This is a genomic window from Lacinutrix sp. Bg11-31 (genome assembly GCF_002831665.1).
Taxonomy (GTDB): domain Bacteria; phylum Bacteroidota; class Bacteroidia; order Flavobacteriales; family Flavobacteriaceae; genus Lacinutrix.
In genome coordinates this window covers 3,344,944-3,402,614 of record NZ_CP025118.1, presented here as the reverse complement: position 1 = coordinate 3,402,614, position 57,671 = coordinate 3,344,944, and the positions used below count along the sequence as shown (strand labels likewise).

The following is a 57,671-nucleotide window of genomic DNA, read 5'->3' as shown; positions in this document are numbered from 1 at the left end:
AGTGATGGAGCTGGAGCAGTAATTGTAGAAGAAACCAATGAAGAATCTGGAATTATAGCCCACGAATCTGCTACTTTCGCACTAGACGAAGCTCATTTTATTTATTTTGGAGAAACTAATAATCCAGAAAATACAAGCCAACGACGATACATTAAAATGTACGGCAGAAAAATTTATGAATTTGCCTTAACTAATGTACCTCTAGCTTTAAAAGCTTGTTTAGATAAAAGTGGTTATGGAATAAATGATATTAAAAAAATATTAATTCATCAAGCAAATGAAAAAATGGACGAAGCTATTGTAAAACGTTTTTACAAGCTTCACGACATGAAAATGCCTAAAGGTATTATGCCAATGTCTATTACTAAACTTGGTAACTCTAGTGTAGCAACGGTTCCTACATTATATGATATGATTTTAAAAGGCAAACTTGAGAATCAAGAAATTAATAAAGGTGATGTTATTATCTTTGCAAGTGTTGGTGCTGGTATGAATATTAACTGTATTGTTTACAAACATTAAAATAACATTTCTTGTACGAAGGTAAATTTCCACATAAAAGATATAAACTCACATATCAGTTTTTAGAAAAACACATTTCTAAAGAAGAAAATATTCTAGATTTAGGTGTTTCAAATCCTTTTACAGAAGTCATGAAGAGTGGTGGATTTAAGATTAAAAATACTTCTGGAGAAGATATTGATGAAGACACCTCAACTATTGAAAGTTCTAATGCTACTGTTGTAACAGCTTTTGAGATTTTTGAACATTTACTATCACCTTACACCGTTTTAAAAACTATTAAAGCAGATAAATTAGTCGCCAGTATTCCTATGCGTTTATGGTTTTCTTCGGCTTACAGAAGCAAAACAGATAAATGGGATAGACATTACCATGAGTTTGAAGACTGGCAGTTTGATTGGCTTTTAGAAAAAGCAGGTTGGAAAATAATTGATCGTCAACAATGGACTAACCCAACTAAAAAAATTGGTATTCGTCCAATTTTAAGGTGGTTTACTAATCGTTACTATATAGTTTATGCCGAACGCATAAAAAACCCTAATTCATAAATTACAAATCCAAAACTTACTTGAAAGCCTTTGGTATTTGATATTATATTACTGTAATTTGTTTTCATGAACATTTACATTATCATTCCTGCTCATAACGAAGAAGATTGCATTGCATTAATGCTAGAATCTCTAGCTAACCAAACGCTTTTACCAAAGAAAGTAGTGGTTGTAAATGATAATTCCACAGATAATACTCAAATTATAATCGATAAATTTTCAGCAGAAAACAATTGGTTACAAAGTGTTTCAATTAAATCTTCAATAGAACATATTCCTGGAAGTAAAGTAATTAATGCCTTTTACAAAGGTTTTGAAACACTAGATGACAACTATGATATAATCTGCAAATTTGATGCAGATATTATGCTTCCTAAAAATTATTTAGAATCTATTGTTGCCCTTTTTCAATCTAACAAAAAAACTGGTATTGCTGGAGGTTTGGCTTACATAGAAAAAAATGGAGAATGGATTTACGAAACTGTAGCATCTAAAAACCATGTTCGTGGTCCTTTTAAAGCCTATAGAAAGGAATGCTTTCAAGACATTAGTGGCTTAAAGAAAAGTATTGGCTGGGATACTGTCGATATTTTATTAGCACAATATTATGGGTGGACTGTGAAAACAGACCAAGCTTTACAAGTTAAACACTTAAAACCTACAGGAAACTCATACTCAAAAAAGAGTGCTTTGCTTCAAGGCGAAGCTTTTTATAAGATGAGATATGGCGTTTTAATTAGCTTAATTGCTACTTTAAAAAAGAGCATAAACAATCGTGATTTTTCAATATTAGTCAATGATTTAAAAGGCTATTTTAAAGCAAAACGTAATGAAAAAGAATTTATAGTTTCGGAGGCTGAAGGTAAATTCATTAGAAAACTACGTTGGAAAGGTATTAAACAAGCTATTTTTGGTTAAATTCATTTTTTAAATTTATTATTTGAATTTCTATATCGTCATACCAGCTCATAACGAAGCAGATTTTATCGCTAAAACTCTAGAATCACTAGTCTCACAAACTTTACAACCAAAGTCTGTTGTGGTGGTAAATGATAATTCTACTGACGACACTCAAGCTATTGTAACAAAATTTATAAAACAACACCATTATATTTCAATAGTAAATATTGAATCTTCAAATTCACATTTACCTGGATCAAAAATTATTAATGCTTTCTATAAAGGTTTTGACACTTTAGATGATAACTATGATATTGTTTGCAAGTTTGATGCAGATTTAATTTTTCCTGAAAATTATCTCGAAACATTAGTAAAACATTTTCAATCTAATAAAATGATTGGCATGGCTGCTGGTTATTGCTATATAGAGCAAAAAAACATTTGGATTAGAGAAAAAATTACTGGTAAAGACCATATTCGAGGCGCTTTAAAAGCTTATACTAAAAAATGCTTTTTAGATATTGGAATGTTAAAAAAAGACATAGGATGGGATACTATTGATGAAATATTAGCTAAGTTTTACAAATGGGACATTTTACTTGATGATGATTTAAAAGTAAAACACTTAAAACCAACTGGAGCAAATTATACTAAACAAGCTAAACTATTGCAAGGTGAAGCCATGTATAAAATGCGATATGGATTTGTACTCACTTTTATTTTAGGTGTTTACAACGCATTTAAAAGAAGTGATTTTGGCACTTTTAATAGTTTTGTTTCAGGATATTTAAAAGCTAGAAAAAATAACTTTGAGCCTTTTGTTAGCAAAGAGCAAGGTGAGTTTGTTAGACGAGAGCGCTGGAAAGGTTTTAGAAAGAAGTTAGGATTCTAATATTTATTTGATGAGATTCACTTTTTCAAGGAATGAAAGATATTTTATTAATTAAAACTCCAATTCTTATAACTACTAGAAGCCTCTAATCTATTTTCCTTTTGGTCTTCTAATTCTGAAAAGAAATCGATTCCTGTTAGCTCTTCTACTTCATCTACAGATACTACAAATTTATATAAAGGTTCGCTAGACGCTTCGTGATCCATTAAAAAAGCAAGCATTTTGGTGTCTCCAGAATTATTATCGATAATTACTTTATAAAATCGATTTGGGACAGAGACTTTTTCGCCTCCTATGGTTTTCATATCACCTTTTAAAACACCACCAGAAACTACAAAAACACCATCGTATTTACTTGCCCAATAGCGCGTTTTTTGCTCTAAACGATTCCAAACACCTGCATTAAAATCGTGTTTTTGTGGTGAAATATTCGATGTTAAAAACGTTTCGTCGTGTGCTTCTTGGCTATATTTCCTATCTCCTGCTGGACATAAATGTCCACGATCGTAACCAGATTTTTTATAGTTTCGCCAATGTGCAGCTGTTGTTTTTACAGCATTATCAATTTCAAAGTAAGGTCGTTTAAAATTGGTACTACTTAAATGAGACTTTTTAAGTTCGTAAGCAACCCACTCTGCTTGTTCGTGTGGTTCGCTGTAACTTAAACTATAACCATCATGATGCACTATTTGTCCTGTTGTGCTTGTTGGCAAGAAGTATTCGTTGGTGTCTTCTTTTACTATAGTTCCTCCTGCTACAACTTTTTCTTGCTCTTCATTAATTAAATATTCTTTAGCTAATAATGTTGCTATTATTACTATTGCGGTAAGTATTGAGTATTTAGTTTTGTTGTTCAATTTATTTTCTAATTTAATTATTCTTTAAACCCATTAACATCTAAAACTTCAAATTCCTGCTCACCATTTTCGTATATAATATACGCTTTCAATTCTGGATGTTTAACTAAAAAAGTTTTAGCATCTTCAATTCCCATGGCTTGTAAAGCTGTTGCATAGCCATCTGCAAACATACACGTATCTGCAATTACCGAAACGCTCAATATATTTGTTTTACTTGGGTAACCCGTTTTAGTATTGATAATATGAGCATAACGATTACCATTTTCGTCTACTTTAAATTTTCTATACGTTCCTGATGTTGCCATTGCTTTGTCTTTAAGCTCTAAAATGGTATTTGTACTTTGAGTATCATCGAAATTAGGGTTTTCAATACCAACAGTCCAAGGACTTAACTTATCGATGTTTATGCCTTTTGTTCTTAATTCACCACCAATATTAACCATGTAATTTTTGATAGCTTTAGATTCTAAAAATTCTCCAATAACATCTACTGCGTAACCTTTAGCAATAGCATTAAAATCGATAAAAGCACCACTTGTTTTTTTTATGGTACTATCTACTAATCCTACTTTATTAAAACCAACATATTGTTTTAAACTATCAATTTTTAAGCTATCTAGTTTTGCTTTAGGTTTCTCAGATCCAAAATCCCAAGCATTAACAAACTTACCAATGGTAGGGTCGAAAACACCTTCTGTTTCTCTATATAGTTTCTTTGATGCTTTAAATACTTTAATAAAGTGAGCATCGATACCTACAGTTTCATTTCTGTTTAACTTTGAAATATCCGAATTCACCTGATAATTAGACATCGATTTATTGATGATAAAAAAGAGACTATCAAACTGCTTCTGGTGGTTTTCATTGTTTTGTGAAGCAAAAGTAACATCATAAAATGTTCCAAAAACAGGTCCTGAAACTTTAATGTTTTTAAACTCTTGCTTACATGAAACAAGTGAAATGATAAAGAATAGTAGAATTATAGTTTTCTTCATATAAAAAAGAGTACGTCGTTGCGAGAACAAAGGACGTGGCGATCTCATGATTTTTGTGTTATTTAAAAGATTGCTGCGTCGCAAAAAGCGTCTCGCAATGACGATGCAATCTTGATTTTATTCTTAATTAAAATTAGTCTCTAAAACTTGAATGCCATTGTATTCGATTAAATATTCTTCGTCTAAAAAAATTGGCAACGATTCTCCATTTGGGTTACCTAAACCAACTCCTGCGTATAATACTTTAGCATCATGTTCGCGAGCATGTTCTTTAAAAGACTCCATCCAAACCACATCGTAATTATTAGCATTATCTGGTAATAGTACTGCTTTAACAATTACGAAAAAATGTTTTTTATTAGTATCCATACAAACAAATTGAGGGTGCTTTTTAAGTTTACTATTTATTGCAATAAACTCGAAACCTCGTTTTTCGAGGTCTTTACCAACATGGTTCATAGCAAGGTTGTGAAGTTCTTGTGGTGTTAAAGGTTTACTCATGGTACTTTCCGCGAAAGCGGTAAACTTTTTTTATTTCCCACATAAGTGGAATCTAATTAATTAAAGAACAAAAGTACAATAAAGCATTATTAATAGAAAGTGGATTCCGTATCAAGTACGAAATTGAAGAAGTTATTTAAACCTAGCAAATTTAGAATAGTAAAACGTGTAGTTAGATACTGGAATTAAAGCATTCATTTTTAAATTGTACCAAGGTGAAATTTCACTGTCTTCTAAATTTTTTACTAAATGAACACTTTGGGCAGGAGTATTACCTTGAAATAATAGAAATAGCTTTTCTCTTTTTTCGTTTACAACTGCATCTCCAAGCATAACAATATGACCTGGACTTCCGCCTTTTATAAGCATATCTCCAATTTCTAAGTCTTTAACAGAAGTGATTGCTTTTAACTCTTGAGACAAGGATAAAGTACCTGAATACATATAAATAAGGTTAAGGTATTTATAGAAGTTCTCTTTTGAAGCATTCGCTGAAGCTGTTTTGCTAAACGTTACTTTATTGCCTTTAATATTTGGTCTATAACCTTCGGCATATTTCTTCCAAGAACAATAATGTCCTGAGGTGAAATTAAAGCCTATCTCACTCTTTCTATTAGTATCCCAAAGGTATTCGCTTCTTATTCTAATTAAAGCATCAGCACATTGCTGTAATCCGTTTTTAGGTACTAGAATATCTAATATCCCAATATGGCCTTGTTGCCAGTAATACTCGCTATTATCATAATTAATAATCTTATTGCCAAATGGCTTTAAACTATAGTTACGTAAATATTCCTGAAATGACCCTTTTGGATATTTTACACGCTTGTAACCTTTAGGTATTTTAACTCTAGAACTTATAGTTAAACTATCTTTTGAAATTAGACTTGTTTTAGAAACAACAGACTTAGAAACATAATTCACAGTTTCTTTTACGGGTGTAAATTGAAACACTAAAGAAACAACTGCAATTAGTAATATAAGAATAAGTAGTATTTTCTTCATAATATTACCAACGTAAAAACCCAACACTTTCGTATTGGGTTTTTAATTTTATTATAGTTTCTCGGTAATGAGATTTAGATTTTAAAATAAATTTTAACCTCCAAAATCATCAAAACGGATATTTTCATCGTCAAGACCAAAATCCTCACCCATTTTCTGAACCGCTTGATTCATTAATGGTGGTCCACAGAAATATAGTTCTATATCTTCTGGAGTTTCATGCTTAGATAAATATTGATCGATTACTACTTGGTGAATAAACCCAGTAAATCCATCGCCATTAGGATCTTCAACACTCTGTTTAAGTTGCCAGTTATCTGCTTCAGTAGGATCTGATAATGCGATAAAGAATTTAAAATTTTGAAAATCTTTCTCTAATGCTCTAAAGTAATGGATGTAGAATAATTCTGCTTTAGAACGTCCACCATACCAATATGTTACTTTTCTTCCTGTTTTTAATGTTCTAAACAATTCATATAAATGAGAACGCATTGGTGCCATACCTGCTCCACCACCTACATAAAGCATTTCAGCTTCAGACTCATTAATAAAGAATTCACCGTAAGGTCCAGAAATTGTTACTTTATCTCCTACTTTTTGGTTAAAAATATATGAAGAAGCTACACCTGGATTAACGTCCATCCATCCGCCTTTTGCGCGATCGAAAGGAGGTGTTGCTACACGTACATTAAGCATGATTTTTCTACCTTCTGCAGGATAAGAAGCCATAGAATAAGCACGTTCAACCAATTCTTTATTTTTCATAACTAATGGCCTTAAACCAAACTTGTCCCAATCTGCTTCAAATTTATTTGGTTCACCTGGATGATCTTCTGGGTGAGCAGTAACATCCATTTCTGAGTAATTTATTTCACATTCTGGGATTTCAATTTGAATATACCCACCAGCTTTATATCCCATATCTTCAGGGATTTCAACTACAAATTCTTTAATAAAAGTGGCCACATTATAGTTTGAAACTACAGTTGCTTCCCATTTTTTAATTCCGAAAACTTCTTCAGGAATTGTAATTTCCATGTCTTGTTTCACTTTTACCTGACAAGATAAACGTGCGCCATGAGCTAATTCTTTTCTAGAAAAGTGAGGTGTTTCTGTAGGTAATGCTTCGCCACCTCCAGATAGTACGTGACATTCACATTGAATACATGTTCCACCACCACCACAAGCCGATGGTAAGAAAATTTTATTACCACCTAAAGTAGATAATAATGTATCTCCAGATGCTACTTCTATTTCACGTTCACCATTAATTAAGATCTTTACTGGACCTGATGGTGATAGTTTTTGCTTTACAAATAATAATAAACTTATTAGTACTAACGCAATAATTAAAAACGCTACTACTGTTGTTATTACTGTTGCTCCTGTTCCTGCTGCTAAAATCATACTATTCTGCTATTTTAGTGTTTTCGGCTAATACCTTAGCGTCTTCAGTTTGTGTTTTTTCTATTTGTGCTGTTGGCTCTGGAGAAGCTTCTTCTTCGTCTCCACCTGTTAACATACCACCAAAACTTAAAAATCCAATTCCCATTAAACCTGTAATGATAAATGTAATTCCTAATCCTCTTAAAGGTGCAGGCACATTAGAATATCTAATTTTTTCTCGAATAGCTGCAATTGCTAAAATTGCTAAAAACCAACCAATTCCAGAAGACACTCCATAATTTACTGCTAAACCAAACGTTTCAATTTCACGAGACTGCATAAATAATGAACCACCTAAAATGGCACAGTTTACTGCAATTAATGGTAAGAAAATACCAAGTGAATTATATAATGATGGTGAGAATTTCTCTACCACTATCTCTACTAATTGTACCATTGTTGCAATGGTTGCAATAAACATAATGAAAGAAAGGAAACCTAAATCCATACCAGAGAAACCTTCTCCGTTTGAACTCCCATCTAACCAAGCTAATGCTCCTGGTTGTAATAAATATTGATCTAACAACCAGTTTAATGGTACAGTGATCGCTAATACAAATATTACGGCTGCTCCAAGTCCAACTGCTGTTGCAACTTTTTTAGAAACGGCTAAGTATGAACACATACCCAAGAAAACCGCAAACACCATATTGTCAACAAAAATTGACTTGAAAAATAATTCTAAATGTTCTATCATTTTTATATTCTTTTAGTTTCGTCTTGAGTAAGCGACTGCCAACTGATGACTGAAAACTGTTTACTTTATTTCTTAATCCTCGATTAAATCTTTATTTCTACTACGTTGTACCCAGATTATTAATCCTACAATTATTAAAGCCATTGGAGGCATTAACATAAAACCATTGTTTTCGTAACCTAAAGCATAAACTCCAGTCATTTCGATAGGATCTCCTAAAACAGGAATTCCGAAAAGTGTACCAGAACCTAAAAGCTCTCTAAAGAAACCTACAATTACTAAAATAACTGCATATCCTAAAGCATTACCAATACCATCTAAAAACGATTGCCATGGTTTGTTTGCTAAAGCAAAAGCTTCAAAACGTCCCATAATAATACAGTTGGTAATAATTAAGCCAATAAATACCGAAAGTGTTTTACTTAAGTCGTAAGCAAAAGCTTTAAGTACTTGATCTACAATAATTACTAAAGCTGCAACAACAATTAGCTGTACAATAATTCTAATTTTTGAAGGTATTATGTTTCTCATTAAAGAGATTACAACATTACCAACTCCTAATACAAACAATACAGCAATTCCCATTACTAAAGAAGCTTTAAGCTCTGCAGTAATTGCTAAAGCAGAACAAATACCTAATACTTGAATAGTAATTGGGTTATTATCTGCTAATGGATCTGTGATTAACTTTGCGTCTTTTTTTGAAAGTAGTCCCATATTATTTTAAGTTTTTAAAGTAAGGTAAATACAATTTTAAATCTTTCTTTATCATTGCAGATACACCATCTCCTGTAATTGTTGCTCCTGCTAGAGCATCAACTTCGTTATCATCTTTTATCTTGTTAACTGGATCGTTGTTTCCTTTAGCTACTTTGATTCCTTTAAAAACACCAGCATCATTTAATAATTTTTCACCTTGGAAATCATCCATAAAGTAACGTTGCTTAATGTTTGCTCCTAAACCAGGAGTTTCACCAGCATGATCGAAAAACGCGCCTTGAACAACCATGTCTTTATCTAAAGTAACATAGCCCCAAATTGCATCCCAAAGCCCTTTTCCTCTAACAGCAGTAACATAAACTGTTTTACCATCTTGGGTTCCTTTAAATAAAGGCAAAAATCTTGACTCACCGTTTTTCGCTTTAGTTTGTTCCTTTTTAATATCTATTAAATAAGGTTCTTTTCCTGCGCCTTGGTCTTTAGATTTCATGAACTCATCACGAGTCATTTCTTTTAAAACCTTTCCGCCTTTTACTTCTAGAACTATTTGCTCTGAAACATTAGTTTTAAAAGCATCTGCTACTTTAGCTTTCTCTACAAAAGTAATATCTCCAGTACCTTCGTTACCATTAATTCCCATAGCATAGAGAATATTCTGCTGCCTTTCGATTTCTTTGTTTTTCGTAATCGCAGGCTTTAAAGACGATGCTGTAAAGGCTAATACTGATCCAACAACTACTACCATTGCAATAGCAAAGAGTATAGTATATGAGTTTTTATCTGTGTTAACTGCCATAATTATGCTGTTTTAACTTTTAAACGTTTCATTCTACGTTTTACATTTCCTTGTACTACGTAATGATCGATAGTTGGTGCAAAGACATTCATTAATAAAATGGCTAGCATTACACCTTCTGGATAGGCTGGATTGAATACACGAATCATAATTGATAGTATACCTATTAAGAATCCATATATAATTTTTCCTTTGTTTGTTTGTGATGCTGTTACAGGATCTGTTGCCATATATACTGTACCAAAGGCAAAACCTCCAATAAGTAAATGCATCCAAAAATCTGTACTCATTAAGCCGTAAAACTTACTTGATTCTGAAATCCATTCTGCAGAAGCAATACCATTAAATATTAATCCCATAACAATGGCACCTGCAACAGATGATAACATTATTCTCCAGCTTCCTACTTTAGTAAATACTAAAAACAAACCTCCTAATATTATTAATAATGTTGATGTTTCTCCAACTGAACCAGGAATAAAACCGTAAAAGGCATTCCATATATCTCCAGCTGAATCTAACATGCTAGAATTATTTTGTGCTAAACCTCCTAAAATAGTCTCTCCAGACAATGCATCTGGTGTTGCTCCTGCTGCAAGGTCTTGAACTCTAGGGTCTGCTCCATGTACCCAAACTTTATCTCCAGACATCCAAGTTGGATATGCAAAGAATAAAAAGGCACGTATTGTTAATGCTGGATTAAGAATATTCATTCCTGTTCCACCAAACACTTCTTTTCCTATTACTACACCAAAAATAACTGCAACAGATAACATCCATAATGGAATATCGATTGGTACAATTAATGGCACTAACATTCCTGTTACTAAGTAACCTTCTTCTACTTCGTGTCCTTTTATTACTGCGAAAATAAATTCTACTAATAAACCAACACCATAAGAAACAATTACTAGTGGCAATACTTGCCATGCTCCAATAACAAAGTTATCCCAAGTTAGAAAGTTCCCAAATAAAGAAGCTTCTCTTGCAACACCTGCTAATGCATCTATTGCTGAATAGTGCTGATAACCTGCGTTAAACATTCCAAAGATTAAACATGGTACCATTGCCATAATAACAATATTCATGGTACGTTTTAAATCGTCGGCTGCCTTAATGTGAGTTCCGTTATGCGTCGTCTCATTTGGCAAGTATAAAAAAGTATGGATTGCATTAAATGCAGGAGCCATTTTTGTTCCTTTATACTTTTCTTTTAAGTTATGTAAATTGCTTTTTAAACCCATTATCCTATCTCTTTAAGCATTAAATCAAGACCTTTTCTAATAATATCTTGGTGTGGTTGTTTAGATACACAAACAAATTCTGTTAAGGCGAAATCTTCTGGTGCAACTTCGTACATTCCTAAAGCTTCCATTTCATCTAAATCTTGATACATACACGATTTCAAAATCTGCATTGGAAAAATATCTAAAGGAAAAACTGCTTCGTAAGTCCCTGTTGTTACAAAATTCCTATGTTCTCCGTTTGTATTGGTATTTAAAGCAAATTCTTTTTTAGGTGTTAACCAAGAAAAAGTAAGTGCTCTAGACGTTGATACTTTATTAAAGATTGGTTTATTCCATCCAAAAAATTCGTAATCATCACCTTCTGGGATTACAGATACTACATTACTGTAATAATCTAGAGCACCATCTGGTTTTACTTGTTTTCCAGATAAAACGTTTCCAGAAATAATTCTGTCGTTTCCGTCTTTATCTACACCATTATCGTAAACCATAGTTGCGATTTCGCTTCCTATTTTAGTTCTAAAATAACGTGGCTTTTTAACCGATGATCCTGCTAAAGCAACTACACGCTCTGCATTAAACTTACCAGTTAATAATAATTCACCAATAATTACCAAGTCTTGAGCAGCAACAGTCCAAACTGTTTCTCCTTTATTAACTGGGTCTATTTTATTTATAAGTGTTCCAACATTTCCTGATGGATGCGGTCCAGACACATTGTGGATGCTAACATTAGATAATCCTGCCAATGGCGAATTACCGTTTTTACCAACTCCAACATGTACTTTACCTTCTGTTAATTTAGCTAAAGCTGAAACTGCTGCTTGCAACTCTGCCTCTTTACCAGCTAAAGTATAGTCTAAATCTGCCGCTAAAGGCGCGCTAGCATAAGCCGAAACAAAAATTGCTTTTGGAGCAACTTCTGGATTTGCAATAACATCGTAAGGACGTTGCTTTACAAATGCCCAACAACCTGAAGCTAATAATTTCGCTTTTATATCTTCAGTTTTTGCCGAATCTACATTTAAAGCTCCAAAATCTTCGAAAGATTGCTCTTTATCTGCTTGAATTGTTATAGAAAGAATTTTACGTTTTTCACCACGAGCAATTTCAGTAACCTCTCCAGAAACTGGTGAAGCAAATTTTACGTTTTCGTTGGTTTTATTGAAAAACAAAGCTTGTCCAGCCTTTACTTTTTCACCAACTTTAACCGATAATTTTGGAATTACACTGTGAAAGTCTTCTGGTCTAACTGTACAGGTGTTGCTTATTATGGCGTTTTCTGTTGCCTTTTCTGCAGCTCCTTTAAGTTTTATATCTAGACCTTTTTTAATCTTAATGTCGTTTGACATATGTATAAATCTATTTGTTAATAGTTTAGCTAACTGATTTTTGGATGGTCAAAAATCGGTGCAAAAATACGAATTAATAATCAAAGATTTCACAATATTTTATGAGATTTTTGGTTAGATAAGCTAACGCGGAAAAACAGGCATAGATTTTGTTTATCTTTACACTAAGAAAACCCTATTAAATGGCATTTAACGTTAAACAGTTTTTATTATTTTTATTAGTATCTACTTCTGCATTTGGTCAAGTTGAAGAAATAAATCCTACCGAAGAGATAAAAACCATCGCTTTTAGAGGAGACACACCAGAAAGCCAGCTACCTATTTTAAAGTTAGGCGAACAACTAATTTTAGAATTTGATGTTTTAAACGGAAACGAAGACGATTACTACTATGAGATAAAACAATACAATTACGATTGGACACCTTCGGTTTTAGTACAATCTGAATATTTAGACGGTTTCAATGAGCAACGTATTAGAATATGGAACAATTCATTTAACACTTACCAAGTATATTCTCATTTTACACTAACAATCCCTAACGAGCAAACACGTGGCATAACAAAATCTGGAAATTATCTTATTACTATTTATAATGAAGATGACGATATAGAGTTTACTAGAAAGTTTATGGTTTACGAAGATATTGCTTCAGTTGGTGTAGCGATTAAACGTTCTAGAGATGTTAGCGAAATAAAAGACAAACACACTGTTGATATCGCTATTAGTTCTTCATCTATACGATTTAACAATCCATTAGAAACTGTAAAAACAGTAATTATTCAGAATAACAACTTAAGAACTGCTATTAAAAATATTAAACCGCAATACATTTTAGGCAACGAATTGCAATATAGATATGTAAAAGGAACCAGTTTTTATGCAGGGAACGAATACCTTTATTTTGAAAATAAAGATTTGAGAGGTGCAAATACAGGTGTTCAGTTTATAGAGTTAAAAGATCTCTATAACAGTTATTTATACAAAAATGTATTGAGAGCAAACAGAGCCTATACTTACAACCCAGATATTAATGGAAATTTTCTAATTACAGCTTTAGACACAGATGACCCAACTACTGGTGCAGATTATGCTCAGGTTCATTTTACATTAGAGTTAAACAAACTACAAAAGGGACAAACAATACATGTTTACGGCAACTTTAATAACTACGCAGTAGACAAAAGCACCCAACTAACATATTATGAGGAAAATAGCACTTACGAAGGTAAGTTGCTTTTAAAACAAGGTTTTTATAGCTACAAGTATGTTATAAAAAACAAAGACGGGAGCATTGATGAAAACGCTATTAGTGGTAATTTTCACCAAACCGAAAACAGCTATAAAGTATTAGTGTACTATAGAGATCTAGGCGCCAGGTACGATAGAATTATTGGCTTAGGAGAAGGGAATTCTGTAAATATCACAAATTAAAAACGGACTAACAACCATTAAAATTGCAGCTAAAAAACTACTTTAAACTTCAATTAAGAATCCTGAATAGAAGATTAATCGATTTTGGATTACCTCTTTTTATTGCATACCTGCTTTTTCCTGTGTTTTTCGTACTTCTTTCTAATTTTCTTTTCTCTAAAACTGAATTTTCTAAAATTATCTACATATTAATTTCACTAGTTTTTATAGCGAAATTAAGCGAAAAACGAAGAAACGATTTTATTAAATCTATTCTCAATAAGACCAATTATTTAAAGTTAAGAATTATTGAAAATTTAATTTTAGCACTCCCTTTCTTAGCTTACCTAACTTTCAAGCAACTAATATTTCATGCTTTATTGTTAACTGTATTGGCTGCTTTATTAGCATTCGTTAATTTTAATTCAAAACTTAATTTAACGATACCCACTCCATTTAAAAAAAAGCCTTTTGAATTTACTGTAGGTTTTAGAAAAACATTTTACATTTTTCCAATTGCATATTTTTTAACATATAAAGCAATATCTGTTGGCAATTTTAACCTTGGTTTATTCTCTATGCTATTAATTAGCTTTGTTTGTTTAAGTTATTATTCAAAATTAGAGAACGACTATTTTATATGGAACTATAATTTAACGCCTAAAGCCTTTTTATTAGAAAAATTAAAAACTTGTTTTATTTATTTCACCTTTTTAAATGTCCCAATAGTACTAACTCTATGTTTTAGTTTTAACAAAGAAATTGATATTATTATTATTCTATCGCTTCTATGCTACTCTTTTCTTGCAACAATAATTTTTGCAAAATACTCAAATATCCCAAATGAGATTAATTTACCAGAAGGTATTATTATAGCTTTTTGCTTTATATTTCCACCTGCATTGGTTATAACAATACCTTACTTTTACTCAAAGTCTATTAAACGACTAAACCACTTACTAGAATGATAAAAATTAAAGAACTATCTAAATTTTATGGCAAAAAAAAGGTTCTCAATACTATTAATCTAGATTTTGAAAAAGGCAAGGTATACGGAATTGTTGGCGAAAATGGAGCCGGAAAAACAACGCTATTTAGGTGTATTGCTGGTCTAGAAAAATTTGAAGGAAAAATAGCATCAGACTTTAACAAAATAAAAGATTGCTTAGGTCTCTTGCTTACAGAGCCTTTCTTTTTTCCTAAAATTACTGGAAAAGAATACATACAATTACTAGCAAATGCTAGAGGTATAGAATTATTAAATATTGAAAGTAAAAATATTTTCGACCTTCCGTTAAATCAATATGCATCGACATATTCTACAGGAATGAAAAAAAAATTAGCAATCACTGCTATTTTGATTCAAAAAAATGAAATATTTATTTTAGACGAACCTTTTAACGGAGTAGATATCCAAAGTAATTTAATTATAACCGAAATTATAAAAGAGTTAAAACAATTAAATAAAACAATTATTATTTCATCTCATATCTTTTCAACTCTAGCAAATACATGTAATGAGATTTATTTAATGAAAAATGGAGAAATAATTAAAAAGGTAAAACAACAAGATTTTAACAAACTAGAAGCAGAAATGATAAATTTCACCATAGGAAACCGAATTGACAAACTAGAGTTAGAATAACAATTTACTCCCTTACAAAGCAATAATTTAAATTATAACACACTACCAACTTGCATATTAAATTATAAAATTTAGTATTTTAGCAGAAGTATTCAATAAAACTAATGGTTCAACAAGTAACAAAAGGCATAAAAATTTCGGTAGAGACCAATTTTGAAGGCACATTTTATAAGAATTATAAAATACACTACGCTTTTGGATATAAGGTTTCTATAGAAAACCAGAGTAAAGACTCTGTGCAACTCAATGCAAGACATTGGGTAATACTTGATGCGCTAAATAATGCTGAAACTGTTTCTGGAGAAGGTGTTATTGGAAAAAAACCAGTTCTAAAACCTGGAGAATCTCATATCTATTCTTCTGGATGCTTATTAACCTCTCCTTTTGGAGCTATGCATGGTCATTACACAATGGTGAATTTTACTACTACTAAAAAGTTTGATGTCGCTATTCCTACTTTTAAATTGAGCGCTCCTTTTGCTATAAACTAATCTTTTGATTAAAAACGTTCTACTTAGAATAATCATATACCCAATTTGTATTTTAATGATATACTTTGGAGTAGGAATGATTGGTGGATATAAGAATTGGGATAATTCGTTTATTTGTAGCAAACAATTAATTTCTGGTATTGGCTTAATTGTGGTTGCATTAGTTTTTATAGTTTCTAATGTCTTAATCTTGATTAGAAATAACAGAAACTAATTTTCTATCTAGATACTAGAAAAAACACCAGCATTAATAAACTTATTAAAAGCTATTCTCAATACACTTCTCCAAAGTCGAAGCACTCGAATTGACAAGATTTACTATTAAAAATAACTTTAATACTTCCTATTAAACCTAAATACTTTTTTATTCTGTTCTAAATGAAAGAAATGACAGTTTGAATAATGGATAATTTTATATTCATCTTCATAATTAAAACTTGAATCTTCAGCAATATATATAGCATCGCAATCTATATTACCATGAGGAGAAATACGTTTGTAACGATATTCGTTTAGCATTTCCATTTTATAAACTTCATACCAGGCACCAGCTGCAATCCCAGAAAGCCACTGTGCTTTATCATGGAGACCTTCAACTTCTTTAGGAATAAGCGTTCCAACTTTATTAGGTTTGTAATTTTTTAACCTATCTAAAAAACATTTTAGATTTTCACTTTTTTGAGAACCTTTATACTCTACAATCTCACCTTGATCTGAAACTTCAAAAGGATAATCACCACTATTAGCAAGTAAAACATTACCAACTGTACTTGGCGTAAACCATTTCGAGTTCTCTAAAGCTTTTTTAGTTTTTAAATTTGTTAGTGATGCAATTAAACTATCTGTTACAAAACGCGCACAATTACAAGCCTCTTTTTTAAAAGCTGCATAGTAAATAAACTCTTGCTCTTGCATGTTAGTAATATGAGCTCTTGCTTTTTTGTAATTTATAGTATTACAAACTGAAGCCACCAACCTTCCGTCTCCATGTGTTAGTTTAGGGTTTGTAGCAAAGAATTTTAAAATAGCGTCTAGATTTAAAATGTCATCTGCTTTTATCTCAGCTTCAAGCGGAATATGCAATTCGTTATCTGTATGAACTCCACGAACACGTCCATTAGGTTCTGATGTTATATAACGACCAAAATCGTGATATTCTAAAACACCTGTCTCCTTATTTATTAAAACCAATGCAGCATGTCCTGCACGCACACTTGTTTTGCTTCCTACTCCTACAAATCTTAAATAAGGAGAGTACCATTCTTCGGCATGAGAAACAATGGTGTCTGGATAGGCAAGTGTTATTATTATCCCTGTGTTTTCTTCTTGATTATTCATTTACTGTCTCAACAAGATTAAACTTTTTATTCGTTTTTTCTGAAGTATTCAAATTATAAAATTGCATTTCTAAAGCCGTATCTATTTTTTCAATTTGAGTAATACTTGTTGTTTTTACAAAACCACGATCCATAACAACACCAAAGTCTGTATTATCTTTACCTGCCGTTTTATGAAACTCTAAAAGTGAACTTGAAGACAATTCATTTTCAGATTTAAAAGCTTCAAACCAATCCCGTCTTGCTTGTTTTTTATCTTCAGTATATAGAGTAGAAGACGACCATATTTTAGTTTCTAATGGTAACTGTTGAAAATGTTTTTGCTCAGAATCCCAAACCAATTCATAGAATTTTAAATCTGTATTCCAGTCGGCAATTACTATTGTAAATGGCTCTATATCGTTAAAATTATAAGACGCTATAGTTGTATTAATGTTAGTGGCAGTTAACAAATCTGTAACTACAACACCTCTACTTTGTCTGTATTTTGGTTTTCTTTTATGAAGTTTAAAACCACCATTTAACAAACATACTATCCTGTTTTTATTACTTGCTCCAATCCAACTTCCTCCAGATTGCTCATCCTTAGGCATTAATAATTGAGTATTATTAATAGTATAAAATTCTGGAGACTGCGCATTTCTATTTGGTGCTTCGTCTCTATTCGAGGTTAACACAAAATCATTATTTCCTTTGTAAAAAATACTTACTGTACACATAACGTTAATAGTCCAAAAATGGAATGGCAACTTACAAAAAAATAAGATTTCTTTGGCATTTCCTTCAGAAAGAAATACTTAAAAATTTTGTAACTTTGCCCTTTAAATTTGACAACTAAAACTTAATATAAAATGGGAAAAGGATTTTTTAACGTACCAATCGCAGTAAACGAACCTGTAAGAGCTTATGCTCCTGGTTGTGAGTATCGTGAAGCTATTTCTAAAGCTTACAAAGAAATGTACAACAGTACTTTAGATGTGCCAATGTATATTAATGGAAAGGATGTAAAGACTGGAAACACTAAGCCAATGTCTCCTCCACACGATCACAAACATGTTGTTGGACACTACCATTTAGCAGAAAAATCTCACGTTGACGAAGCTATTTCTACAGCTTTAGAAGCAAGAACAAACTGGGCAGAAATGCCTTGGGAACATAGAGCTGGAATATTTTTAAAAGCTGCCGAATTAATTGCAGGACCATACAGAGCTAGAATTAATGCTGCCACGATGATGGCACAATCTAAAACAATACACCAAGCAGAAATTGATGCTTCTTGTGAGCTTATTGATTTTTTACGTTTCAACGTACAGTTCATGACAGACATGTACCATGAACAACCAGAAAGTACAAGTGGAGCTTGGAACCGTGTTGAATACAGACCTCTTGAAGGTTTTGTTTACGCTGTAACTCCATTTAACTTTACTGCTATTGCTGGAAACCTACCTGCTTGTATGGCAATGATGGGAAATGTTGTGGTTTGGAAACCTAGTGATTCTCAAATCTATTCTGCAAAAGTAATTATGGATGTTTTTGATGAAGCTGGTGTACCTCCTGGAGTAATAAATGTTGTTTTTGGAGATCCAGTAATGATTACTGAAACTGTATTAGCAAGTCCAGATTTTTCTGGATTGCACTTTACAGGTTCTACTTATATATTTAAAGAACTTTGGAAACAAATTGGAAACAATATCCATAACTACAAAACATACCCAAAAATTGTTGGAGAAACTGGTGGTAAAGATTTTATTGTTGCCCACAAAACAGCCAATCCTGCACAAGTAGCAACAGCTATTGCACGTGGTTCTTTTGAGTTTCAAGGACAAAAATGTAGTGCTGCTTCTCGTGCTTACGTTTCTAAAAGCATCTGGAAAGATGTTAAAGAACAATTAGTAAGAGATGTAAAATCTTTTAAAATGGGTTCTCCTGCAGATATGGAAAACTTTGTTACTGCAGTAATTCACGAAGGATCTTTTGATAAATTAGCAAAATACATTGACCAAGCGAAAGCCGATAAAAATGCTGAAATTATAGTTGGTGGTGGTCATGATAAAAGTAAAGGTTACTTTATTGAGCCTACTGTTATTGTAACAAACGACCCAAAATACACAACAATGTGTGAAGAATTATTTGGACCAGTAATGACTATTTATGTTTTTGAGGACGAAGACTATTCTAAAACATTAAAAATAGTAGACGAAACTAGTGACTACGCTTTAACTGGAGCTATTTTAGCAAAAGACAGATACGCAGTTGTTGAAGCTACAAAAGCATTACAAAACTGCGCAGGTAACTTCTATATTAACGATAAACCAACTGGTGCTGTTGTAGGCCAACAACCTTTTGGAGGCGCTAGAGGTTCTGGAACTAACGACAAGGCTGGAAGTATATTAAACTTACAACGTTGGGTATCACCAAGAATGATTAAAGAAACATTTGTAACACCAACAGATTACAGATATCCTTTCTTAGGAGAATAATAATTTCTGTTTATAAATATTAAAAACCCAAAGCGAAATGTTTTGGGTTTTTTGGTTTTAAATCCTGTACCTTGTAGTATTACAAATTTTAAAACTTCATGAAACATATTTACTTTATTGCTATTCTTCTACTCTCGTCTTTTGGTTATTCGCAACAATTCCGACCGTTGGATTTTTCTAATTTTAATCAATCTGATTTAAAGACCAATCTTTTTGTTAAAAATGTAAGTCCGTTGTCTTCTATTGCAAAAAATAGCGACACGTATTCAATGCATGGTTTTTTACAACAGTATAAAGAGTTTGCAAATAATGATGCTAATGGATTGTTCGATAACTTTAAAAATCTACAACGCTTTAATCAGCCAATAAATTACTCTAAAACTATTAGCATAGGACTTATGCATGTTGAATACGAAACATTAAACAAAGACAACCTCAACAATAAAGATGTTTCTGTAGATAATAAAAAAGTAAGTAGACTAAATAATAATTATATTTTTAACTATAACACTTCAACACTCATTTCGCCTTTAGCTTCAACAAAAAGAGGATTAGAAACTACTTTTATATTAAATAATGACTTTTATGTGAATAACACAAACACTGAAATTATATCTATTCAAGCCGATTTTAATAATGGCAATGGACTAACTACTTTGCATTTTGACATTCCAGTAAACGCTAATTATATAAATGAAGGCAAAAAGGATATTACTTTTATTATTAAACTATCTAATGGGGAAACTATAACAAGATATTCAAGTATTACAATTGAAGCCACTAGAAAAGATACAGCTTCTAGTAATAAAATGACACCATCTGATATTACATCTTCTATAGTTGCTAATCTATCTACTTATCCTGGAGCAACAACACATGCTGGTTTAGCTGAATACGAAGTCTTTTTAGGAGCAGATAACACCTTAGATAAACCTATTTTTATAATCGATGGTTTCGATCCAAGCGATACTAGAAACATCGCAGGATTATATGGTTTATTAAATTTTGACAATAATGGCACAACTCAAAATCTTGCAGACGAAGTAAGAAACAACGACGATTTCGATGTTATATTAATTAATTTCCCTACTTACTTTGTGCTTTCTAATGGTACACTACAATCTTTAACAAATTCTACAGATGTTAATGGAGATACTGTAATAGATACTTTAGATTATCCTGGCAGTATTTTAGTAGATGGTGGAGCAGATTTTATTGAGCGTAACGCATTTAATGTTGTCGAAATAATAAACCTAATTAACACACAAAAAATAGGCAACCAAGAGAATGTTATTATTGGTCCAAGTATGGGAGGACTTATTACTCGCTATGCCTTAAATTACATGGAAACCAATAATCTTCCTCACGAAACACGTTTGTGGCTATCTTTCGATTCTCCACATTTAGGAGCAAATGTTCCTATTGGTTTTCAGCACTTATTTAACTATTTAGGTTATGGATTAGATACTTGGGCTGGCGATTTTAGTCTTGAAGCTGTGAGACCTATTGTAGATGGCATGTTAAAATCTGCAGCAGCGAGGCAAATGCTTACAGATCATTTTGAGCCTCATTTAGCTAATGGAGAAATTGCAGCGTTTAATACTAATATTTTATTACCAGTAGCTCACCCATATTCTGCAACGTTCTTTAATGATATTAATAGTTTAACGATGTCTGGTTTTCCAGAAACAACAAGAAATGTTTCTTTTATTAATGGTAGCGGAATTGGAAATCCTTATCAAGATAAAAACTTAAACGATTTAGTACCAGGAGACAAAGTTATTGCTGCTTATTTACCTGGAGTCGCTACATGGACAGATGCTTATTTTGATACTTGGTTTACTCCATATGCTGGACAGACAATAAAAATAGACGACATATGGATTGATGCACCTACTCTCTGTTTTTGCGATATTCACGCAGAACCAGATACTAAAGCATTCTCTTATTCTAATGGTATCGATGCAGCTCCTGGTGGTTTATTCGATTTAGGCGCTTTAGCTGCAGGAATGGCTGGAACAGACGATACTATAGATGCTTTTTTTGCAGCTTTAACTACAAACTACTTTAACTTTATTCCAGCTGTAAGCGGAATGGCTTTAAACACAAATTCAAATATAGATTGGTTTCAAAATATTAATTTAGGAACAGGAGATACACCTTGGGATAACACAACAGCCACCAACTCACAAACACCATTTGTAAACTGGTATATGCCAGATAATAACGAGCCACATGTAACGTTAACTCAACAAAACGTTGCCTTCGCTTTAAGTGAAATTATAGAAGGCAATACACTTAGTGTTAGTACTTTTGAAACTGATGTTATTAAAGTAAAAAACAATCCTTTTAATAATGTAGTAACTATTTTAAGCTCTAATACAATTGATAATGCAATAATTACGATAGTAGATCTTACTGGTAAAAAGGTTTACAACTCACAACAAACTATTAATAACGAAACTTCAATTGCATTACAAATAGCTTCTGGCATTTATATATTGACTGTAGAAGCAAAAGACAACTATATATTTAAAACCAAATTGATTAAACAATAACACGTTTAAAACAAATTATAAACAACAAAAAAACGCGAACCAATTGGTTCGCGTTTTTAATAAATAATATTTTAAAAAAGCTATTAGTCGAAATCTTTATTTTCTCCTAAATCAGCCTTTTGAACATTTAATACTTTATTATCTGGTCCAACAACAAAAGCAACTAATTCTAATTTATTAGTGTTCTGAACACTTCCTGGAACCGTTAATGTGTAATTACCTGTAAAAGTACTCCCTGTATCTGTATCTGCAGCAGGAATAACATCACCAAACACATCTGTAAAAACTTCACGTGCTGTATGATTATGAACAAAACCTACAATTGGATTACCAGCTTGATACCAAGGACTAGAAGAATCTCCATTGTAATAATTTACTTGGTTATAAACTAAACCGTTCTCTAATAAGTAAATTACAATTCTGTTAGCTGAACCAACTTTTAAATCATAATGCACTTTTACTTCAGCAGTAATTGTATTACCATTAATAGAAGAGTTTATTGCTAATCCCATATTCTGTCTATTACTTAAATAGCTAATAGGCTGGCTAGTAGATTCATTCCATGTAATTGTTCTATTAACTTTTCCTGTAGGGAAACCATTCACACCAAAAGTACTCTCCATTTGATTTGCATAAGGAAATAACATTTCATTATCATCATGTATTGCAACAGGAATTACATTTGCATTTTGGGCAACTGTATCATCTAAAGCAGTAGCTAATCTTGGGCAGTAACCACACCAAGTACCTGTATAATCTTCTACCATTACTTTAGTTGTATGAGTAGATTCAGCAGCTATTAATTTAACTGTATTTGAAGTTATTGTACTATTATCTGGTAATGTAAAAGTAGCTACTGCATTATATTCGCCTGCACTTGTAAAAGTCGCAGGATTAGTTAACGCTCCTGACTCAGCTGCGTAAGTAACAACTCCAGTTACATTATTACCTAAATCGTCCATTACTGTAAAGGTAGCACTACCTTCATCAAACCAAAAAGCATCTTCATCTGTAGTAAGTGTTATTGCAGTAGGTACAGGAAGATCGTTAACAGTAATTGTAGTCGAACTTGTAAAAGTACCATTGGTAGCCGTTACGTCATAACTTCCTGCTACACCAAATGTATAAGGGTTTGCTATTACAACTCCAGCAAGTGTAAGCGCAGAACTAGATGTTACATCTACTCCTAAGTTGTCAACCACACCAAACGTTACCGCTTCACCAACAAAAGCACTTGATACATTTCCACTAACTGTAATTCCAGTTGCAACAGCAGCAGTTCCACCATCGCCATCACCACCATTTCCGTCATCCGAACTACATGCAAATGCAAAGACCACAAAGGTCAATACTACTAATTCTTTTAAAATACTTTTAATTTTCATTTTGGTATATTTTTTGTTATTAAATGATAAAGAGCCAACCAATTATGACTTTTTAATTGAAGTTCGCAATTTATAACTTATTTACTGAAACATTCAATAAAAAAAACACTAATTTTATCAAATAATTAACAATTCTACAATGAAACATTTTTTTTACTTACTAGTATTTGCAATGAGCTTAAATCTTTCGGCTCAAGAAAATTTACCTACAGCAGAGATTAAAACTTTAGATGGTACGACTACCACTTTACAAGAAATTAGCAAAGACAATAGTTTAATTGTTGTTTCGTTATGGGCAACTTGGTGTGTGCCATGTAAAAACGAATTAGACGCCATTAACGATGTCTATACAGATTGGCAAGACGAAACAGACGTTAAATTGTACGCTGTTTCTGTAGACGATTCTAGAACAGTAAGTCGTGTTAAACCTTTAGTTAACGGAAAAGCTTGGGATTTCGATATTCTATTAGATACTAACAACGATCTAAAAAGAGAGCTAGGAGCTGCAACTGTACCTCTTACGTTAATTATTAAAAACGGGAAAATTGTTTATAGACATTCTGGCTACACTCCAGGAGCCGAAGACATCCTTTTTGAAGAAATAAAAAAACATTCTTAAACCTAACTACCAACCAATTTATATTATGAAAAAAATCGCAGTTTTAATTGTGCTAATACTACCTATGCTTAGTTTTGCACAAGAAACAGACACAAAAGACAATACCATATTTAAACAATTTCTAGATAATCTTTCGGGTAGTTTAGAAACCAATGGACAATGGTACACTAACGATGCTGTTTTAGGTGATTTTGAAGATCCTAATCCTACATTTGACTTAAGAAACGAACACGTTAGGATTAATAGTTATTTACGATTAGACTACAGCTTTTTAGAAAACTTTACCGTTGGCCTTCAGGCAGAAAGCTACGAACCTCTACCACTTATTAACTATTACCCAGAATATAACGATACTAGAATAGCAACGTATTATGCAAATTTTAGAAATAAAAAATTAGATATTACTGCTGGTTATTTTTACGAACAATTTGGTAGCGGATTATTACTTCGTGCTTTTGAAGAAAGACAACTTGGGTTAAATACTGCATTAAGAGGTGGACGTATTAAATACACACCAACAGACTATTTAGACGTTACTGCATTATATGGACAACAACGTGTTGCTTTTGATGTATCTGAAAGTGATATTTTTGGTTTCGATACCAATTTTGATTTCACAAAAGCTTTTGAAATTAAAGGATTAAACCGATTAAGCTTAGGACTAAGTTACGTTGGTAAAAAAGAAGACTTTACGCCTCCTGTTAATGAATCTGATCCAGAATATGAATTTGACACAACAGATTTTCCAGAAATGATAAATTCTTACTCAGCAAGAGTAGATGTTGATTTTGGAAATTTTTACTTTAAAACAGAATATGCATTAAAAGGAGAAGATGTATATTTTATTCCAGAAGGGCAATTAGGGCAAGGAAACGTACAGGAAGGTAAATATTTTGACGGTAATGCACTTCTATTCACCGCTGGTTTTAGCAAAAGAGGATTAGGTATAAGTAATACCTTTAGACGTATGGAAAACATGATTTCTACGGCAGAACGCAATGCTAAAAACATTATTTCTGAAGAGTTTAAATTTAACATGCAAAATTTAAATTACTTACCTACATTAACAAAACAACAAGATTACTCTCTTGCAAACATATACATCTACAATGCTCAACCTGGTTTAATTATAAAAGATTTTGCAGGCCAATCTGGAGAAATAGGAAACTCTTTAGATATCTTTTACAACTTTAAAAAAGGTTCTAAGTTAGGTGGTAAATACGGGACAAAATTTACTATGAATTTTGCGTATTGGGCCTTACTAGATGATGAATTTAACCAGTCTGAATCCACCTATAACGCTGAGTTTTTTAAATTTGGTAACCGCTTAAATAGAGATATTAATTTTGAGATTAGAAAAAAATTAAACAAAAACTGGTCTTCTATTTTTACTTACATTAACACTATCATTGATAAAGGTGTTACTTTAGGAGGACCTTTGGGCACGCAAGGAGATATAAAATCTCAAATTGCTATTGTAGATGTTACACACAAACTTGGTCGTGGAAAATCTGTTAGATTAGAAGGGCAGCATTTATGGACTAAAAAAGACAGAAAAAATTGGGTTGGAGGAACTATTGAATATGTGGCTAGTAATGCACTATCTTTTTATGTTACTGACATATACGACTATGGGAATGACAACGAATTTAGCACCGAAACAAAAGCACATTACTATAATGTTGGAGGTAGTTTTACAAAAGGAGCGACTAGAGTTGCTTTAAACTACGGAAGACAGCGTGGCGGATTACTTTGTGTTGGTGGTGTTTGTAGATTTGTACCAGAGAATACAGGTTTAACACTAAACTTAAACACCTCTTTTTAAGGATTAAAATTATATAAAAAAAGGCTTCCAAACGGAAGCCTTTTTTTATGCTTATTACAAATCGAAACCTAAGCTAATTTGCAATACTCTATTTCTAGGTTTATCTTCGTCGTAAATATCTCCTAAACCAAAATGATATCGTGCAGATAGTCTAACTCCAGAATCTGTTTTAAAACCAGCTCCAACATTTGCTCCATAATCAAACTTATTAGGATCAAGCTCTTGAGAAGCATCAAATAAATTAAAACTGCTATCAAACTCCTCTTTATGAGAAATAGCCAAACCTACTTGTGCTCCAACTTCGAAAAAGAAATTTTGAGTAGGATAAATATTAAATGATAAAGGCATATTTATATAATTCACTTTTTGAGTAAAGGTTGAGTTCTCATTAATTATCTCGTAACCTTGTTGCGAATATTGTAGCTCAATTTGTAACGCTATTGCTTCATTTATAAAAGACTCTCCATAAAACCCAACATTAAATCCATGTCTTTGGCCAGTTTCCGAATCGCTATCAAATTTAACCGAAGCTAAATTATAACCACCTTTAATACCAAAGCTAGAATCCGTTTCAGATGTGCTTTCTTGTGCATTAATACCTATTGATGCTATTAGTAACACTGCTAATACAATTATTTGTTTCTTCATTTTTATATTCATTTTTATTGTTTACTCATTCTTTTAATTTTTATTTCCCTCCATTAGCTTGTAAGTCTGCAATACATTGCGCATCCAATTGTGGTGCTTGACTTTGTCCTACCAAATTATCTAGCCCAGAACCCGTTTCTGAAGCCCAATACATTAAACAACTATCGACATTACAATGTTTCTCATGCTCTGCATCTTCATGCGCAGATTGTAAAGCTGCTCCTAAATTAGTTAAGCCTAGAATATGACCAAACTCATGAGTTATTACTGTTGTTTCTAACACCGTTCTATTAGGCTCGAAGGTACTATTACTTAAATCTTGAATTGTTTCTTGATAAATAACAAACGAGGTGTTTCTATACGCTGTTCCCAGCACCACAGCATTTCCAGAATTGCTAGCCGATGACCCATCTGCAAAAAAGGCCCAAACAGCGATTTCATTTTCTGTATTAAATTTTGTTCTATTAATATCCTCTATACTTCTAATTTCTGCATTTGTATATGGCGCATTTCCTGGAGATGTTATTGCTCTTTTTTCTACACTAATACCATTGGGCTTAAAGGTTCTCGATTCAAGAAAAGACACAAAATTATCCACACTAGATTGCGATGGCTCGAAACCATCAACATAAACTAACTCTACAACCATACTATTAAAAGTAGTACTTGAAAGCAAATCGTTAGATGAAGCTCCTGTTGCTTGCAAGTGAGATGTTGGATCTTCTGTATTATTATTTCCTGTGGTACTGCTACTACTATTATCACTCTCCGTTGTACACGACACAACTAGTATTTGCGCTGTTATAAATAATAAAAAAAAGACTCTTTTCATGCTTAAAATTGTGTTTAAAAAAACTGCCATTTAAAAACAATGACAGTTTAAATATTAAAATAAAAAAAATTGTTATACTACCGCTAATCAACTTAAACAAGTTGTTAAATTTGCCCTAACACAAGAGTTATAGAAGCATCAGTAGTACTTTGCATTGAAATTGTTGTACTATTAAAACTTGTAACTTCCCAATTTTGATTTAGCAGAATAAAACTAGCATTACTAGTGAAATTTAAGTTTAAAAACACTTCGGTTTGCGATGTTACTTCGTAATTACCTTGAACATCTTGAATTAATGGGTTAATGGTGTTTTCTGCGACTACAGTTAAATTACTTGCAAAATCTATAGTAAACTCAGTATATAAATTTGCGGTTTCAACTCCAGAATTAACAAAAGAATCTATTTGAAATAATCCATCGACTAGAATTTGTTCTAAAGTATCTACGGCATTTTCCGTATCTTCTATAGCCTCCTCTTCATCTACACAATCTTGAACACTAGTTTCAAATTCTGCATCGTTTGAGATTACTATGGTAGTTTCACCTGCACCAGTTATAGTAATTGGATAATTAACAGAAAACAACTCATCTTCATTAAGACTATTAATATAATTAAACAACTGCTCTTCACTTTCTATTACTACACTTCCAGTTTGATCTAAGCTTAAATTAAACGTTAATAATGTTATTGGAAAATCTATAATTACACAAGAAATAGCAGCTTCTCCAGCAGCTTCTGCTTGATTACAAGCATCTATAATTGCATTGTATTCTGTTTGATTTGTAATAACAACTTGAGTATAATTATTTAAGGCTACAGTAACAGGAAATTGTAAAACTACTGTATCAATATCTGTATTTAACACTCCTAATATGTCTATAACTTGTTGGTAATCTACTTCACTCGCAATAGCAACCTGTGTACCGTTTACAGTGGCTGTAACTGGCAATAATAACGACGAACATGATGTTCCATCAAGGAAATCGTCAAAAGTTCCATCATACATAGATGCACGCTTTAAATTTGTTGCGGTTTGCGAACTTGCTGTATTTGTATTTGGATGCTCACCAGTTTCCTTATCAATCTCATCTTGACAAGACGTAAAACTTAATAAAACAGTTAGCAGCAATGTTGTTATTAATTCTAAATTTTTCATAATTTAAAAGTTTTAAAATTATTTTCTTTTTGTTGGCGAGTTTTCGCCCAATATATTAATTAAGTTGGCTTCTTTTTAATCTACTCAACTTTTAATCAAAAAATAATGAATTAATAATAATAATTAGAGCACATCCTAAAGAAGAAATTAAAACGATTTTTAAAACAACTTCTATTATTTCTAAAATTTTTATTGATTTCATACACACTTAAGACAATACAAAAATGTTTTACCCTACTTTTGTTAATCCTTTTTATTAAACTAACTTGCTTTCCTATTATCCCAACTAATGAACAATAATAAAAAGCTTTGTGAAGAAGCTTCTTTTAATAACTTTTACTTAGAGCACATACAACATGCTAGTAATTTCGCCTATTATAAATGTGGAGACAAAGATAATGCACTAGATTTGGTTCAAGATGCGTTTTCTAAAATATGGGAAAACTGCTCTAGTATCGATTTTAACAAAGCTAAAACATACCTATTTACTACAGTAAATAATCTATTTTTGAATATAGTTAAGCACGAAAAAGTGGTTATAGAATATGCAAAAACAGCTCCTTATATAGATTTAAATAACGAAAGTCCCGAATATATTTTAGAAGAAGAAGAGTTTAAAAAAAAGCTACAAAATGCTATTTCTTTACTAACAGACAAGCAGAGAGAAGTCTTTTTATTAAATAGAGTTGAGGGAAAAAAGTATAGAGAAATCGCAGAAATGCTAGGTATTACTCAAAAAGCAGTAGAAAAGCGAATGTCTATTGCACTAAGCGTATTAAGAGAAAGAATTGAAAACATATAATTAAGTAGGGTAAAGACTTTATTAATTGTCTTAAGATTGAAGTATTAATAAATGAAAGACGAAGAAAACATACTAAAATGGTTAGATAATGAGCTTTCCAGTGATGAAATTAAAGATTTAAAACAATCTGAAGGTTTTACTGTCATTGATAAAATTGCACATTACAGCTCCCAAATGGAAGCACCAAAAGTTAATGCCGAAGAAGCATTAGCAGCTTTTCGTTCTAAAAACTCAAGTAAAACTAAAGTTATACCTATTAATTTTAAGCGATTATACAAATACGCAGCTCTTTTAGCAATTATGCTATGCGTTACTTATTTTTCGTTTTTTAATAATGAAACCTCCTTTAATACAAATATTGCGCAAACAGAAACCATTATACTTCCAGACAATTCGAAAGTAATACTAAACGCAGTATCTACATTAAGTTATAATAAAAAGGAATGGAAAACCAATAGAAATTTAGATCTTGATGGAGAAGCCTATTTTAAAGTAAATAAAGGTGAAACATTTACTGTAAATACAGATGCTGGAAAAATACAAGTTTTAGGCACACAGTTTAATGTAAAAGAACGCAACAACTATTTTGAAGTACAATGTTACGAAGGCTTAGTTGCTGTAACTTATAATAACAAAACTATTAAACTATCTAAAGGAAAAGCTTTTAGAGTTATCAATGGAAAGGAGCAATTAGTAGAGGATATTAATAGCCTTAATCCTTCTTGGCTGCAACAAGAATCTTCTTTTGTTAAAGTACCATTAAAGCATGTTATCGAAGAATTAGAAAATCATTACGATATTAAAATAATATCTAAAGGTATTGACACTAAAAAACTATTTACAGGAACGTTTACTTACAATAACAAAGACATTGCCTTACAAGCTGTTACAATTCCTTTAAAACTTAGCTATAAAACCGAAGGAAGCATAATTACGTTCTATAAATATGAAAAATAAAAATTATTTATTTTGTCTATTTATTCTTATTTTCAATCTATGTTTTAGTCAAGTTATAACAGAAAAAATACCACTTGCTGAATTTTTAAAAGCTACAGAAACTAAATTCGATGTTAAGTTTTCATACGCTTCAGAAGATGTTTCTAATATAAAAATTAAAACACCCAATAGCGATTTAAATATAGAACAGACTTTAACCTACCTAAACAACAACACACTTTTAAACTTTAAAGCGCTAGACAAACGATACATTACCGTTTCAGTTATAGAAAAGCTTATTACAATTTGTGGTTTTGTTTATAGCGAAAACAACTCACCTTTAATTGGAGCTTCAATTATAATAAATAATACACAAAGAGGAACAACTACAAATGCTACTGGAGAATTTAAATTAAATGAGGTCCCTATAAATGCAATTATAACAATCTCTTTTCTAGGTTACGAAAATCAAGAATTCATTGCTAATCAACTGTTTTCAAACGAGAGTAATTGTACTAAGGTTGAGCTCTTAGAAAGTAATTTTCAGCTAAATCAAGTTTACATTACTAAATTTTTAACTACAGGTTTACAAAAACGCTTAGATGGAAGCACTGTATTAAACACAGAACAATTTGGAATTCTTCCTGGTTTAATAGAACCAGACATACTACAATCTATACAAGCGCTTCCTGGAGTAGAAAGCATAGACGAAAGTATAGCGAACATTAACGTTAGAGGTGGTTCTAACGATGAAAATTTAATGCTTTGGGATGATATAAAAATGTATCATTCTGGACATTTTTTTGGTTTAATTTCGGCTTACAATCCTAATTTAACCAATAAAGTAATTGTAAGTAAAAATGGAACAAGCAGTCAATATAGCGATGGTGTTTCTAGTACAATTAACATGTCTACAAAAAATGAGTTAAACAACTCTTTTTCTGGAGGAATAGGAATTAACCTTATAAGTGGTGATGCCTATTTAGAAATTCCAATTACTAAAAAACTAGAGCTTCATGTTTCTGGAAGACGCTCGTTTACAGATGTATTATCTACACCAACGTATAATAATTATTTTAGCCGAAGCTTTCAGGATAGCGATGTAAACAATACGCTGTCTAATGATATTAGTTCCTCTTCAGATTTTTCTTTTTACGATTACTCTGCAAAATTGTTATTCGATTTAAACGATAAACACACCTTTAGAACTAATGTAATTTACATTAATAACAATTTAGATTATTCTGAAACCAATACGAGTTCTAATGAAGACACTACCACAAAGACAACTAACTTATCGCAAGAAAACTTAGGTTTTGGCGGACAATGGAAAGCCAATTGGAATTCTAAATTTAGCACAAAACTATTGGCCTACTATTCTAAGTATAGTGTAAATGCTTCAGATTTTAGAGTAGAAACAAATCAATTATTATTACAAGGTAACGAAGTTTTAGAAACAGGAATAAAACTAAACAGTTTTTACAATTTAAATTCTAACTTAACTATTTTAGCTGGTTATCAATTTAACGAAACTGGTATTTTAAATAGTACAAGCGTTTCTCTTCCCGCCTTCGATCGTGAGAAAAAAGATGTTTTACTAAACCATGCTGTATATGCCGAAGTGGAGTACAACAAAGGCAACACCTACTTAAGAGGAGGAGTTAGAGCAACGTATTTTCAAAAATTTAACAAACAACTTTTAGAGCCACGAATAAATTTTAAGCAAAAACTATTTAAACAACTAGCGATTAAAATTGAAGGAGAATTTAAAAACCAATCTGCCACTCAAAAAATAGATTTTCAAGACAATTTTCTAGGTGTAGAAAATAGACGTTGGATCTTAGCAAACGAAAAAGACATTCCAATAACCACGAGTAAGCAAGCTTCTTTTGGACTCGAATTTAAACAAAACAATTTAAATATTGAAACGACTAGTTTTTATAAGTTAGTTTCAGATATTACGGCTGGAAATCAAGGGTTTTACAACAATTTTCAATACCTAAATGCAACCGGAAATTACACTGCAAAAGGTGTTGAGTTTCTAATTAATAAAACAACCAATAAATTTAGTACTTGGCTAAGTTATACTTACAGTATAAATGATTACGAATTTGAGAGCTTTACACCTTCAAAGTTTCCTAATAATATAGATATAAGACACTCTGCTACTTTAGCCTTTAATTACAGTTTTTTAGAAAATTTAAAAATATCTGTTGGTGCTTTATGGCGTTCTGGACAACCTTACACAAAACCTCTTAAAGGTAATGAAACGGTACAAAATGGTAGCCAAACATTTGTAAACTACGATTTACCTAACAATGAAAACCTTGAAGATTTTATGCGCTTAGACACTTCTGTTAGTTACTCGTTTAAGTTTTCTAACAATACAAAAGGAACATTTAATATAGGCGTAAGAAATGTAACCAATCAAGACAACACTATTAATCGTTATTTTGATGTAGACCCAAACGATTCAGAAAAGACAATTCAAATAGATAATAAGTCTTTAAAAATTACTCCAAACGCTAGTTTCAGAATTAGATTTTAAGTTAGAAATAAAAACCAAAACTACCTGTAATACCAAATTTTCTTGCCTCAGGATTAAGTACTGGATCTAAGTAGTTTCCTCTAAAGTTAAAGTCTATTCTAAAGACTTTAAAAATATTTCCAACACCAACACTGTATTCGTAATACGCTTCCTTATTTGGTGCAACATACGTTAAACCAGAAGCATTAATATCTCTATTTTTTTGAGACACATTACCCATTACACCTCTAAAACCAACTATTGCTCTAAGGTTGTATTTTTTAAGAAAAGGAATTCTTGAAAATAAGCGTCCGTTAAAATTATGTTCTACATGAAGTGTTGCGTACTCATCTGTTACAAACTCGTAATAATCTAAATTAGAGAATGTATTATAGATAGAGAAATAACTCTGATTTCCAGGCACAACACTCATTAAACCCAAAGGAATATCTCCATACGTTTTACCAACCTCTACACTTGTTGTTAAACGACCAAATCCTCCTAAAGCCCATGGTTGATAATACGAAAATTGCAGTTTCTGATATTCGAAATCGCTATTAAACAAACTTGGATCTCCAACTGTAACTTGCGCAAAAAGTCTTGCAAAATCATCATTCTTATTTCTTCGTTCCACTCCAAAACCTGTCATTTGTCGTTTTGGAAAATAAGACAAAGATAAAGCAGACTCATATTGTTTAATTTCCGATTTTGTTTCTGTTTGCGAAGCATCAGTATAGTAATCTAAACTAAAAGTTGATGAAGCAGATTCTAATGTTTTATAAGTTCCGCTTAAGCGTGTTACAAAATTTCTAAGTGGCTCTGCTTCTATTGCAACTGTTGTTAAATTAACATTGGTTAACTTATCGTTAGTTCCAGTGCCAACAACAGATGAAGATGCTAAACTTCTACCTAAAACATCGGTAGAACTCGTTAAACTAGCTCCTATTTGCTCTACATCTCTTCTATTTCCTCCAGAAAGAATCAATCGGCTTTTTTTATCCACTAGCCATTTTCCAGAAATACCATATTTAAATTTATCGTCTTTAAAACCATAAGCTAGAAATCCTTCTAAACGCCACAAATCGTTTTGCCCAAAATAAGTTCTTCCTCCTCCACGCAATCTAACACCTTCAACATCATTATATCCAAAGGTTGAAAAAATAGGTCCATAATCGAGATTCAATTCATCGAACTCTATATAGCCTGAAGCTAGAATACTTCCTAAATTATAGAGTCGTTTAAATTTTTTAGTTTGTTTTAAAGAGTCTAGCATTATGTAAACTCCTTTTTCATCTTTACTTAAAGTTTCCATTCTGTTTTTATCCCAAAATGCTTCATCTTGATTGTATAAATCTTCATCAAAACTGTATATTTTCTCTTTATAGAACTTAGGGTCTTTCTTCTCGTTAAACTTATAGTTGTTATACAAAGTTGTACGCTTACCATATATACCTTGAGATTTTTCCTTTTTATTAAAAGCAAAATCAGACATAAAATAATCACGCTTAATTAAGAAAGTAGAATCGTTTAAAACATCGAATTCTTGTTCAATATAAATCTCTTTTACCCAGTTAATATTTGCGCTTTTAGAGGCTTGTAGATTAATATTCTTTATTGCAAATGTAGTATCAGCAACCCAAAAATCTCCTTTAAAGGTCAATTCGTTTTTACGTCTTGGATAATAAATAATATTGTAGCACCATTTGTTATCTATAAAAGAACTATCGGCTAAAACATAGTTATACGTCTGGATTCCTGTTCTAGAAATGGGACTTGTAAAACTCTTATCGAAGAACTTTAAATAGTTATCGTAAACATCGTATTCGCTATACAAATCGTCTACAAAGTCTATTATAATCTGGTTATTACTAAAACCAGAGTTTTTATTCCCTTTTAAAATCTCGCGTTTTTCTTTAATAATATTGTCTCCATAAACCTCAGCCGAAGACTCATTAATAAACATTGGTAAATACGTTTTACCAGTTACTTTAGAAGTATCTACTTGCTCGAAAACAAACTCCATGCCTCGAAATAATTTACTTTTAATAGTAGCACTATCTATTGTATTTAAATCGAATTCTACTTTTTCGTATTTATCGTATTGATACTGTTTGTATTGCTTTAAACCATTACTTCTTTTATTAGCCCAAATTTTACGTAAAATATCTATTGCAGGATTATTTTTTTTAGGTTGCTTTCCAGACACAAGCACAACTTCTTGTAGTGTTGCTGCATCTTCTTGCAAAGTAATATCAAACTTATAATTAACCTTTTCTGTTAGTTTTACTGTTTGCGTTTGAAAACCTATAAAAGAATACACAATAGTCTCGTGCGTTTCATCATCTTCTATGTAATAGGTACCATTCTCATCTGTAATTGTACCAATACTTGTACCTTCAAAATAAATATTAACATAAGGAACTGGTAAATTAGTATCGTCGTAAACATGACCACTAACCTTAGTTTGCGCTAAAGCAGAAAGACTTCCGAAGCATAATAACAAGAATAAATATTTCATTTTCATGTGTCAATTTTTATTGTTTTTTAATGGACGTATGCAACATTTATATAAACATATCTTTAATAACGAATTATAGATATGAATGTTTTACAAGAACAGAATATAAACAAACAAACTTCATCAACAATTGTGCTAATGAAGTTTGATATAAAACTATTTTTATTTTTTCTATTTGTACATCACCTTTTTAACAGCTTTAATTACCTCTGTATAATCTGGTAACCATTCTGCTAATAATACTGGAGAATATGGTGCAGGCGTATCTGCTGTATTAATTTTTACCACTGGAGCATCTAAATAATCGAAAGCTTCAGACTGAACAATATATGTAATCTCTGTAGAAACGTTACCAAAAGGCCAAGCTTCTTCTAAAACAACTAAACGATTAGTTTTCTTTACAGATTTTAAAATTGCTTCTTTATCTAAAGGTCTTACTGTACGCAAATCTATAATTTCACAAGAAATACCATCTTTTGCTAACTCGTCTGCAGCTTTATATGCTTCTTTTATAATTTTACCAAAAGACACTATAGTTACATCTGTACCTTCTCTTTTTATTTCGGCAACACCTAATGGTATTGTATATTCTCCTTCTGGCACTTCGCCTTTATCACCATACATTTGTTCACTCTCCATAAAAATAACTGGATCGTCATCACGAATTGCAGATTTTAAAAGCCCTTTTGCATCGTAAGGGTTAGATGGCACAACAACTTTTAAACCTGGAGTGTTAGCGAACCAGCTCTCGAAAGCCTGAGAATGCGTTGCTCCTAATTGCCCAGCAGATCCAGTTGGACCTCTAAAAACAATTGGGCACTTAAGCTGTCCACCAGACATTTGTCTAATTTTAGCAGCATTATTTATAATTTGATCTATACCAACTAAAGAGAAGTTAAAGGTCATGTATTCTACAATTGGTCTATTTCCTGTCATGGTAGAACCAATAGCAATACCTGCAAAACCAAGTTCTGCAATTGGTGTATCTATAACACGCTTTGCACCAAATTCTTCTAACATACCTTTAGATGCTTTATAAGCACCATTATATTCTGCTACTTCTTCTCCCATTAAGTAAATGCTTTCATCTCTGCGCATTTCTTCACTCATGGCCTCACATATAGCTTCTCTAAATTGAATTGTTTTCATATTACTTTATAAAATTGAAAAACAAAAATAAGGATAACTCTAAACTAATAATACAGTTTTTATTTAAAATTTATTATGCACGCATAGTACTTTTTCAGAATAAAATAATTATCTTCGTATCCTGAAAAACTGAAGCATTTAACGATAACGATTGAGTAGAGGGCTTCACAAACAAAATAGTCTTAATTTAATTATAATAAATATGAAAATATTAGTGTGTATAAGTCACGTTCCTGACACTACATCGAAAATTAATTTTACTGATGGTGATTCAAAATTCGACACAAACGGTGTTCAATATGTAATAAACCCTAACGATGAGTTTGGTTTAACACGTGCCATGTGGTTTAAAGAAAAGCAAGGTGCAAGTGTAGATGTTGTAAATGTTGGTGGTGCAGAAACTGAACCTACTTTACGTAAAGCTTTAGCTATTGGTGCAGATTCTGCAATTAGAGTTAACACAGAAGCTAAAGATGGTTTTCAAGTTGCTAAAGAATTAGCTAAAGTGGTAAAAGATGGTGGTTACGATTTAGTAATTGCTGGTCGTGAATCTATTGATTATAATGGAGGAATGGTTCCAGGAATGTTAGCTGAATTAACAGGTGCAAATTTTGTTACCAACTGTATTAACCTAGAGGTTGAAGGCACAAACGCTACAGCTACTAGAGAGATTGATGGTGGCAAAGAAACTGTTGCAACAAGTTTACCGTTGGTTATTGGTGGACAAAAAGGTTTAGTTGAAGAAAGTGATTTACGAATTCCTAATATGAGAGGTATTATGATGGCACGTAAAAAACCTTTAAATGTTGTTGATGCAGCTAATGCTGAACCAGAAACAGCTTCAATTAAATTTGAAAAACCAGCACCTAAAGGAGCAGTTACTTTAGTAGATGCAGGAAACTTAGATGAGTTAGTGAACTTACTTCATAACGAAGCAAAAGTTATATAGTTCCTCCCTTAATCTCTCCAAAGGAGGGAAACTGAGTTGGAAAACAAGAAAATAATATTAACGTTTCAAGCCCTTTCCTTTGGAAAGGGTTGGGATAGGAAAAAAAATAGATTTATATGTCAGTTTTAGTATATACAGAATCAGAAAATGGAAAATTTAAGAAAACAGCCTTAGAGGTTGCTTCTTATGCCAAAGCAGTTGCTACTCAATTAGGGACTACTGTTACAGCTGTAACAGTTAATGCAGCAGACACAAGTGAATTAGCAAACTACGGAGTAGACAAAATATTGAATGTTACAAATTCTGCTTTAGAAAAATTTAGTGCAAAATCTTATGCAGCAGTTATAAAACAAGCAGCAGAAAAAGAAGGCGCAAAAGTAGTTGTGGTTAGCCAAAGTGCAGATAGCAAATATTTAGCACCTCTATTAGCAGTAGGATTAGATGCAGGTTATGCTTCTAATGTTATGGAAGCACCATCAAGTACTTCTCCTTTTACAGTAAAACGTACGGCTTTTACAAACAAAGCCTTTAATATTACAACTATTAATACAGATGTAAAAGTAGTAGGCCTTTCTAACAATTCTTTTGGATTAGTTGAAAGTAGCGCAAGTGCAACATCTGAAGACTTCGCTCCTACACTTCCAGAAGCTGGAGTAACAGTACAGTCTGTAGATAAAGCTACAGATACAGTAACCATTGCTGATGCAGAAATAGTAGTTTCGGCAGGTCGTGGATTAAAAGGTCCAGAAAACTGGGGAATGATAGAAGAATTAGCAGGAGTTCTTGGAGCTGCAACTGCTTGTTCTAAACCTGTTAGTGATTTAGGATGGAGACCACACAGCGAACACGTTGGGCAAACAGGAAAACCAGTAGCTGCAAATTTATATATTGCAATTGGTATTTCAGGAGCCATTCAACATTTAGCAGGAATTAACGCAAGTAAAGTAAAAGTTGTTATTAATACAGATCCAGAAGCACCTTTCTTTAAGGCTGCAGATTATGGTGTTGTTGGTGATGCTTTTGAAGTTGTACCTGCACTTATTGAAAAATTAAAAGCATTTAAAGCGGCAAACGCTTAATTTTTTATAAATTGTGCTCGTAAAAAAGCGGTTTAAATTCTATTTTACAATTTAAACCGCTTTTTTTTGATTAAAATATTTATGAGTTTAGTTAGACTAAAGATAAAAGGAATATCGTACAGCCAGACACAAAATGGCGCGTACGCTTTAATATTAAATGAGGTAGATGGCGAACGCAAACTACCAATAGTAATTGGTGCCTTCGAAGCTCAATCTATTGCGATAGCTCTTGAAAAAGAAATTCGTCCACCACGACCACTTACTCACGATTTATTTAAAAATTTTGCCGATAGGTTTGATATTGTCGTAAAACAAGTTATCATCCACAAACTAGTAGATGGTGTTTTCTATTCGAGCCTTATTTGTGAACGTGATAAAATTGAAGAAATAATTGATGCAAGAACTAGCGATGCAATAGCATTAGCGCTACGTTTTAAAGCACCAATATTTACTTACAAAAACATCTTAGACAAAGCTGGAATCTATTTAAAAGTAGACCCAAATAAAGATGAAGAAGATGAAGACAGTATTTTAATTGAAGACATTATAAATGAAGAACTAGAGCTTGTTGATACAGACGATTACAACTCACACTCTTTAGAAGAATTAAATAATTTACTAGACGAAGCTGTAGAAAATGAAGACTACGAAACTGCAGCAAAAATTCGTGACGAGATTTCTAAACGCTAACCTTATGATTAAAAATTTACTACTAGCTATCGCAGCTATTTTTTTTGGAATAACTACCGTTTTTGGACAAGACTTAGAAAAAAAATGGATATCTCAATCTCCTACAAGTAATTTTAAAAACTTAGAACTTAATGCAGGTGAATTTGCTTTTACTGGAGATTCTATTCAAGCTGTAAAAGGAGACTATATATATCAAAATAATTTACTGGTATTTTACCATAATGATACTTCTAATTCTATTAGACATTATAAAATAACAGAACTCACAGATTCTACTTTAGTAATTAAGAATAAGAATAACGTCTATAATTACACATCACCAACCACTATTACAGAAGAGAATGTTGCAGTTGTAGACGCTACAAAACCAGAAAGGGGCTCAATAATACCTAGTCAAGGTTTTTCTCTTGGAAGTCTATGGCGTGGTGTTTTAGGAATGATTACACTTTTATTTGTTGCCTTCTTATTTAGTAGTAACCGTAAAGGCATCAATTGGAAAACTGTTGGTTTAGGCTTAGTGCTTCAATTAATAATAGCCATAGGTGTTTTAAAAGTTAGTTTTGTAAAAACAATATTCGAATTTATAGGTAAAGGTTTTATAGAACTATTAAGCTACACACAAGCAGGAAGTGAGTTCTTATTTGGCGGCATGTTAGATGTTACTTCTTTTGGGTTTATTTTCGCTTTTCAAGTACTACCTACAATTATATTCTTTTCAGCTTTAACTTCTGTATTATTTTATTTAGGGATTATTCAAAAAGTAGTAAAACTAATGGGATTATTACTAACTAAAGTATTAGGTATTTCTGGAGCAGAAAGCTTGAGTGTCGCTGGAAACATCTTTTTAGGGCAAACTGAAGCACCACTTTTAATAAAGGCGTATTTAGAAAAAATGAATAAGTCCGAAATACTCTTAGTCATGATTGGTGGTATGGCAACCGTAGCTGGAGCTGTATTAGCAGCATATATTGGGTTTTTAGGAGGTGAAGACGAAGCATTACAACTTTTTTACGCTAAGCATTTATTAGCAGCATCTGTAATGGCTGCACCTGGTGCAATTGTTATCTCTAAAATATTATTTCCTCAAACTGAAGAAGTAAATACAGATGTAAAAGTATCTCAAGAAAAAATTGGCTCTAATATACTTGAAGCCATTGCTAACGGAACAACAGAAGGTTTAAGGCTTGCTGTAAATGTTGGTGCAATGCTACTAGTTTTTGTTGCTTTTATAGCAATGATTAATGGCGTTTTAGGAGGAATTGCAGGATTTAATGGTTTTGCAATTGAAGCATTAAATATCGATTGGCATTTTACTTCCTTGAACGAAGTTATAGCAGCAAACACGCCTTACAATAGTTTATCATTAGAATTTATTCTAGGTTACATTTTCGCACCATTAATGTGGTTAATAGGTGTTGCAAAAGAAGACATGGCTTTAATGGGTCAGCTTTTAGGTATTAAATTAGCTGCAAGTGAGTTTATAGGATACATACAGTTAGCAGAACTTAAAAATGTAGCAAACGCTACACACCTAACTTACGAGAAATCTGTAATCATGGCAACTTATATGTTATGCGGTTTTGCAAACTTTGCCTCAATAGGAATTCAAATTGGTGGTATTGGTTCTTTAGCTCCTGGACAACGTAAACAATTGTCTAAGTTCGGAATGAAAGCCTTAATTGGAGGAACAATTGCTTCATTAATTTCGGCTACTATTGCTGGAATGATAATTGGCTAGTGGCGAATCGCCACGGATAAATTTTAATATAAATAAGAGCTTCAATTCAACATAGTTTTGTCATTCAGAGCACAGCGAAGAATATCAATTCATTAATATTATAGTTAATTAAAAAAGATTCCCACTTTCGTGGGAAGTGAACATGAAACAATACCACGAGCTAGTAAAACACGTTTTAGAAAACGGAAACGAAAAAGGAGATAGAACAGGAACAGGAACAAAAAGTGTTTTTGGTTACCAATTACGTTTCGATTTAAGTGAAGGTTTCCCAATGGTTACCACAAAAAAATTACATTTAAAATCTATTATTTACGAACTACTATGGTTTTTAAAAGGAGATACTAATATTGACTACTTAACCGAAAACGGTGTTAAAATATGGAATTCTTGGGCAGATAAAAATGGAGACTTAGGTCCTGTTTATGGTCATCAATGGCGTAATTGGAATAGTGACGAAGTAGATCAAATAACAGAAGTTATAGAGACTTTAAAAAACAATCCAAATAGTCGTAGAATGTTGGTTTCTGCATGGAATCCTTCAGTATTACCAGACACTTCAAAATCTTTCGATGAGAATGTAGCTAATGGAAAAGCGGCTTTACCGCCTTGCCATGCGTTCTTTCAGTTTTATGTAGCAAATGGGAAATTATCTTGCCAATTATACCAACGTAGTGCAGATATCTTCTTAGGCGTACCTTTTAACATTGCTTCTTACGCTTTGTTTACCATGATGATGGCTCAGGTTTGTGGATACGAAGCTGGTGAGTTTATACACACATTTGGAGATGCTCATATTTATAATAACCATAAAGAACAATTAGAATTACAATTGTCTCGAGATTGCAGACCATTACCAAAAATGAAACTAAATCCAGAGATTAAAGATATCTTCGATTTTAAATTTGAAGATTTTACTTTGGAAGATTACAATCCACATCCACATATTAAAGGAGCTGTGGCTATTTAAATTAAAACGATGAAAAACCTATTTTTAATAAGCCTTCTAATATTTACTTTAACCATTCATTCGCAAGATAATAATTATGAAATCAGAAAATCATTTGTAATTTTTGAAGGTTGTGATGATGTTGAAAACAATGAGCTTTGTTATGAAATGAAACTTCAAGATTTTATAGTAAATACACTTGATAGAAAATCCGTTGAAGATTTCATTACTACAAGTAAAAGAGACACAATCTCTGTATTCACTTCAATTAGATATGACGATTTTGGAGAAACCATTCGAAGTCGTACTCAGAAAAATAGTATAATTTATGGTTTAGATTTAAAAATTTATGAGCTTATTCATGAAAAGTTGCCTAAAGTGAAACCTGCTGTTGATTCTTCTGGGAATACTATTATGATGACTATTAAAAAAAGATTATTTTTCAAACTAGACAGAACTAATAATAAATTAATTCCAATATATGGTTATCGTTCAGATGAAGTCAGTTTTGCCATAATAGAGAATGTACCAATTTATCCTGGTTGTGATGAAAAACTTTCTAGATCGAAACTCAGAAGATGTATGAGTAGTAAAATTAGCGCACATATAGGCTCTGAATTTAACCTTGGTTTAGCAACCAAACTAAATTTACCAACAGGTTATGTTAGAATTCATGCTACATTTAAAATTGACAAAAATGGAAAGGCTATTGAAATCCAAGCAAGAGCTTCACATCCTGAACTCAAAAAAGAGGCAGAACGCGTTCTCGCGTTGCTTCCAAAAATGATAAAACCAGGAATACATAAAGGGCAACCTGTTGTAGTATCTTATAGTTTACCCATTAAACTTGCTGTAGCAGGTGGAGATAAAAAGGAGAAAAAAAAATGATTAAATAAAACTTAATTACAGATTAATAACACAGTTCTCATCTGCAGCAAACTCACTCCAAGCAAAAGCATCAGCTTCAACTTCGTTTTTCCATTGTCCATCTACTAAATATCTAAACTCGTAAGATTTATCTTTTTCTAAATTTACAGTCCCTTTAAAAGTTCCGTTCTTTAATTTCTTTAATGCAGTAGCTTCTGTATTCCATTCATTAAAATTTCCTACAACGTTAACTTCATTAGCTTCTTCAGCAGATACAGTAAAAGTTACTTTACAAACTGGTTTAGATTTTAAGAATTGTTTTGTAATAGCCATATTATTAATATTTTATACCTCAAAACTATATAACATTAACTTACCAACAAACTCTTTAATACACATTTAATAAAGAATTATTAAATTAGTAAATTACACTATCACATTGTTAGAATAAGATAATTAAAATATGTCTTTTTCAATAATATGACAACCAAAATAAACAGCTTAAAATACTGATAATCAAACGAAAACGATTGCGTTAAAATAAAAAAAACAAAAACTCGCATTAAAACTTTAACTTCACCTCTTTATTAGAAATTATGTTCGGAAAAAAGAAACAAAAACCACAAATAGATCAAGAGCAACTTGCTTTAATTGAAAACGCGCAACGTCGTGTAAAACAGAAAAAGGGATTGTACATACACTTTGTAATCTTTTTAATTGGAGCAGTCTTTCTAATTCTTGCCAATACCGCTTTAGGTATTGGGAAAGGTTTTAAAATCCTTGGTTTAGATTGGTTTGTAATTGCTATTTCTGCTTGGTTATTCTTCTTTTTATATCATGTCTTTACTGTATTTGTTACCAATAAATTCATGGGAAAAGATTGGGAAAAAGCGCAAATAGAAAAATTAGTAGCCAAACAACAAGATAAAATTGAAACACTAAAAAGCACCTTAATTCAACCTGAGGCGCAAACCATAACAATACCTACAATTAAGCCTAACAAAAACCTAACAATGATTGTTGCTGCTGGAGAAAACAATGAAATAGGAAAAGACAACGATCTTATTTGGCATTTACGCGACGACCTTAAACGTTTTAAAGCACTTACTTCTGGTCATTATATCATTATGGGACGCAAAACTTTTGAAAGCTTTCCAAAACCATTACCAAACAGAACACACGTTGTAATTTCAAGGCAAAAAAATTATCAAGTTCCTGCAGGAGTACTAGTTGTGAATTCTATAGAGGATGCAATAGATGCTGCTAATAGCGATAATCAACCTTTTATTATTGGTGGTGGAGAAATTTACAAACAAGCAATGCCTTTTGCTTCTAAAATTGAACTAACTAGAGTACACTCTACTTTCGATGCAGATACTTTTTTTCCAGAAATTAATATGGAACAATGGAAAGAAACAGCAAGTAAGGTACATGATAATGATGAACAACATAATCATTCCTTTTCATTTATGACTTATGAGAGGAAATAGGCTAAAGTATAGATGTTAATAGAAGAATAAGTTAGCTTCTAAAAGGAAAAATCACCACCATGAAACTATACGAAAAAATAATATTAATAATTTTTACTGTTTCATTTTCCCTTCTATTAATAGATTTCACAGGTAACAGAGCATTGTTTTCACTTTCAACATGGTTATTATCTGCTTCCTATTTTATTGGTGGTTATTGGTTTTTTAAATTAGAAGAAAACAAAAAAGAAATATCCATAATCTCAGGAATTGCACTTGCTATATCTCTTTTTAATTTACCTTTTTTAATTCGAATAAACAAAGAAGAATATTACGATTTTCTTCCTATTGCGAATGGGTTATTATTTCTCTTTTTAGTAGGGTATATATTTTTTAATAAGGATTCTAATTCAGGCTCTAAAAAAATTAAATTAATACTCTTACGCTCATTCACATTATTAATCATTTCAACTTTTTTCACATACACTTCAATAAATTTTAAACCCTATAGAACTATCCTGTATGCATTAAACAATGGATATAATTATCTTCAAAAGAATATATTAATGTTTGATTATTGTGAAAAAAGCAAAAACGCTATTAATATAAATAAATGCGACGAAGCTATACAATATGCAATAGAAGCAAATAACGCAGGAAAAGTTTGGATTGGAATTTCAGAGGAAGAAATATCTAATCACAGTGAACTTTGGAAAATAAGTGGAACTTATAGTGGACTTTATGATGCTTATAGATGTAATGCTAAAAATCACTTTAAAAATCATGAGTATAAACAAGCTTTGGATTATTACATTAAAGCAGATAATGCGCTTAATAATTATAAAAAAAAATCTGAGTATTGGGAATTAGAAAAATCCTACTCTAAAAACATTATAGCTATTTGTTATAAAGAATTACAAAATTATGAATTAGCAGATTCTCTATTTGTAGAAGCTATAGACAACTACAAATCTATTAAAGACACCATTGATGGTGATGCTGCTGTTTTCTATAGTAATTATGCAGAGTCGCTTGCTGAACAAAACGCATATAAATATTCTAATTTACTTTATAAAAGTGCTATTGTAATATTAAAAAGAGACACTATTAACACTGATAATAAGAAAAAAATAATTAACAACTATCGCGACTTAATAAAAAACCACTTTAGAACCGATAGCCTAGAACAAGCTAAATTATATATTGATAAAACTTATAATTTAGTAGATAATTCTACAAGTGATTTATGTAATATAAATTACTATAAAGGTATTTATTATTATAAGCTAAGTAGATTTAATAAAGCAGAAGAAATTTTCTCTGAATGCTTAGCATGTTACAAAGAATTTGTTGAACCCTCAAACCAAAATATTGCAGGAAGTTATTTAATGTTATCTCGTGTAAAAACAGTACTTGGTCAATACGATAAAGCAAGGGAAACGTTAAAAAAAGGAATAAAAATCACTACTGAAAATTTTGGAAAGAATAGCGAAAAATTCGCCAATTATTTAAAAACCGAAGCTCAATTAGACAATATTATAGGTGAATATAATAACTCTGAAAAAAAGTTTCATCAAGTAATAGAAATATACAATAATACACTTGGCGAAAATAACTGGAAATTACCCGAAGTTCTTTCTAATCTTGCTCAGTTAGAAATCACATTAGGAAAATATAAGCTCGCAAAAATACATTCTGATGCCTCAATTAAAAAAGCAAATGAATATATAAACTTTACAATACCTAGTTCAACTACCTTACTAAACAATGCCGCATATGTTGACTATTATGTAAGCAACTATAATAGATCGGATTCTCTATATAAAAAGACAGTGCAAATAAATAAAGAATTTGGTTTAGTATCCACTTTACCTTATGCTGTTGCCCTAAATGGTCTTGGATTAATATCAACAAGTAAAAAAGAGTACAAAAAAGCAGATTCATTATTCGATAAAACATTAAAGCTACACAAAGAAATATTTACTAAAAACCATCCTTTTACGGCTGTTATTTATTATAATTATGCTGCTTTAAAAATAGAGCAAAAAGATTTTGTTCAAGCAAAAGAAATGCTATCTAAAGCAATAAATATTAACCATAATTTCTTTAATTCTAAACATGATGTTTTCGGAGATATTTACATTGCTTTTGGAGACGTATTCATAAAAGAAAAAGAATTAGACACTGGTAAAGACTATTATTTAAAAGCATTAGATATTTTTGTTGAAAAATTTGATGAGAACCATATAAAAGTACAGATTGCAAAAGAAAAACTAAAAAAAATAAGATAGTAGTCAATATATTATTAAACGAAATAAGAACCTAATTCTCAAAAACCATCATTTTTCCCTAATTTTGCATCATGGTAAAAGACATTCAGCTTCGCTTAACTTTAAAAGACGAAGAACGTAGCGATATATTGCTAATTAAATCGGCTCAGTACTTAAGTATTCGTAGAGAAGATATTACAGGAATAAAAGTATTACGTAAATCTATAGATGCTAGAAAAGCAAAGATTATACTTAACTATAAATTATCAGTTTATATTAAGGAAGCTTTACCAGAAAAATCAGATTATCAGTTTCACTATAAAGATGTTTCTAAAGCAAAACCTATACACATTATTGGCTTTGGTCCTGCTGGAATGTACGCAGCATTACGTTGTATAGAACTAGGCTTTAAACCTATTGTTTTAGAACGTGGTAAAAATGTGCAAGATCGCAGACGTGATTTAAAAGCAATAAACCAAGATCATCACGTAGATGAAGATTCTAACTACTGTTTTGGAGAAGGAGGAGCTGGAACCTATAGTGATGGTAAGCTTTACACAAGAAGTTTAAAACGTGGCGATGTTAGAAAAATATTTGAAAACTTAGTTTTTCATGGTGCAGCAGACGAAATTTTAGTAGATGCACATCCACATATTGGAACAAACAAATTACCTAAAATCATTCAGAATATTCGTGAGAACATTATTAACTATGGTGGAGAAGTACACTTTGAAACACGCGTTACCGATTTTAATATTAAAAACAGTAAGATAGAATCTGTAGTCCTTCAAAATGGAACAGAAATGGTTACAGACCGTGTTATTCTTGCCACAGGACATTCCGCTAGAGATATTTTCTATCTATTAGATAAAAAGCAAATTGCTTTAAAAGCAAAGTCTTTTGCTATGGGAGTTCGTGTAGAACACCCTCAACATATTATAGACTCTATTCAATACCATTGTTCTGGAGATCGTCACGAATTATTACCACCAGCAGCTTACAGTTTAGTGCAACAAGTAAAAGATCGTGGTGTGTATTCTTTTTGTATGTGTCCAGGAGGATTTATTGTGCCTGCAGCAACTGCAAATGGTGAAGTGGTTGTTAATGGCATGTCTCCTTCTAGACGTAATAACAAATACGCTAATTCTGGTATTGTAGTAGAAATTAATGTGGATAAAGACATTCCTAAGTACGAGAAATTTGGGGCTTTAAAAGGTTTAGAATATCAAAAAAACTTAGAACGCATTGCCTTTACTTCTGGTGGAAGAACTCAAGCTGCACCTGCACAACGTTTAACAGATTTTGTTCAAGGTAATTTATCAAGTTCTCTAAATGATACGTCTTACCAACCTGGTTTAAACAGTGCTCCACTACACTCTCTATTACCAAAATTAATTGGTGGAAGATTAAGAAAAGGTTTTGAAGCTTTTGGTAGAAAAATGAATGGTTATTATACCGAAGAAGCGAATGTTATAGGTGTAGAATCTAGAACTTCTTCTCCTGTTAACATACCAAGAAATGAAACTTTAGAACATCCAGAAATATCTAACTTATTCCCTTGTGGTGAAGGTGGTGGCTATGCTGGCGGTATTATTAGTGCTGCTATGGATGGCGAACGTTGTGCAGAGGCAGCTGTTGTTGGGTTATAAATAGAATAAAATCGCTTCGCTTTAAAAAAAAAGATATAAAGACAAGAATCATCAATGAAATAATATTTTTAAACGATAGAAATAATCACATCTATTTTCTAAGCTCTAAAAGCAAAGCAGTCTATCCTCTTTTTAAAGAATTTATTCCTATTTTTGTCATTCAAATTTAAACAAATGAAAGCATATATATTTCCTGGTCAAGGTGCTCAATTCTCAGGAATGGGCTTAGACTTATACGAAAACTCACCAGAAGCTCAACACTTATTCGAAGATGCCAATGGCATTTTAGGTTTCAACATTACAGATATAATGTTTGAAGGTACTGCAGAAGCCTTAAAAGAAACAAAAGTTACACAACCAGCTATCTTTTTACACTCAGTAATATTAGCAAAAACTCTAGGTAAAAGCTTTAAGCCAGATATGGTTGCAGGACATTCTCTTGGAGAATTCTCTGCATTAGTTGCAAATGGAGCCTTAACTTTTGAAGATGGTTTACGTTTAGTTTCGCAGCGTGCTTTAGCAATGCAAAAGGCTTGCGAAATACAACCAAGTACAATGGCTGCTGTTTTAGGTTTAGAAGATAATATAGTTGAAAAAATATGTGCAGAAACTAAAGGAATTGTTGTTGCAGCAAATTACAACTGTCCAGGACAATTAGTTATTTCTGGAGAAGTTGATGCAATAAATAGAGCTTGTGAAGCTCTAAAAGAAGCTGGAGCAAGACGCGCTTTAGTGCTTCCAGTTGGAGGCGCATTTCACTCACCAATGATGGAACCTGCTCGCGAAGAACTTGCTGCGGCAATAGAAAGCACAACTTTTAGTAAACCTAATTGCCCAATTTACCAAAACGTAACAGCTAGCGCAATTATTAATGAAGCTGAAATTAAAGCTAATTTAATTTCACAATTAACAGCTCCTGTGCGCTGGACACAAACCGTAGAACAAATGATTGCAGATGGTGCAACTTTATTTACAGAAGTTGGTCCTGGAAAAGTATTACAAGGCTTAGTAAGGAAAATAAATAGAGAAGCTCAAACAGCTTCTGCTACAATAGAAAGCGCTTCTTAATTATGAAACGAGCATGTTAAAAATTTTATCACTCAAGAGAATGATTAATAGCGAACAGCATGTGACCTTTGAAAAAAATAGATATAGACACATGAAAAAAAACAGAACGTTATTTATTGTTTTAATAATTATATTCAATATTACTTTAGATCAGGTTTCAAAATTCTGGGTGAGAGCAAATGTTGCCGCAGGAAGTAATTCTGAAATTCTTGGCGACTATTTCACTTTACACAATGTAGAAAACAAAGGAGCCTTTTTAGGTTTGGGAAGTGATTTCAGTCCTGTTTTAAAAATAATATTACTTAATGTTTTACCAATTGTTGTACTAACATTAGTACTCTTTCATATTTTTAGAGATAAAACATTAGATAAATTTTCTCTTATAGGATTCTGTTCTATTATAGGTGGAGGAATGGCTAATTTATACGATCGCATACTTTACGGTCAAGTAACAGATTTCTGGCACATAGACTTAGGTGGTGTCTTTAGAACTGGTATTTTTAACCTAGCAGACGTTTCTGTAATGACTGGAATGGGATTACTTATTCTCGCAAATTTTATAAATAAAAAAGCATAAAAAAATCCCGATAATTATATCGGGATTTTTTTATGCTTTAAAGTTTATTTTGCTAAAACGCAATCTTCGCAATCTTTAACTTCACCATAATACGTTTCTCTGTATTTGTGTAAAGTCTTAACCGAAATCCCTAGAAACTTCTTTTTAATGTAAGTTACCTTAGCGTTTAATCGTCCCATTTTAGGAGCGAATCTGTTTTCTTGTTTTGTTACTCTTTCTACTTGTATCAGTTTCATAATATCTATTTCATTAACAACAAAGAAACTAAGATATAAGGCTAATCACAAATTTAACGAGTTAATCCTTTGTTAATCAATATATTAATACCACATCGACAGAAATACACTCATAACGTTATTATACTCGTAAGGAGTTGTAACTAATTTTTAGGATATGATAATGGAAATTACAGTGTTTGCTGCCATTTCCATGCAGAATCCATCGCATCGTCTAAAGTAGATTTTGCTTTCCAACCTAAAACAGAGTTCGCCTTCTTTGTATCTGCAAAAGCAGAAACAATATCTCCTTCTCGTCGTTCTACAATTTTATAGTTTAAGTTTTTATTAGAAACACGCTCGAAAGATTTAATTACCTCTAATACAGAACTACCTGTTCCTGTTCCTAAATTAAAAACCTCAAAATTATTCTGATTCTCTTTATCTAGTAATCGCTGTAGTGCTACTAAATGTGCATTAGCTAGATCTACTACATGTATGTAATCACGCACGCATGTTCCATCTGTTGTTGGGTAATCATCTCCAAAAACAGATAATTGCTCACGTATCCCTGCTCCTGTTTGCGTAATATATGGTACTAAGTTTTGTGGCACTCCAATTGGTAATTCTCCAATTTTAGAAGATTTATGTGCTCCAATAGGATTAAAATAACGTAAAGCAATGGCGTTAACATTTTTGTTCGCTTTACAAGTGTCCTTAATAATAGCTTCTCCTATTTGCTTTGTGTTTCCGTATGGGGATTCGGCTTGTTTTATTGGTGCTTCTTCTGTAATTGGCATTACATCTGCTTGACCGTAAACTGTACATGACGAACTAAAGATAAAATTAGCATTGTCCTTTTTGTTTAGTTCTTGAAGTAAATAGATTAAAGTGTTTACATTATTCTCGTAATATAATAACGGATTTTCTACGCTCTCTCCTACTGCTTTGCTTGCTGCAAAATGAATCACTCCAGAAATATCTTCGTGTTTTTTTAAAAATTGTTGTGTTTTATGTTTATCTCTTAAATCGAAATTCTCGAATTCCGGTAATTTCCCTGTTATAGCTAGAATACCATCTAAGACTTTAATTGAAGCGTTCGATAGGTTATCTACAATTACGACCTTGAAACCTGCTTCTTGCAAGGCAACTACTGTATGCGAACCAATATAACCTAATCCTCCTGTTACTAGTATTTTTGCCATTTTTTAAATTTTAAAAGATTTAAACATTCAGTTTTATTGCCGCTTCTAGTCTCGCGAGAAGGATGGAAACGGCATCCTTTTTTGCTTTTTCAGCAAAAAAGATATAGTGGACAGCCTGACTTTTGGTTATTAAAAACCAAAAGTCTTGCCCAAAATAAATTAATTATTATCTATAAAATCTATTACTGTTTTTGCAATAAAATCTATTTGTTCTTGATTTAATTCGGTATGCATTGGCAACGAAATAACCTCTTTAATTAGTTGGTTAGTTACTGGAAAATCTGCTTCGTTATACCTCGAATCTGCATACGCTTTTTGCTTATGTAATGGTATTGGATAGTACACACCACAAGGAATTTGATTGTCGTTTAAGTGTTGCGCCAATGCGTCTCTGTCTGCATCGATTATTTTTAGTGTGTATTGGTGGAACACGTGGCAATCGCACGTATCGCAAATGCCATCGCAATTATTTACCGTTTTTGGTGTAATAATTTTTGAATGTCTTGCAAATGCTTTGTTGTATGCTCTAGCTGCATCTTTACGTTTACTATTATAAGTGTCTAAATGTGCTAATTTAGCATTTAAAACTGCTGCTTGAATAGAGTCTAAACGAGAGTTTACGCCTACAACATCATGATGATAACGTTTGTACATGCCATGGTTTACAATACCTCTAATTACGTGTGCTAGATCGTCATCATTTGTAAAAATTGCGCCACCATCTCCATAACAACCTAAGTTTTTTGATGGAAAAAAAGAGGTTGAAGCGACATGACCAATAGTTCCTGACATGGCTTTTTCTCCTTTACTATTAGTATATTTTGCTCCAATACCTTGAGCGTTATCTTCTATTACGTATAAATTATGCTCTTTTGCCAAAGCCATTAATGCCTCCATATTAGCGCATTGTCCAAATAAATGTACTGGTACAATTGCTTTTGTTTTTGGCGTAATTGCTTTTTTAACGGCTTCAATATTTATATTAAAATCGTCTGGATTTACATCTACTAAAACTGGTGTTAAGTTTAAAAGTGCAATTACCTCTACAGTTGCAGCGAAAGTAAAATCGGCTGTGATAACCTCGTCTCCTGGTTTCAGACCTAATCCCATCATTGCAATTTGCAATGCATCTGTTCCGTTTGCACATGGTATTACATGCTTAACACCTAAATATTCTTCTAAGTTTTTTTGAAATTCGTGAACCATAGGTCCATTTACAAAGGCTGTAGTTTCTAAAACTTCTTGTATAGAGTCGTTAACCTCTTTTTTTATTTCGGCGTATTGACCTTTTAAGTCAACCATTTGTATTTTTTTCATTGGAATAGTATCTAAGATTGAAATAAACATTCTCAAAATAATGTTTACACCTGCTGATTAAGTTAACGAAATTACAAAATTCGTAAATGCTAAACAATGAATTATGTATTTTAGCACAAAGCATTTTTTAAATTGAATTTATTGTACTCTTTTGGAATCTTAATTGCTGATTTTTTACTAAAAATTATCGCGAATTTTAACACTAAAATAAAACTTGGTGTACAAGGTCGCGCGCAAACATTTAATAAATTAAAGGCAACTATTGCTACAGATGATAAAACATTATGGTTTCATTGCGCATCTTTAGGTGAATATGAGCAAGGCTTGCCAGTTTTTACAGAATTACGAAAAGATTACCCAAAGCATAAAATTGTTTTATCTTTTTTCTCGCCTTCTGGTTACGAGATAAGAAAAAACACTCCTTTTGCAGATGTTGTGGTTTATCTTCCGTTAGACAGCAAAACGAATGCTAAACACTTTTTAGACATCGTGAATCCTGAGTTAACCATTTTTGTAAAATACGAAATATGGCCAAACCTACTAAATGAATTAAAAAGAAGACAATTAAAGGCTGTATTGATTTCGGCTGTGTTTAGAGAAAATCAATCCTTTTTTAAATGGTATGGCAAACACACCAAAGAAGCTTTATTCGCTTTTGAACATATTTTTACTCAAAATGAAACTTCCAAAAAACTACTAGAAAAAATTGGTTACAATAATATAACCGTTTCTGGTGACACGAGGTTTGATCGTGTATCAAACCAATTAAAACAAGACAATACTTTAGGTTTTGTTTCAGAATTTAAAGGAGATCATTTATGCGTAGTAATAGGAAGCTCTTGGCCAGATGATGAAAAACTAATTGTGAATTATATTAACACTGAAGCAAATAAACACCTAAAATTTATTATTGCTCCACATAATATAAAGACGACACAAATTGAGGCTTTAAAAAGGAGCATCTCTAAGGATTGTGTCTTATTTTCTGAGAAAGAAGGAAAAAAACTTAATAACTATCAAGTTCTAATATTAGATACTATTGGTTTATTAACTAAAGTCTATAATTATGCTGATATCGCATATGTTGGTGGAGCAATGGGAACAACAGGTTTACACAACACACTAGAGGCAGCCGTTTTTGGAGTACCAATAATAATAGGAAAAAATCACATAAAATTCCCTGAGGCTCAAACTATGATTAACAATGTTGGTATGGCTTCTATTTCTAATGAAAAAGAACTTACTACTGCGCTAAATTTATTCGTTGAAAACAAAGCGCAAAGAACCAAATATGGAGAGAATAATTTTAATTATATAAATAAAAATAAAGGTGCCGTAGTCCAAATACTCGATTTTTTACGTATTTAAACTGAAGTTCGTGTATTTTGTCAAAAAAATGTTAAAAATATGATTTGAAAATGTTAAAATTAATTTTCAAAATAGTAATTTCACAACCTAATTTAATTTAAACACTAAAACAAATGAAAAAATTATTACTAAGCGCTGCTTTATTATTAGCATTAAGCGTAACGTTTACTTCTTGTAGAGAAGTTAAAGAAGGAGCTGATTCTGTAGGAGACGCTGTAGAAAATGCTGCAGATGCTACTGGAGATGCTGTAGATGCTACAGGTGATGCAATTGAAAACGCTGGAGAAGCTGTTGGAGATGCTGCAAGTGATGCTGTTGATGCTGCTGGAAACGCAGTTGATGCAACTGGAGAAGCTATTAAAGATGGAGCTAACGCTGTAAAAGATGGAGCTAAAGATGCTGCTAACAAAGTAGAAGATGGTGCTAAAAAAGCAGTTGATGCTACAAAAGATGGTGTTAAAGATGCTGCGAATGCAATTAAAAAAGAAGCAGATAAACTATAATTTTTTATCTTAAAATTATTATTTACTAAAATCGTCTAAATTTATTTAGGCGATTTTTTTTGTGCTCTATTTTTTGAAATTACTTATAGCAAAAACACTCAACATGAATAAACCACCTAGAGACACTACTACTTAGTAATGATATTTAATACCATACAAGGTTTTGTTATTCAATACCTTTTAGAAAATAATCTAACTACAATTAGGGATTGAGTTTGTCGAGTCGCATATTAACAAGTTGAGAAAAGTCAGTCAAAAAAAACCTCCTTAAACAATAGTGTTTGCTAACATTTATAAAACAAAAAAGCCGAAACTTTCGTTTCGGCTTTTCATTTGTACTGAAGACGGGACTTGAACCCGTACGTCCCAGAGGACATTGGATTTTAAGTCCAACGTGTCTACCAATTCCACCACTTCAGCATTGGAATTTATTGTAAGAAAATGTCTCAGAGCGAAAGACGAGATTTGAACTCGCGACCCCCACCTTGGCAAGGTGATGCTCTACCCCTGAGCTACTTTCGCAGTCTTTAATATGAACAAACAATATTGCTATTGCGGTTGCAAATTTAAGTCTTTTTTACAAATACCAAAGTGTTTTGGCAAAAATTATTGATTTTTTTTTAAGTTTTTTCAGTCTTCACCAACATACGCTTAATTTCGTTTAATTTCATTAGCGCTTCAACAGGTGTAAGGGTATCAATATCAGTCGATAATATCTCTTCTTTAATTTGTAATAGCAATGGGTCGTCTAAATTAAAGAAACTTAATTGCATCTCATCTTTTATCGATTTCACCTTATCTGTTAGTTCATCACTTGAATGCGATCGCTCTAACTTCTTTAAAATGGCATTTGCACGATGTAAAACCTGCTGTGGCATGCCTGCTAATTTTGCTACATGAATTCCAAAACTATGTTCGCTTCCTCCTTCAACTAGTTTTCTTAAAAAAAGAACATTGTCTTTTAATTCTTTTACTGAAACATTGAAATTTTTAATACGACCAAATGTTTCAGTCATTTCATTAAGTTCATGGTAATGTGTCGCAAATAGCGTTTTAGCTTTTGCAGGATGCTCATGTAAGTACTCGCTAATTGCCCAAGCTATCGAAATACCATCATAAGTACTTGTTCCTCTTCCTATTTCGTCTAACAACACTAAACTTCTTTCTGATATATTATTAAGAATAGATGCTGTCTCATTCATCTCTACCATAAAAGTAGATTCTCCCATAGAAATGTTATCGCTTGCTCCTACTCTAGTAAAAATTTTATCCACCAAACCTATTCTTGCGCTTTTTGCTGGCACAAAACTTCCTATTTGGGCTAATAGAACAATAAGTGCTGTTTGACGTAGTATTGCAGATTTACCAGACATGTTTGGTCCAGTAATCATTATTATTTGTTGTGTTGTTCTATCTAAGAACACATCGTTGGCAATATACGCTTCACCAATTGGTAGTTGTTTTTCTATTACTGGATGTCGCCCTTCTTTTATTTCTAAATCGTGAGAATCGTCTAGTGTTGGATATACATATTTATTATCTTTTGCTAATTGCGCAAAACCACATAAGCAATCTAGTTGCCCAATTAAATGCGCATTTTGCTGAACAGGCTTTATATATTGATGCATCCAAGTTACTAACTCTGAAAATAATTGTTGTTCGATTGCTAATATTCTTTCTTCTGCTCCTAGAATTTTACCTTCATATTCTTTTAACTCTTCTGTAATATAGCGCTCTGCATTTACTAAGGTTTGTTTTCTAATCCACTCTTCTGGAACCTTATCTTTATGTGTGTTACGTACTTCTATATAATAACCAAAAACGTTGTTAGATGCTATTTTTAAAGAAGTGATTCCTGTGCGTTCACTTTCTCTTTTAAGCATTTGATCAAGATAGTTCTTGCCTGAAGTCGACAAGCCTCTAAGTTCATCTAACTCAATAGAAAAGCCTTCAGCTATAGTATTTCCTTTTAAAACATTTACAGGAGCCTCTTCATTAAGTGTTAGCTTAATTTTATCCCGAAGCACATCGCAACTTTGCAAAGTATCTCCAATAATTTTTAGAGATTCATTTTTACTTTTTGATGATAGCTCCTTTATTGGAGTTATAGCTTCTAAAGAATTCTTAAGCTGAATCACTTCTCTAGGACTCACCTTTCCTGTAGCTACCTTAGAAATTAACCTTTCAATATCACCAATGCTTTTAATATGATCTTGAATTTTTTGATGTACATTTTTATTACCCTTTAAAAAAGACACCACTTCGTGACGTTGTTTTATTTTTTCGACATTCTTTAATGGTAATGCTAACCAACGTTTTAATAAACGCCCACCCATTGCTGAACTCGTTTTATCGATAACATTAAGTAAGGTTACAGCATTATTGTTTGTTGAATTGTATAATTCTAAATTTCTAATTGTGAATCTATCCATCCAAACATACTCATCTTCGGCTATTCTTGAAACCGAAGTAATATGTTGTAATTTGTTATGTTGGGTTTCAGCTAAATAATGAAGTATAGAACCCGAAGCAATAATCCCTTCGTTTAAATCTTCAATCCCAAAACCTTTTAACGATTTTGTATTAAAGTGTTTTAGTAGTGTTTCGTTAGCATAATCGGTTTGGTATACCCAATCTTCTAAATTAAAGGTATGAAAATCGCTACCAAAACTATTGTTAAACTGTAATCGTTTTTGTTTAGACACCAACACTTCACTAGGATTAAAATTTTGAAGTAGCTTGTCTATATACTCTTGATTTCCTTGACTTGTTAAAAATTCACCTGTAGAGATATCTAAAAACGAAACTCCAATTGTAGTTTTTCCGAAGTAAACAGAACATAAAAAATTATTAGTTTTAGACTGTAATACTTCATCATTAAAAGCAACTCCAGGAGTTACTAACTCTGTAACACCTCTTTTTACAATGTTCTTTGTTTGTTTTGGATCTTCTAGTTGAT

The 57,671-nt window shown here is 32.0% G+C and carries 51 protein-coding genes and 2 tRNA genes (2 of these 53 only partly in view); 28 read left to right on the top strand and 25 right to left on the bottom strand.

The window, feature by feature from the left end:
* The 4 genes from CW733_RS15145 to CW733_RS15130 form a co-directional block, all read left to right on the top strand.
* Positions 1-522, top strand: partial view of a 3-oxoacyl-ACP synthase III family protein gene (locus CW733_RS15145; RefSeq protein ID WP_100998191.1) — the final stretch only. 537 nt of this gene lie to the left of the window's left edge; only the last 522 of its 1,059 coding nucleotides appear in the window; its start codon lies off the left edge, out of view; the stop codon is at positions 520-522.
* Between the two features lie 11 nt (positions 523-533).
* On the top strand, positions 534-1,070 hold the full coding sequence (locus CW733_RS15140) for a methyltransferase (RefSeq protein WP_100998175.1): 537 nt from the start codon (positions 534-536) through the stop codon (positions 1,068-1,070).
* Positions 1,071-1,136: 66 nt separating this feature from the next.
* Positions 1,137-1,988 (top strand): glycosyltransferase family 2 protein, encoded by an 852-nt coding sequence (locus tag CW733_RS15135; protein WP_100998173.1) that lies wholly within the window; start codon positions 1,137-1,139, stop codon positions 1,986-1,988.
* Between the two features lie 22 nt (positions 1,989-2,010).
* Positions 2,011-2,862 carry a glycosyltransferase family 2 protein gene (locus CW733_RS15130; RefSeq protein WP_100998171.1) on the top strand — a complete coding sequence of 284 codons (852 nt, stop codon included), beginning with the start codon at positions 2,011-2,013 and terminating at the stop codon, positions 2,860-2,862.
* 47 nt (positions 2,863-2,909) lie between these two features.
* Here CW733_RS15130 and CW733_RS15125 read toward each other — a convergent pair whose 3' ends face one another.
* From CW733_RS15125 to CW733_RS15080, 10 genes are all read right to left on the bottom strand, one after another.
* Positions 2,910-3,719, bottom strand: a complete 810-nt coding sequence (locus CW733_RS15125) for a DNA/RNA non-specific endonuclease (protein ID WP_100998169.1) — start codon at positions 3,717-3,719, stop codon at positions 2,910-2,912.
* Between the two features lie 17 nt (positions 3,720-3,736).
* On the bottom strand, positions 3,737-4,717 hold the full coding sequence (locus tag CW733_RS15120; protein ID WP_100998168.1) for an FAD:protein FMN transferase: 981 nt from the start codon (positions 4,715-4,717) through the stop codon (positions 3,737-3,739).
* Positions 4,718-4,840: 123 nt separating this feature from the next.
* Positions 4,841-5,218 carry a Na(+)-translocating NADH-quinone reductase subunit F gene (locus tag CW733_RS15115; protein WP_100998157.1) on the bottom strand — a complete coding sequence of 126 codons (378 nt, stop codon included), beginning with the start codon at positions 5,216-5,218 and terminating at the stop codon, positions 4,841-4,843.
* 132 nt (positions 5,219-5,350) lie between these two features.
* Positions 5,351-6,223, bottom strand: a complete 873-nt coding sequence (locus CW733_RS15110) for a DUF4846 domain-containing protein (protein WP_100998155.1) — start codon at positions 6,221-6,223, stop codon at positions 5,351-5,353.
* A 93-nt stretch (positions 6,224-6,316) separates the two neighbouring features.
* A complete protein-coding gene (gene nqrF / locus CW733_RS15105) occupies positions 6,317-7,630 on the bottom strand; it encodes an NADH:ubiquinone reductase (Na(+)-transporting) subunit F (RefSeq protein ID WP_100998153.1) in 1,314 nt (437 codons plus the stop codon).
* A 1-nt stretch (position 7,631) separates the two neighbouring features.
* Positions 7,632-8,366 (bottom strand): NADH:ubiquinone reductase (Na(+)-transporting) subunit E, encoded by a 735-nt coding sequence (gene nqrE / locus CW733_RS15100; protein ID WP_100998151.1) that lies wholly within the window; start codon positions 8,364-8,366, stop codon positions 7,632-7,634.
* Positions 8,367-8,438: 72 nt separating this feature from the next.
* Positions 8,439-9,083, bottom strand: a complete 645-nt coding sequence (locus tag CW733_RS15095; RefSeq protein ID WP_100998149.1) for an NADH:ubiquinone reductase (Na(+)-transporting) subunit D — start codon at positions 9,081-9,083, stop codon at positions 8,439-8,441.
* Between the two features lies 1 nt (position 9,084).
* Positions 9,085-9,882 (bottom strand): Na(+)-translocating NADH-quinone reductase subunit C, encoded by a 798-nt coding sequence (locus CW733_RS15090; RefSeq protein WP_100998148.1) that lies wholly within the window; start codon positions 9,880-9,882, stop codon positions 9,085-9,087.
* Positions 9,883-9,884: 2 nt separating this feature from the next.
* Positions 9,885-11,126: an NADH:ubiquinone reductase (Na(+)-transporting) subunit B gene (locus CW733_RS15085; RefSeq protein WP_100998146.1), complete on the bottom strand. Its 1,242-nt coding sequence runs from the start codon at positions 11,124-11,126 to the stop codon at positions 9,885-9,887.
* Positions 11,126-12,481 carry a Na(+)-translocating NADH-quinone reductase subunit A gene (locus tag CW733_RS15080; RefSeq protein ID WP_100998144.1) on the bottom strand — a complete coding sequence of 452 codons (1,356 nt, stop codon included), beginning with the start codon at positions 12,479-12,481 and terminating at the stop codon, positions 11,126-11,128. Before CW733_RS15080 ends, CW733_RS15085 begins: the two co-directional genes overlap by 1 nt.
* Positions 12,482-12,663: 182 nt before the next feature.
* Here CW733_RS15080 and CW733_RS15075 point away from each other — a divergent pair, with 182 nt between their 5' ends.
* From CW733_RS15075 to CW733_RS16475, 4 genes are all read left to right on the top strand, one after another.
* Positions 12,664-13,914: a type IX secretion system plug protein domain-containing protein gene (locus tag CW733_RS15075; protein WP_100998142.1), complete on the top strand. Its 1,251-nt coding sequence runs from the start codon at positions 12,664-12,666 to the stop codon at positions 13,912-13,914.
* A gap of 943 nt (positions 13,915-14,857) precedes the next feature.
* On the top strand, positions 14,858-15,538 hold the full coding sequence (locus CW733_RS15065) for an ATP-binding cassette domain-containing protein (RefSeq protein ID WP_100998139.1): 681 nt from the start codon (positions 14,858-14,860) through the stop codon (positions 15,536-15,538).
* A 104-nt stretch (positions 15,539-15,642) separates the two neighbouring features.
* Positions 15,643-16,029, top strand: coding sequence for a Co2+/Mg2+ efflux protein ApaG (gene apaG, locus CW733_RS15060; protein ID WP_100998137.1), 387 nt, complete (start codon positions 15,643-15,645; stop codon positions 16,027-16,029).
* Positions 16,030-16,084: 55 nt separating this feature from the next.
* Complete coding sequence (locus CW733_RS16475) at positions 16,085-16,243, top strand: hypothetical protein (RefSeq protein ID WP_157811594.1); 159 nt, start codon at positions 16,085-16,087, stop codon at positions 16,241-16,243.
* Between the two features lie 119 nt (positions 16,244-16,362).
* On the opposite strand, the gene CW733_RS15055 is transcribed toward CW733_RS16475, so the two are convergent.
* Positions 16,363-17,367 (bottom strand): DUF6695 family protein, encoded by a 1,005-nt coding sequence (locus tag CW733_RS15055; RefSeq protein WP_100998135.1) that lies wholly within the window; start codon positions 17,365-17,367, stop codon positions 16,363-16,365.
* Complete coding sequence (locus CW733_RS15050; protein WP_100998133.1) at positions 17,360-18,085, bottom strand: NRDE family protein; 726 nt, start codon at positions 18,083-18,085, stop codon at positions 17,360-17,362. The genes CW733_RS15055 and CW733_RS15050 overlap by 8 nt, the downstream gene beginning before the upstream one ends.
* A gap of 132 nt (positions 18,086-18,217) precedes the next feature.
* Between CW733_RS15050 and pruA the strand changes: the two genes are divergently transcribed.
* Together pruA and CW733_RS15040 are read left to right on the top strand one after the other, a co-directional pair.
* Positions 18,218-19,846, top strand: a complete 1,629-nt coding sequence (gene pruA, locus CW733_RS15045) for an L-glutamate gamma-semialdehyde dehydrogenase (RefSeq protein ID WP_100998131.1) — start codon at positions 18,218-18,220, stop codon at positions 19,844-19,846.
* 98 nt (positions 19,847-19,944) lie between these two features.
* Positions 19,945-22,404 (top strand): T9SS type A sorting domain-containing protein, encoded by a 2,460-nt coding sequence (locus CW733_RS15040; RefSeq protein ID WP_100998129.1) that lies wholly within the window; start codon positions 19,945-19,947, stop codon positions 22,402-22,404.
* An 83-nt stretch (positions 22,405-22,487) separates the two neighbouring features.
* Here the strand turns inward: CW733_RS15040 and CW733_RS15035 are convergent, their stop codons facing one another.
* Complete coding sequence (locus tag CW733_RS15035; protein WP_100998127.1) at positions 22,488-23,789, bottom strand: Omp28-related outer membrane protein; 1,302 nt, start codon at positions 23,787-23,789, stop codon at positions 22,488-22,490.
* A 139-nt stretch (positions 23,790-23,928) separates the two neighbouring features.
* On the opposite strand from CW733_RS15035, the gene CW733_RS15030 reads away from it, so the two are divergent.
* Together CW733_RS15030 and CW733_RS15025 are read left to right on the top strand one after the other, a co-directional pair.
* Complete coding sequence (locus tag CW733_RS15030; RefSeq protein WP_100998125.1) at positions 23,929-24,408, top strand: TlpA disulfide reductase family protein; 480 nt, start codon at positions 23,929-23,931, stop codon at positions 24,406-24,408.
* Positions 24,409-24,433: 25 nt separating this feature from the next.
* On the top strand, positions 24,434-26,233 hold the full coding sequence (locus CW733_RS15025) for a DUF6029 family protein (protein WP_232730371.1): 1,800 nt from the start codon (positions 24,434-24,436) through the stop codon (positions 26,231-26,233).
* 54 nt (positions 26,234-26,287) lie between these two features.
* Here the strand turns inward: CW733_RS15025 and CW733_RS15020 are convergent, their stop codons facing one another.
* The 3 genes from CW733_RS15020 to CW733_RS15010 form a co-directional block, all read right to left on the bottom strand.
* Positions 26,288-26,881: a porin family protein gene (locus tag CW733_RS15020; RefSeq protein WP_100998874.1), complete on the bottom strand. Its 594-nt coding sequence runs from the start codon at positions 26,879-26,881 to the stop codon at positions 26,288-26,290.
* Positions 26,882-26,921: 40 nt separating this feature from the next.
* A complete protein-coding gene (locus CW733_RS15015; protein ID WP_100998872.1) occupies positions 26,922-27,713 on the bottom strand; it encodes a membrane metalloprotease in 792 nt (263 codons plus the stop codon).
* Between the two features lie 104 nt (positions 27,714-27,817).
* Positions 27,818-28,870, bottom strand: coding sequence for a hypothetical protein (locus tag CW733_RS15010; protein ID WP_100998122.1), 1,053 nt, complete (start codon positions 28,868-28,870; stop codon positions 27,818-27,820).
* Between the two features lie 289 nt (positions 28,871-29,159).
* Here CW733_RS15010 and CW733_RS15005 point away from each other — a divergent pair, with 289 nt between their 5' ends.
* The 3 genes from CW733_RS15005 to CW733_RS14995 are packed head-to-tail and all read left to right on the top strand — an operon-like array spanning position 29,160 to position 33,156.
* Positions 29,160-29,672 carry an RNA polymerase sigma factor gene (locus CW733_RS15005; RefSeq protein ID WP_100998119.1) on the top strand — a complete coding sequence of 171 codons (513 nt, stop codon included), beginning with the start codon at positions 29,160-29,162 and terminating at the stop codon, positions 29,670-29,672.
* A gap of 51 nt (positions 29,673-29,723) precedes the next feature.
* Complete coding sequence (locus CW733_RS15000) at positions 29,724-30,629, top strand: FecR family protein (protein WP_100998117.1); 906 nt, start codon at positions 29,724-29,726, stop codon at positions 30,627-30,629.
* Positions 30,619-33,156: a TonB-dependent siderophore receptor gene (locus tag CW733_RS14995; RefSeq protein ID WP_100998115.1), complete on the top strand. Its 2,538-nt coding sequence runs from the start codon at positions 30,619-30,621 to the stop codon at positions 33,154-33,156. Before CW733_RS15000 ends, CW733_RS14995 begins: the two co-directional genes overlap by 11 nt.
* 1 nt (position 33,157) lies before the next feature.
* Here the strand turns inward: CW733_RS14995 and CW733_RS14990 are convergent, their stop codons facing one another.
* A complete protein-coding gene (locus CW733_RS14990; RefSeq protein ID WP_369806635.1) occupies positions 33,158-35,653 on the bottom strand; it encodes a DUF5686 family protein in 2,496 nt (831 codons plus the stop codon).
* 171 nt (positions 35,654-35,824) lie between these two features.
* On the bottom strand, positions 35,825-36,802 hold the full coding sequence (locus tag CW733_RS14985; RefSeq protein ID WP_100998111.1) for a pyruvate dehydrogenase complex E1 component subunit beta: 978 nt from the start codon (positions 36,800-36,802) through the stop codon (positions 35,825-35,827).
* A gap of 202 nt (positions 36,803-37,004) precedes the next feature.
* Here CW733_RS14985 and CW733_RS14980 point away from each other — a divergent pair, with 202 nt between their 5' ends.
* The 6 genes from CW733_RS14980 (at position 37,005) to CW733_RS14955 (ending at position 43,092) form a co-directional block, all read left to right on the top strand.
* On the top strand, positions 37,005-37,751 hold the full coding sequence (locus tag CW733_RS14980) for an electron transfer flavoprotein subunit beta/FixA family protein (RefSeq protein WP_100998109.1): 747 nt from the start codon (positions 37,005-37,007) through the stop codon (positions 37,749-37,751).
* 116 nt (positions 37,752-37,867) lie between these two features.
* Positions 37,868-38,830 carry an electron transfer flavoprotein subunit alpha/FixB family protein gene (locus CW733_RS14975; RefSeq protein ID WP_100998108.1) on the top strand — a complete coding sequence of 321 codons (963 nt, stop codon included), beginning with the start codon at positions 37,868-37,870 and terminating at the stop codon, positions 38,828-38,830.
* A gap of 81 nt (positions 38,831-38,911) precedes the next feature.
* Positions 38,912-39,520: a bifunctional nuclease family protein gene (locus tag CW733_RS14970; protein ID WP_100998107.1), complete on the top strand. Its 609-nt coding sequence runs from the start codon at positions 38,912-38,914 to the stop codon at positions 39,518-39,520.
* 4 nt (positions 39,521-39,524) lie between these two features.
* Positions 39,525-41,258, top strand: a complete 1,734-nt coding sequence (locus CW733_RS14965) for a NupC/NupG family nucleoside CNT transporter (protein WP_100998106.1) — start codon at positions 39,525-39,527, stop codon at positions 41,256-41,258.
* A 142-nt stretch (positions 41,259-41,400) separates the two neighbouring features.
* Entirely contained in the window at positions 41,401-42,225 is an 825-nt protein-coding gene (locus tag CW733_RS14960; protein ID WP_100998105.1) for a thymidylate synthase, read from the top strand.
* 9 nt (positions 42,226-42,234) lie between these two features.
* Entirely contained in the window at positions 42,235-43,092 is an 858-nt protein-coding gene (locus CW733_RS14955; protein ID WP_100998101.1) for a hypothetical protein, read from the top strand.
* 15 nt (positions 43,093-43,107) lie between these two features.
* Here the strand turns inward: CW733_RS14955 and CW733_RS14950 are convergent, their stop codons facing one another.
* The gene (locus tag CW733_RS14950; protein ID WP_100998100.1) at positions 43,108-43,404 is read right to left on the bottom strand and encodes an isoamylase early set domain-containing protein; all 297 of its coding nucleotides are present in this window, start codon (positions 43,402-43,404) and stop codon (positions 43,108-43,110) included.
* Between the two features lie 263 nt (positions 43,405-43,667).
* Between CW733_RS14950 and CW733_RS14945 the strand changes: the two genes are divergently transcribed.
* The 5 genes from CW733_RS14945 (at position 43,668) to lspA (ending at position 50,104) form a co-directional block, all read left to right on the top strand.
* A complete protein-coding gene (locus CW733_RS14945) occupies positions 43,668-44,561 on the top strand; it encodes a dihydrofolate reductase (RefSeq protein ID WP_100998099.1) in 894 nt (297 codons plus the stop codon).
* A 59-nt stretch (positions 44,562-44,620) separates the two neighbouring features.
* The gene (locus CW733_RS14940; protein WP_100998098.1) at positions 44,621-46,831 is read left to right on the top strand and encodes a tetratricopeptide repeat protein; all 2,211 of its coding nucleotides are present in this window, start codon (positions 44,621-44,623) and stop codon (positions 46,829-46,831) included.
* Between the two features lie 71 nt (positions 46,832-46,902).
* Positions 46,903-48,459, top strand: coding sequence for an NAD(P)/FAD-dependent oxidoreductase (locus tag CW733_RS14935; RefSeq protein ID WP_100998097.1), 1,557 nt, complete (start codon positions 46,903-46,905; stop codon positions 48,457-48,459).
* 174 nt (positions 48,460-48,633) lie between these two features.
* Entirely contained in the window at positions 48,634-49,527 is an 894-nt protein-coding gene (gene fabD, locus CW733_RS14930; protein ID WP_100998096.1) for an ACP S-malonyltransferase, read from the top strand.
* Positions 49,528-49,618: 91 nt separating this feature from the next.
* Positions 49,619-50,104 carry a signal peptidase II gene (gene lspA / locus CW733_RS14925; protein ID WP_100998094.1) on the top strand — a complete coding sequence of 162 codons (486 nt, stop codon included), beginning with the start codon at positions 49,619-49,621 and terminating at the stop codon, positions 50,102-50,104.
* A gap of 44 nt (positions 50,105-50,148) precedes the next feature.
* On the opposite strand, the gene CW733_RS14920 is transcribed toward lspA, so the two are convergent.
* The 3 genes from CW733_RS14920 to CW733_RS14910 form a co-directional block, all read right to left on the bottom strand.
* The gene (locus CW733_RS14920; protein WP_055435607.1) at positions 50,149-50,340 is read right to left on the bottom strand and encodes a hypothetical protein; all 192 of its coding nucleotides are present in this window, start codon (positions 50,338-50,340) and stop codon (positions 50,149-50,151) included.
* A 170-nt stretch (positions 50,341-50,510) separates the two neighbouring features.
* On the bottom strand, positions 50,511-51,524 hold the full coding sequence (gene galE, locus CW733_RS14915; RefSeq protein WP_100998092.1) for a UDP-glucose 4-epimerase GalE: 1,014 nt from the start codon (positions 51,522-51,524) through the stop codon (positions 50,511-50,513).
* Positions 51,525-51,683: 159 nt separating this feature from the next.
* The gene (locus CW733_RS14910) at positions 51,684-52,841 is read right to left on the bottom strand and encodes a DegT/DnrJ/EryC1/StrS aminotransferase family protein (protein ID WP_100998870.1); all 1,158 of its coding nucleotides are present in this window, start codon (positions 52,839-52,841) and stop codon (positions 51,684-51,686) included.
* 132 nt (positions 52,842-52,973) lie between these two features.
* On the opposite strand from CW733_RS14910, the gene CW733_RS14905 reads away from it, so the two are divergent.
* Together CW733_RS14905 and CW733_RS14900 are read left to right on the top strand one after the other, a co-directional pair.
* The gene (locus CW733_RS14905; protein ID WP_100998090.1) at positions 52,974-54,209 is read left to right on the top strand and encodes a 3-deoxy-D-manno-octulosonic acid transferase; all 1,236 of its coding nucleotides are present in this window, start codon (positions 52,974-52,976) and stop codon (positions 54,207-54,209) included.
* A 113-nt stretch (positions 54,210-54,322) separates the two neighbouring features.
* A complete protein-coding gene (locus CW733_RS14900; protein WP_100998088.1) occupies positions 54,323-54,712 on the top strand; it encodes a hypothetical protein in 390 nt (129 codons plus the stop codon).
* A 336-nt stretch (positions 54,713-55,048) separates the two neighbouring features.
* Here CW733_RS14900 and CW733_RS14895 read toward each other — a convergent pair.
* From CW733_RS14895 to mutS, 3 genes are all read right to left on the bottom strand, one after another.
* Positions 55,049-55,132, bottom strand: a tRNA-Leu gene (locus tag CW733_RS14895).
* 30 nt (positions 55,133-55,162) lie between these two features.
* A tRNA-Gly gene (locus CW733_RS14890) sits at positions 55,163-55,234 on the bottom strand.
* Between the two features lie 98 nt (positions 55,235-55,332).
* A protein-coding gene (mutS, locus tag CW733_RS14885; RefSeq protein WP_100998087.1) for a DNA mismatch repair protein MutS crosses the window boundary here: on the bottom strand, positions 55,333-57,671 show its 3' portion. 274 nt of this gene lie beyond the right edge of the window; 2,339 of the gene's 2,613 nt are visible here — the last part of the coding sequence; its start codon lies beyond the right edge, outside the window; its stop codon occupies positions 55,333-55,335.

Bases quoted from the DNA above. Each gene is read 5' to 3' on its own strand.
- CW733_RS15135 (WP_100998173.1), top strand. From the start codon at position 1,137: ATGAACATTTACATTATCATTCCTGCTCATAACGAAGAAGATTGCATT.
- CW733_RS15120 (WP_100998168.1), bottom strand. From the start codon at position 4,717: ATGAAGAAAACTATAATTCTACTATTCTTTATCATTTCACTTGTTTCA.
- CW733_RS15115 (WP_100998157.1), bottom strand. From the start codon at position 5,218: ATGAGTAAACCTTTAACACCACAAGAACTTCACAACCTTGCTATGAAC.
- CW733_RS15110 (WP_100998155.1), bottom strand. From the start codon at position 6,223: ATGAAGAAAATACTACTTATTCTTATATTACTAATTGCAGTTGTTTCT.
- nqrF (WP_100998153.1), bottom strand. From the start codon at position 7,630: ATGATTTTAGCAGCAGGAACAGGAGCAACAGTAATAACAACAGTAGTA.
- nqrE (WP_100998151.1), bottom strand. From the start codon at position 8,366: ATGATAGAACATTTAGAATTATTTTTCAAGTCAATTTTTGTTGACAAT.
- CW733_RS15095 (WP_100998149.1), bottom strand. From the start codon at position 9,083: ATGGGACTACTTTCAAAAAAAGACGCAAAGTTAATCACAGATCCATTA.
- CW733_RS15090 (WP_100998148.1), bottom strand. From the start codon at position 9,882: ATGGCAGTTAACACAGATAAAAACTCATATACTATACTCTTTGCTATT.
- CW733_RS15085 (WP_100998146.1), bottom strand. From the start codon at position 11,126: ATGGGTTTAAAAAGCAATTTACATAACTTAAAAGAAAAGTATAAAGGA.
- CW733_RS15080 (WP_100998144.1), bottom strand. From the start codon at position 12,481: ATGTCAAACGACATTAAGATTAAAAAAGGTCTAGATATAAAACTTAAA.
- CW733_RS15075 (WP_100998142.1), top strand. From the start codon at position 12,664: ATGGCATTTAACGTTAAACAGTTTTTATTATTTTTATTAGTATCTACT.
- CW733_RS15065 (WP_100998139.1), top strand. From the start codon at position 14,858: ATGATAAAAATTAAAGAACTATCTAAATTTTATGGCAAAAAAAAGGTT.
- apaG (WP_100998137.1), top strand. From the start codon at position 15,643: ATGGTTCAACAAGTAACAAAAGGCATAAAAATTTCGGTAGAGACCAAT.
- CW733_RS16475 (WP_157811594.1), top strand. From the start codon at position 16,085: ATGATATACTTTGGAGTAGGAATGATTGGTGGATATAAGAATTGGGAT.
- CW733_RS15055 (WP_100998135.1), bottom strand. From the start codon at position 17,367: ATGAATAATCAAGAAGAAAACACAGGGATAATAATAACACTTGCCTAT.
- CW733_RS15050 (WP_100998133.1), bottom strand. From the start codon at position 18,085: ATGTGTACAGTAAGTATTTTTTACAAAGGAAATAATGATTTTGTGTTA.
- pruA (WP_100998131.1), top strand. From the start codon at position 18,218: ATGGGAAAAGGATTTTTTAACGTACCAATCGCAGTAAACGAACCTGTA.
- CW733_RS15040 (WP_100998129.1), top strand. From the start codon at position 19,945: ATGAAACATATTTACTTTATTGCTATTCTTCTACTCTCGTCTTTTGGT.
- CW733_RS15035 (WP_100998127.1), bottom strand. From the start codon at position 23,789: ATGAAAATTAAAAGTATTTTAAAAGAATTAGTAGTATTGACCTTTGTG.
- CW733_RS15030 (WP_100998125.1), top strand. From the start codon at position 23,929: ATGAAACATTTTTTTTACTTACTAGTATTTGCAATGAGCTTAAATCTT.
- CW733_RS15025 (WP_232730371.1), top strand. From the start codon at position 24,434: ATGAAAAAAATCGCAGTTTTAATTGTGCTAATACTACCTATGCTTAGT.
- CW733_RS15020 (WP_100998874.1), bottom strand. From the start codon at position 26,881: ATGAAGAAACAAATAATTGTATTAGCAGTGTTACTAATAGCATCAATA.
- CW733_RS15015 (WP_100998872.1), bottom strand. From the start codon at position 27,713: ATGAAAAGAGTCTTTTTTTTATTATTTATAACAGCGCAAATACTAGTT.
- CW733_RS15010 (WP_100998122.1), bottom strand. From the start codon at position 28,870: ATGAAAAATTTAGAATTAATAACAACATTGCTGCTAACTGTTTTATTA.
- CW733_RS15005 (WP_100998119.1), top strand. From the start codon at position 29,160: ATGAACAATAATAAAAAGCTTTGTGAAGAAGCTTCTTTTAATAACTTT.
- CW733_RS15000 (WP_100998117.1), top strand. From the start codon at position 29,724: ATGAAAGACGAAGAAAACATACTAAAATGGTTAGATAATGAGCTTTCC.
- CW733_RS14995 (WP_100998115.1), top strand. From the start codon at position 30,619: ATGAAAAATAAAAATTATTTATTTTGTCTATTTATTCTTATTTTCAAT.
- CW733_RS14990 (WP_369806635.1), bottom strand. From the start codon at position 35,653: ATGAAATATTTATTCTTGTTATTATGCTTCGGAAGTCTTTCTGCTTTA.
- CW733_RS14985 (WP_100998111.1), bottom strand. From the start codon at position 36,802: ATGAAAACAATTCAATTTAGAGAAGCTATATGTGAGGCCATGAGTGAA.
- CW733_RS14980 (WP_100998109.1), top strand. From the start codon at position 37,005: ATGAAAATATTAGTGTGTATAAGTCACGTTCCTGACACTACATCGAAA.
- CW733_RS14975 (WP_100998108.1), top strand. From the start codon at position 37,868: ATGTCAGTTTTAGTATATACAGAATCAGAAAATGGAAAATTTAAGAAA.
- CW733_RS14970 (WP_100998107.1), top strand. From the start codon at position 38,912: ATGAGTTTAGTTAGACTAAAGATAAAAGGAATATCGTACAGCCAGACA.
- CW733_RS14965 (WP_100998106.1), top strand. From the start codon at position 39,525: ATGATTAAAAATTTACTACTAGCTATCGCAGCTATTTTTTTTGGAATA.
- CW733_RS14960 (WP_100998105.1), top strand. From the start codon at position 41,401: ATGAAACAATACCACGAGCTAGTAAAACACGTTTTAGAAAACGGAAAC.
- CW733_RS14955 (WP_100998101.1), top strand. From the start codon at position 42,235: ATGAAAAACCTATTTTTAATAAGCCTTCTAATATTTACTTTAACCATT.
- CW733_RS14950 (WP_100998100.1), bottom strand. From the start codon at position 43,404: ATGGCTATTACAAAACAATTCTTAAAATCTAAACCAGTTTGTAAAGTA.
- CW733_RS14945 (WP_100998099.1), top strand. From the start codon at position 43,668: ATGTTCGGAAAAAAGAAACAAAAACCACAAATAGATCAAGAGCAACTT.
- CW733_RS14940 (WP_100998098.1), top strand. From the start codon at position 44,621: ATGAAACTATACGAAAAAATAATATTAATAATTTTTACTGTTTCATTT.
- CW733_RS14935 (WP_100998097.1), top strand. From the start codon at position 46,903: ATGGTAAAAGACATTCAGCTTCGCTTAACTTTAAAAGACGAAGAACGT.
- fabD (WP_100998096.1), top strand. From the start codon at position 48,634: ATGAAAGCATATATATTTCCTGGTCAAGGTGCTCAATTCTCAGGAATG.
- lspA (WP_100998094.1), top strand. From the start codon at position 49,619: ATGAAAAAAAACAGAACGTTATTTATTGTTTTAATAATTATATTCAAT.
- CW733_RS14920 (WP_055435607.1), bottom strand. From the start codon at position 50,340: ATGAAACTGATACAAGTAGAAAGAGTAACAAAACAAGAAAACAGATTC.
- galE (WP_100998092.1), bottom strand. From the start codon at position 51,524: ATGGCAAAAATACTAGTAACAGGAGGATTAGGTTATATTGGTTCGCAT.
- CW733_RS14910 (WP_100998870.1), bottom strand. From the start codon at position 52,841: ATGAAAAAAATACAAATGGTTGACTTAAAAGGTCAATACGCCGAAATA.
- CW733_RS14900 (WP_100998088.1), top strand. From the start codon at position 54,323: ATGAAAAAATTATTACTAAGCGCTGCTTTATTATTAGCATTAAGCGTA.